General features: G+C 29.5%; 59 protein-coding genes, 1 pseudogene and 1 riboswitch (1 of these 61 running past the window's edge). Of the genes and pseudogenes, 46 read left to right on the top strand and 14 right to left on the bottom strand.

Features of this window, described 5'->3' with window-relative positions:
• Positions 1-1,381, top strand: partial view of a LamG-like jellyroll fold domain-containing protein gene (locus G594_RS19425; protein ID WP_051195860.1) — the 3' end only. The gene continues 2,285 nt to the left of window position 1, outside the view; only the last 1,381 of its 3,666 coding nucleotides appear in the window; its start codon lies beyond the left edge, outside the window; the stop codon is at positions 1,379-1,381.
• Between the two features lie 253 nt (positions 1,382-1,634).
• On the opposite strand, the gene G594_RS19420 is transcribed toward G594_RS19425, so the two are convergent.
• Entirely contained in the window at positions 1,635-2,045 is a 411-nt protein-coding gene (locus G594_RS19420) for a hypothetical protein (protein ID WP_051195859.1), read from the bottom strand.
• A gap of 352 nt (positions 2,046-2,397) precedes the next feature.
• Positions 2,398-2,886: a DUF4883 family protein gene (locus tag G594_RS0100300; RefSeq protein WP_027096719.1), complete on the bottom strand. Its 489-nt coding sequence runs from the start codon at positions 2,884-2,886 to the stop codon at positions 2,398-2,400.
• Positions 2,887-3,065: 179 nt separating this feature from the next.
• On the opposite strand from G594_RS0100300, the gene G594_RS0100295 reads away from it, so the two are divergent.
• A complete protein-coding gene (locus tag G594_RS0100295; protein WP_027096718.1) occupies positions 3,066-4,538 on the top strand; it encodes an IS1182 family transposase in 1,473 nt (490 codons plus the stop codon).
• 80 nt (positions 4,539-4,618) lie between these two features.
• Here the strand turns inward: G594_RS0100295 and G594_RS0100290 are convergent, their stop codons facing one another.
• Positions 4,619-5,020 (bottom strand): hypothetical protein, encoded by a 402-nt coding sequence (locus tag G594_RS0100290; RefSeq protein WP_027096717.1) that lies wholly within the window; start codon positions 5,018-5,020, stop codon positions 4,619-4,621.
• Between the two features lie 191 nt (positions 5,021-5,211).
• On the opposite strand from G594_RS0100290, the gene G594_RS0100285 reads away from it, so the two are divergent.
• The 9 genes from G594_RS0100285 to G594_RS0100240 all read left to right on the top strand — a co-directional run bounded on the left by G594_RS0100285 (position 5,212) and on the right by G594_RS0100240 (position 14,005).
• Positions 5,212-6,231 carry a pyruvate kinase gene (locus tag G594_RS0100285; protein WP_027096716.1) on the top strand — a complete coding sequence of 340 codons (1,020 nt, stop codon included), beginning with the start codon at positions 5,212-5,214 and terminating at the stop codon, positions 6,229-6,231.
• A 248-nt stretch (positions 6,232-6,479) separates the two neighbouring features.
• Positions 6,480-8,450, top strand: coding sequence for a methyl-accepting chemotaxis protein (locus G594_RS0100275; RefSeq protein ID WP_027096715.1), 1,971 nt, complete (start codon positions 6,480-6,482; stop codon positions 8,448-8,450).
• An 84-nt stretch (positions 8,451-8,534) separates the two neighbouring features.
• Positions 8,535-9,332 carry a nuclease-related domain-containing protein gene (locus G594_RS0100270; protein ID WP_027096714.1) on the top strand — a complete coding sequence of 266 codons (798 nt, stop codon included), beginning with the start codon at positions 8,535-8,537 and terminating at the stop codon, positions 9,330-9,332.
• Between the two features lie 154 nt (positions 9,333-9,486).
• Positions 9,487-10,833: a 6-phospho-beta-glucosidase gene (locus G594_RS0100265; protein ID WP_027096713.1), complete on the top strand. Its 1,347-nt coding sequence runs from the start codon at positions 9,487-9,489 to the stop codon at positions 10,831-10,833.
• Between the two features lie 109 nt (positions 10,834-10,942).
• The gene (locus tag G594_RS0100260) at positions 10,943-11,674 is read left to right on the top strand and encodes a MurR/RpiR family transcriptional regulator (protein WP_027096712.1); all 732 of its coding nucleotides are present in this window, start codon (positions 10,943-10,945) and stop codon (positions 11,672-11,674) included.
• Positions 11,675-11,822: 148 nt separating this feature from the next.
• The gene (locus G594_RS0100255) at positions 11,823-11,978 is read left to right on the top strand and encodes a zinc-ribbon domain-containing protein (RefSeq protein WP_027096711.1); all 156 of its coding nucleotides are present in this window, start codon (positions 11,823-11,825) and stop codon (positions 11,976-11,978) included.
• 161 nt (positions 11,979-12,139) lie between these two features.
• Positions 12,140-12,979, top strand: coding sequence for a DegV family protein (locus tag G594_RS0100250; RefSeq protein WP_027096710.1), 840 nt, complete (start codon positions 12,140-12,142; stop codon positions 12,977-12,979).
• A gap of 25 nt (positions 12,980-13,004) precedes the next feature.
• On the top strand, positions 13,005-13,544 hold the full coding sequence (locus tag G594_RS0100245) for a DUF1836 domain-containing protein (protein WP_027096709.1): 540 nt from the start codon (positions 13,005-13,007) through the stop codon (positions 13,542-13,544).
• 23 nt (positions 13,545-13,567) lie between these two features.
• Positions 13,568-14,005: a GNAT family N-acetyltransferase gene (locus G594_RS0100240; protein WP_027096708.1), complete on the top strand. Its 438-nt coding sequence runs from the start codon at positions 13,568-13,570 to the stop codon at positions 14,003-14,005.
• Between the two features lie 45 nt (positions 14,006-14,050).
• Here the strand turns inward: G594_RS0100240 and G594_RS18045 are convergent, their stop codons facing one another.
• Complete coding sequence (locus tag G594_RS18045) at positions 14,051-15,439, bottom strand: MATE family efflux transporter (protein WP_051195858.1); 1,389 nt, start codon at positions 15,437-15,439, stop codon at positions 14,051-14,053.
• Positions 15,440-15,667: 228 nt separating this feature from the next.
• A riboswitch (NiCo riboswitch) is annotated at positions 15,668-15,758 on the top strand.
• Between the two features lie 123 nt (positions 15,759-15,881).
• Between G594_RS18045 and G594_RS0100230 the strand changes: the two genes are divergently transcribed.
• The 13 genes and pseudogenes from G594_RS0100230 to G594_RS0100170 all read left to right on the top strand — a co-directional run bounded on the left by G594_RS0100230 (position 15,882) and on the right by G594_RS0100170 (position 31,548).
• A complete protein-coding gene (locus G594_RS0100230) occupies positions 15,882-18,377 on the top strand; it encodes a cation-translocating P-type ATPase (RefSeq protein WP_027096707.1) in 2,496 nt (831 codons plus the stop codon).
• A 279-nt stretch (positions 18,378-18,656) separates the two neighbouring features.
• Positions 18,657-19,547: an ABC transporter ATP-binding protein gene (locus G594_RS0100225; RefSeq protein ID WP_027096706.1), complete on the top strand. Its 891-nt coding sequence runs from the start codon at positions 18,657-18,659 to the stop codon at positions 19,545-19,547.
• Positions 19,537-20,337 carry an ABC transporter permease subunit gene (locus G594_RS0100220; protein ID WP_027096705.1) on the top strand — a complete coding sequence of 267 codons (801 nt, stop codon included), beginning with the start codon at positions 19,537-19,539 and terminating at the stop codon, positions 20,335-20,337. The genes G594_RS0100225 and G594_RS0100220 overlap by 11 nt, the downstream gene beginning before the upstream one ends.
• A gap of 116 nt (positions 20,338-20,453) precedes the next feature.
• Positions 20,454-20,579, top strand: a pseudogene (locus G594_RS0100215) (helix-turn-helix transcriptional regulator); the annotation flags it as partial.
• Between the two features lie 183 nt (positions 20,580-20,762).
• Positions 20,763-22,076, top strand: coding sequence for an ABC transporter permease (locus G594_RS0100210; protein WP_008790773.1), 1,314 nt, complete (start codon positions 20,763-20,765; stop codon positions 22,074-22,076).
• Between the two features lie 12 nt (positions 22,077-22,088).
• Positions 22,089-22,739, top strand: a complete 651-nt coding sequence (locus G594_RS0100205) for an ABC transporter ATP-binding protein (protein ID WP_008790772.1) — start codon at positions 22,089-22,091, stop codon at positions 22,737-22,739.
• A 23-nt stretch (positions 22,740-22,762) separates the two neighbouring features.
• Positions 22,763-24,139 (top strand): ABC transporter permease, encoded by a 1,377-nt coding sequence (locus G594_RS0100200; protein ID WP_008790771.1) that lies wholly within the window; start codon positions 22,763-22,765, stop codon positions 24,137-24,139.
• 46 nt (positions 24,140-24,185) lie between these two features.
• The gene (locus G594_RS0100195) at positions 24,186-24,842 is read left to right on the top strand and encodes a response regulator transcription factor (RefSeq protein ID WP_008790770.1); all 657 of its coding nucleotides are present in this window, start codon (positions 24,186-24,188) and stop codon (positions 24,840-24,842) included.
• Complete coding sequence (locus G594_RS0100190) at positions 24,839-26,167, top strand: HAMP domain-containing sensor histidine kinase (protein WP_008790769.1); 1,329 nt, start codon at positions 24,839-24,841, stop codon at positions 26,165-26,167. Before G594_RS0100195 ends, G594_RS0100190 begins: the two co-directional genes overlap by 4 nt.
• A gap of 614 nt (positions 26,168-26,781) precedes the next feature.
• Positions 26,782-27,948, top strand: a complete 1,167-nt coding sequence (locus tag G594_RS0100185) for an XRE family transcriptional regulator (RefSeq protein ID WP_008790768.1) — start codon at positions 26,782-26,784, stop codon at positions 27,946-27,948.
• Between the two features lie 653 nt (positions 27,949-28,601).
• On the top strand, positions 28,602-28,829 hold the full coding sequence (locus tag G594_RS0100180; protein WP_027096702.1) for a hypothetical protein: 228 nt from the start codon (positions 28,602-28,604) through the stop codon (positions 28,827-28,829).
• 111 nt (positions 28,830-28,940) lie between these two features.
• Positions 28,941-30,554 carry a recombinase family protein gene (locus G594_RS0100175; RefSeq protein WP_008790766.1) on the top strand — a complete coding sequence of 538 codons (1,614 nt, stop codon included), beginning with the start codon at positions 28,941-28,943 and terminating at the stop codon, positions 30,552-30,554.
• A gap of 58 nt (positions 30,555-30,612) precedes the next feature.
• Complete coding sequence (locus G594_RS0100170) at positions 30,613-31,548, top strand: tetratricopeptide repeat protein (RefSeq protein WP_027096701.1); 936 nt, start codon at positions 30,613-30,615, stop codon at positions 31,546-31,548.
• Between the two features lie 217 nt (positions 31,549-31,765).
• Here G594_RS0100170 and G594_RS20720 read toward each other — a convergent pair whose 3' ends face one another.
• The 3 genes from G594_RS20720 to G594_RS0100160 all read right to left on the bottom strand — a co-directional run bounded on the left by G594_RS20720 (position 31,766) and on the right by G594_RS0100160 (position 33,030).
• Positions 31,766-31,924, bottom strand: a complete 159-nt coding sequence (locus tag G594_RS20720) for a nucleoside/nucleotide kinase family protein (RefSeq protein WP_120362383.1) — start codon at positions 31,922-31,924, stop codon at positions 31,766-31,768.
• 50 nt (positions 31,925-31,974) lie between these two features.
• Positions 31,975-32,211, bottom strand: a complete 237-nt coding sequence (locus G594_RS20420) for an NB-ARC domain-containing protein (protein ID WP_027096700.1) — start codon at positions 32,209-32,211, stop codon at positions 31,975-31,977.
• Positions 32,212-32,286: 75 nt separating this feature from the next.
• Entirely contained in the window at positions 32,287-33,030 is a 744-nt protein-coding gene (locus G594_RS0100160) for a phosphatase (RefSeq protein WP_027096699.1), read from the bottom strand.
• 162 nt (positions 33,031-33,192) lie between these two features.
• Here G594_RS0100160 and G594_RS0100155 point away from each other — a divergent pair, with 162 nt between their 5' ends.
• The 12 genes from G594_RS0100155 (at position 33,193) to G594_RS0100100 (ending at position 44,902) form a co-directional block, all read left to right on the top strand.
• On the top strand, positions 33,193-35,760 hold the full coding sequence (locus G594_RS0100155; RefSeq protein WP_027096698.1) for a sigma-54-dependent transcriptional regulator: 2,568 nt from the start codon (positions 33,193-33,195) through the stop codon (positions 35,758-35,760).
• A 229-nt stretch (positions 35,761-35,989) separates the two neighbouring features.
• Complete coding sequence (locus G594_RS0100150) at positions 35,990-36,394, top strand: PTS sugar transporter subunit IIA (RefSeq protein WP_027096697.1); 405 nt, start codon at positions 35,990-35,992, stop codon at positions 36,392-36,394.
• Between the two features lie 23 nt (positions 36,395-36,417).
• On the top strand, positions 36,418-36,915 hold the full coding sequence (locus tag G594_RS0100145; protein WP_027096696.1) for a PTS sugar transporter subunit IIB: 498 nt from the start codon (positions 36,418-36,420) through the stop codon (positions 36,913-36,915).
• A 2-nt stretch (positions 36,916-36,917) separates the two neighbouring features.
• Positions 36,918-37,319, top strand: coding sequence for a PTS sugar transporter subunit IIA (locus tag G594_RS0100140; protein ID WP_027096695.1), 402 nt, complete (start codon positions 36,918-36,920; stop codon positions 37,317-37,319).
• Positions 37,320-37,336: 17 nt separating this feature from the next.
• Complete coding sequence (locus tag G594_RS0100135) at positions 37,337-37,825, top strand: PTS sugar transporter subunit IIB (protein WP_027096694.1); 489 nt, start codon at positions 37,337-37,339, stop codon at positions 37,823-37,825.
• Positions 37,826-37,851: 26 nt separating this feature from the next.
• On the top strand, positions 37,852-38,607 hold the full coding sequence (locus tag G594_RS0100130; RefSeq protein WP_027096693.1) for a PTS mannose/fructose/sorbose/N-acetylgalactosamine transporter subunit IIC: 756 nt from the start codon (positions 37,852-37,854) through the stop codon (positions 38,605-38,607).
• Positions 38,607-39,470: a PTS system mannose/fructose/sorbose family transporter subunit IID gene (locus G594_RS0100125; RefSeq protein WP_027096692.1), complete on the top strand. Its 864-nt coding sequence runs from the start codon at positions 38,607-38,609 to the stop codon at positions 39,468-39,470. Before G594_RS0100130 ends, G594_RS0100125 begins: the two co-directional genes overlap by 1 nt.
• Before the next feature lie 46 nt (positions 39,471-39,516).
• Positions 39,517-39,996 carry an L-2-amino-thiazoline-4-carboxylic acid hydrolase gene (locus G594_RS0100120; RefSeq protein ID WP_027096691.1) on the top strand — a complete coding sequence of 160 codons (480 nt, stop codon included), beginning with the start codon at positions 39,517-39,519 and terminating at the stop codon, positions 39,994-39,996.
• Between the two features lie 63 nt (positions 39,997-40,059).
• Positions 40,060-41,367: a Sapep family Mn(2+)-dependent dipeptidase gene (locus G594_RS0100115; RefSeq protein ID WP_027096690.1), complete on the top strand. Its 1,308-nt coding sequence runs from the start codon at positions 40,060-40,062 to the stop codon at positions 41,365-41,367.
• 16 nt (positions 41,368-41,383) lie between these two features.
• Positions 41,384-42,649 carry an L-cysteine desulfidase family protein gene (locus tag G594_RS0100110; protein WP_027096689.1) on the top strand — a complete coding sequence of 422 codons (1,266 nt, stop codon included), beginning with the start codon at positions 41,384-41,386 and terminating at the stop codon, positions 42,647-42,649.
• A 12-nt stretch (positions 42,650-42,661) separates the two neighbouring features.
• Complete coding sequence (locus G594_RS0100105; protein WP_027096688.1) at positions 42,662-43,042, top strand: RidA family protein; 381 nt, start codon at positions 42,662-42,664, stop codon at positions 43,040-43,042.
• 795 nt (positions 43,043-43,837) lie between these two features.
• Positions 43,838-44,902 (top strand): metallopeptidase TldD-related protein, encoded by a 1,065-nt coding sequence (locus G594_RS0100100; RefSeq protein ID WP_027096687.1) that lies wholly within the window; start codon positions 43,838-43,840, stop codon positions 44,900-44,902.
• Positions 44,903-44,938: 36 nt separating this feature from the next.
• On the opposite strand, the gene G594_RS0100095 is transcribed toward G594_RS0100100, so the two are convergent.
• From G594_RS0100095 to G594_RS19410, 7 genes are all read right to left on the bottom strand, one after another.
• On the bottom strand, positions 44,939-46,222 hold the full coding sequence (locus tag G594_RS0100095) for a helix-turn-helix transcriptional regulator (RefSeq protein ID WP_027096686.1): 1,284 nt from the start codon (positions 46,220-46,222) through the stop codon (positions 44,939-44,941).
• A gap of 426 nt (positions 46,223-46,648) precedes the next feature.
• Complete coding sequence (locus tag G594_RS0100085; protein WP_027096685.1) at positions 46,649-47,161, bottom strand: FUSC family protein; 513 nt, start codon at positions 47,159-47,161, stop codon at positions 46,649-46,651.
• An 83-nt stretch (positions 47,162-47,244) separates the two neighbouring features.
• Positions 47,245-47,658 carry a hypothetical protein gene (locus tag G594_RS0100080; protein WP_027096684.1) on the bottom strand — a complete coding sequence of 138 codons (414 nt, stop codon included), beginning with the start codon at positions 47,656-47,658 and terminating at the stop codon, positions 47,245-47,247.
• A 720-nt stretch (positions 47,659-48,378) separates the two neighbouring features.
• Positions 48,379-48,639 (bottom strand): FmdB family zinc ribbon protein, encoded by a 261-nt coding sequence (locus tag G594_RS0100075; protein ID WP_027096683.1) that lies wholly within the window; start codon positions 48,637-48,639, stop codon positions 48,379-48,381.
• A 517-nt stretch (positions 48,640-49,156) separates the two neighbouring features.
• Complete coding sequence (locus G594_RS0100070; protein WP_027096682.1) at positions 49,157-50,335, bottom strand: tyrosine-type recombinase/integrase; 1,179 nt, start codon at positions 50,333-50,335, stop codon at positions 49,157-49,159.
• A gap of 105 nt (positions 50,336-50,440) precedes the next feature.
• Positions 50,441-51,016: a Uma2 family endonuclease gene (locus G594_RS0100065; protein ID WP_027096681.1), complete on the bottom strand. Its 576-nt coding sequence runs from the start codon at positions 51,014-51,016 to the stop codon at positions 50,441-50,443.
• A gap of 773 nt (positions 51,017-51,789) precedes the next feature.
• Complete coding sequence (locus G594_RS19410; protein ID WP_051195857.1) at positions 51,790-52,263, bottom strand: helix-turn-helix domain-containing protein; 474 nt, start codon at positions 52,261-52,263, stop codon at positions 51,790-51,792.
• Positions 52,264-52,482: 219 nt separating this feature from the next.
• Between G594_RS19410 and G594_RS0100055 the strand changes: the two genes are divergently transcribed.
• The 10 genes from G594_RS0100055 to G594_RS20260 all read left to right on the top strand — a co-directional run bounded on the left by G594_RS0100055 (position 52,483) and on the right by G594_RS20260 (position 57,617).
• Positions 52,483-52,677 carry a helix-turn-helix transcriptional regulator gene (locus tag G594_RS0100055; RefSeq protein WP_027096680.1) on the top strand — a complete coding sequence of 65 codons (195 nt, stop codon included), beginning with the start codon at positions 52,483-52,485 and terminating at the stop codon, positions 52,675-52,677.
• A gap of 298 nt (positions 52,678-52,975) precedes the next feature.
• Positions 52,976-53,206 (top strand): helix-turn-helix domain-containing protein, encoded by a 231-nt coding sequence (locus G594_RS0100050; protein ID WP_027096679.1) that lies wholly within the window; start codon positions 52,976-52,978, stop codon positions 53,204-53,206.
• 172 nt (positions 53,207-53,378) lie between these two features.
• Positions 53,379-54,185 (top strand): hypothetical protein, encoded by an 807-nt coding sequence (locus tag G594_RS20465; protein WP_242829684.1) that lies wholly within the window; start codon positions 53,379-53,381, stop codon positions 54,183-54,185.
• A gap of 11 nt (positions 54,186-54,196) precedes the next feature.
• Complete coding sequence (locus tag G594_RS0100035) at positions 54,197-55,537, top strand: DnaB-like helicase C-terminal domain-containing protein (RefSeq protein ID WP_027096678.1); 1,341 nt, start codon at positions 54,197-54,199, stop codon at positions 55,535-55,537.
• A gap of 9 nt (positions 55,538-55,546) precedes the next feature.
• Entirely contained in the window at positions 55,547-55,735 is a 189-nt protein-coding gene (locus G594_RS0100030; RefSeq protein ID WP_027096677.1) for a hypothetical protein, read from the top strand.
• Complete coding sequence (locus G594_RS0100025) at positions 55,722-55,904, top strand: hypothetical protein (RefSeq protein ID WP_027096676.1); 183 nt, start codon at positions 55,722-55,724, stop codon at positions 55,902-55,904. The genes G594_RS0100030 and G594_RS0100025 overlap by 14 nt, the downstream gene beginning before the upstream one ends.
• A gap of 118 nt (positions 55,905-56,022) precedes the next feature.
• A complete protein-coding gene (locus G594_RS0100020) occupies positions 56,023-56,256 on the top strand; it encodes a hypothetical protein (protein WP_027096675.1) in 234 nt (77 codons plus the stop codon).
• Positions 56,257-56,259: 3 nt separating this feature from the next.
• Positions 56,260-56,403: a hypothetical protein gene (locus G594_RS20265; protein ID WP_167539542.1), complete on the top strand. Its 144-nt coding sequence runs from the start codon at positions 56,260-56,262 to the stop codon at positions 56,401-56,403.
• Between the two features lie 45 nt (positions 56,404-56,448).
• Positions 56,449-57,252: a hypothetical protein gene (locus tag G594_RS0100010; protein ID WP_027096674.1), complete on the top strand. Its 804-nt coding sequence runs from the start codon at positions 56,449-56,451 to the stop codon at positions 57,250-57,252.
• A 227-nt stretch (positions 57,253-57,479) separates the two neighbouring features.
• Positions 57,480-57,617: a hypothetical protein gene (locus tag G594_RS20260; protein ID WP_167539541.1), complete on the top strand. Its 138-nt coding sequence runs from the start codon at positions 57,480-57,482 to the stop codon at positions 57,615-57,617.
• Positions 57,618-57,671 lie beyond the last annotated feature (54 nt).

Genomic DNA, 57,671 nt, shown 5'->3' with positions numbered 1-57,671 from the left:
AAATGGAAACATACCTAAAGAAGGTGCTACTATAAAAGTATCATATACAGTTGAAAAAGATGGATTTATCCAAGTGTCACAAGCAATGAGAGATACAATTAAGCAAATAAATGAATTATCTGGAACTGATAAAGAAATTCAGGTATATTCAAGTTTTGAAACAGAAGGTTTTGTAAAAACTATGAATCAAAATAATTATAATGATTTATATGATGGTTTAACTATACATCCATACTCAGGTACTCCAACAGGTTCAGGAGAAGATTTCTATGACTCTGCAATGAAGCTAGCAGATAAAAATGGTATTGCTCATGTTCAGAAATACGTTGATTTAATGCCAGAAGGAAAGGTGCCTGTAATTTCTGAATTTGGTATATTTAGATCTACCAATCCACTATTAAGATCTCAGACACATGCTGTATATATAGCTAAATGTTTAATGGAATATGTGAGATTAGGTAGTCCATATATTCAAAAACATTGTTTAGTAGATTGGTACAGTGAAGGTGCAGATTCATTAGGACCAACACAACAAGCTGTAATACAAGCAGTACCTCAAGAGGGCGCTGATACATCAACAGGTGAAGGTAATTATAAGTTTTTCTCAACACCTTCTGCCCATGTATTTGAAATGTTAAATGGAATGTTTGGTAATGAGATTATAAGTAGTAACTTCAGTTATATGCCTAAGTTTGCTAGTACTGTTGATGTATTCAATGCATTAGCCAGTAAGGATGAAGAGGGTAATATTTATTTAGCTGTAGTTAATCTAGATAAGAATGAGAAAAGAAATATAGAAGTTCAAGTTGATGGTGTAGACTTAACTAATAAGGTGGTTGATGTGCAGAAGCTTGCTGGAGATTCGTTTAGTGAAGAAAATACTTTAGATAATCCTAATAATGTTGAGATAGAAAAATCCAAATTTGTAGTAGATAATGAAGGTATGAATTTAGAATTAGATCCTCACTCATTTACTATACTAAAAATAAATAACAAAGAAGAAGTGAAAGCAGTTGATAAATCTAAATTAGAAGAGTTAGTTAAAGCTAGTGAAGCTAAGAATGAAGGTGATTATACAGCAGAAACATGGGCAGTATTTAAAAATGTTTTAAGTGAAGCAAGGTTAGTTTTAAATAACTCAGATGCAACTCAAGAGGAAGTTGATAATATAGTTAATAGTTTAAAAAGTGCTTTATCTAATTTAAAAGAGATAGAGAAAGAAATACCAAAAGATGAAGATAATAATGGAGGTAAAGAAGAGAATGATAATGAAGGTAGTAATCCACCAAAAACTGGAGATGTATCTTCACCTATTATGGCCTTGGCTTCAATACTTACATTAAGTGGAGTATATTTATTTAGGAATAAAAAACATAAGTGATTATAGTAATACCTAAATAATTATATTAATAAATTTTAGCGATTCTAGGTATTTATTATTTAAGTATTCGCTTGGAATTGGGCTATTGGAGACTCTCCAGTAGCCTTTTTTAGTTACAATAAATATTAAAATAAGGATTGTTAACATTTTTTATATTGTAAAAAATTATTAATACTATTTTTATTGGATGTAATGGTAATATATATAAATTGTGCAATAGAAAAGTTGGTTTGAAAGAAAAAGTTGAGTGGAGTTACTCCCAACTTTTTTTCATTACATGATTATAGTAAAAGCAGATAGCACTATCAATAATTGTATTCATATAGATATTGTAGTCAGAACTAGTACCTTTAATTTGATTAAGCTTTATTAGTGTGGATTTTCTAAAAGAATAAGATCTGCGGACTTCAAAAAGTTTTCCATCAATAGAAGGGGGAATACCATTTGGTTGAGTTGTATGTCTATTATTTTCAATAGGTAGTGGAGTAAATTTTATTTTAGTGACAGGTTGAGTCTCCTCTTTTTTCTTTTCAAAAACTGTGTTCTCTTCTTTAGCTTCATCAGTAAAACAAAAATTAGAAACATTATCTTTACATGGTGGAACGTAATCTGTAAAACAGATTTCATCAATTGGTTCTTCGTAATATAAATCGTCTTTGGACATTACAAATTCTTTTTTTTTCTTGCCATTTCAAACCTCCAAATTTTTTTCTATAAATTTTATATGCAGAAAGATAAGTTGTTAAGTTTTTAACAACTTAACGAGAAAAGAAGAAAAGAACTTAAGAAGTTATAGTAAAAATGCGGATTTGAAGGTTTTTTTGTGAGATGAATTCTAAAAGTGCATATATTTTGTTTGAAAATAATTTTGTGAGGGATTTATTATGGAAGATAAAATTAAATTGAGAGTTGATAAGTATATCGAAGAAACAATAAAGGTTGTTGGAAATTTTAAATTTTAATTAGAAAAGACCTGGAGCAGTTCCAGGTCATAAATATTGCAAGTGATTTTTATTTTATTGATTATACTTCCATTCATGTTCAATATGTGAGCAAAAGTCAAATAAATTATATCTATTAGGAACATCTTCAATATTAATAATATCTTCAGGATATATTCCATCCCAAGGAGAAACGGTTACTATACTATTGCTATATATTTTTATTACATACTTTGAATCATCAAAGGTAATCTTTAATTGATATGGTTCTTTTTCTTCTGGAATAGTTCCATCAGTTTTATAGTTATCTTTAGATAGGGAACGAATAAAATTTTCTATAATATCGTTATCCTCTTCCTTATTAATAGGAACATTTTTATAGAAGTTAGTGTTGAATAATTCTATAGAATACTCTTCATCATTAAGAAGTTTTGAATAAATTTCTTTAGTGTAAAAATCAGGAGAGGATTTTTTACTAAAGTTTATGTATTTAGGATCATTAAAGGAACATCCTTGTAACAAAAGTGATAGTATAAGAAAAGTGTATATTGTAAATCTCTTCATAAGAAAACCTCCATAACATAAGTAGTTACTATATAAACTTATTCAGAATAATAGTTATTTAGAACAATACATTCATAATGAATTAATATTAGAAGAAACCCAAGGAAATCCTTGGGTCAGGGTGTCGACAAAATCGACACCCTTTCATTTTTTTGATAAAATATCACCGGTGATATTTTATGATGACAAGAAGAGATATAGATAACAGATTACAAATTGAATTTAATAGTGTAGATGCATTAGTTCCTGAAAATCATTTGATTAGGAAAATTGATGCAGCTTTAGACTTTAACTTTATATATGATGAAGTTGCAGAGTTATACTCTGCGTTCGGCGCGCCAAGCATAGATCCAGTAGTTTTAATAAAAATTGTTATGATTCAGTATTTGTTTGGAATACCTTCAATGAGACAAACTATAAGAGAAATTGAAGTAAATATAGCCTATAGGTGGTTTATTGGATATTCATTTACTGAGAAAATACCTCACTTTTCCACCTTTAATAAGAACTATGAAAGAAGATTTAAAAATACTGATTTATTTAACAATATATTCACTGAAATATTGGAACAGGCTAATAAGCATGGGTTCATTGATTTATCTGAGATATACATAGATTCAACGCATATAAAAGCAAGTGCAAATAAGAAGAAGTATACTAAGAAAGAAATTGATGTTGAGGCAAAGAGATACCAGGAAGAATTAGAAAAAGAAATAGATGAAGATAGAAAAAATCATGGTAAAAAACCTTTAAAGAAAGAAAATAAACCTACCGAAACGAAAGTTGTTACAGAAAGCAATACAGATCCAGATAGTGGTATGTTTTTTAAGAATGAAAAAGAGAAATGTTTTGCTTATTCTGCACATACAGCATGCGATAAAAATAATTACATATTAGAGTTTGATATTACTGCTGGAAATGTGCATGATAGTGTCGGCTTCATTGATTTATATAAAAAATTAAAAGATAGATTTTCTACTGATGAAATCATAGCTATAGCTATGGATGCGGGATATATTACACCATATATTTGCAAAGAATTACTTGAAGATAATATTTTACCATCACTTCCATATAAGCGTCCTATGACTAAAGATGGATTCTTTAAAAAGTATGAGTATGTTTATGATGAAGCTAATGATTGTTATATATGTCCAAATTTTAAAATATTGAAATATAGCACTACAAACCGAGATGGATACAGAGAATATAAATCAAATCCATGCGAATGTAGTAAATGTCCTTATTTAAATAAATGTACTAATAGTAAAAATAACCAAAAGGTCATTACTCATCATATTTGGCAGAAGTTTATTGATGAAGCAAATCATCTTAGACATGATAAATATGTAAAATCGGTATATAAAGCTCGTAAAGAAACAATAGAGAGAGTTTTTGCAGATGCTAAAGAAAAGCATGGTATGCGTTATACACATTTAAGAAGCTTGGCTAAAATTACTATGGAGGTCACGCTTATTTATGCATGCATGAATCTGAAGAAAATGGCAAACCGATTATGGAAAAGGCGTGATAGCTATCGCTCCGATAGCACATTTAGTAACTGTATTATAAAAATTTACTCTTTAATTTTAAATTTAATTACAAAAAGCATTTTCTCAAACTTGAGAAAATGCTTTTTGTCTACAATCTGACCCAAGGAAATCCTTGGGTTTAGTTTTTTTTAGGCATAGGAAAGTATAAAATCAAGCAAAATAAGTATCTATTCTACTTTTTATAAGCAAGATTTTCCTTCATTCTTTGCCTTTGAAATTAAGAAGCCTACAGCAAGTAACAATAAGTCTCTTATTTCGCTTAGACCAGATAAAGATGGATCAAGATGCATCCAATTTGTTATAAATAATGCAGCTAGACAAATGATTGCAACTAGGCCGCCAGTGATAGTTTGAATTTCTTCATGACCAAATTTACTAGGTATACAATGTTTTCCAAACACATATCCAAATATGGATGAAAGAATAGATTTTATAGCCATGTTATTTTCTGGAAAGTTAGTGCTTCCCAAAAGAGTTGAAATAACCATATTCATAAGACATGCAAATCCAATAAATAATATTATTTTTGTTGAAGAGCATTGTTTATTCCATAAGGCAATTAGTTTTTTTATATCCTTCATATAAAATCACCTCTATAACATAATATGTAGTTATGTAACATGTGCCACAAATTTATAGTATTTAGTGATATTTATTAATATTAGAGAGTAATATAAACTGAAGTCTTAGCTTCAGATAAGTTTCTATCTGGTGGAAGTGCTATAGTGGATGGCCATTAGATAAACTAGCATTAATATATAAGGAGGAGAAGATGTTAGTAATAGCTACAATAGGTCCTAGCACAAATGAAAAACTAATATTAAGAGATATTATTGATAGTGGAGCTAACATGATAAGATTAAATTTTTCTCATGGTAGATTAGAGGAGTTTGAGGAAAAAGTAAATATTGCAAGAAGTATAAAAAGTGATATCGAAATAATGCAAGATTTGTCAGGAAGTAAAATAAGAGTGTCTGATAAGTTGCCTTATATAATTAAGCTATATCATGGAGAAGAAGTATTTTTTTGTGGAGAGGATTCCTATAAAAAGAGAGGACATAATTTCGCCTTTGGTAGTAAAAAAGTAATTCCTTTAAATATTTCCAAGAATATATTAAACACCAATAAAATAAGAAGTTTGTCTATGAAAGATAATACAATGCTTTTTGAGGTGTTAAATAAAACAGAAGATTTGATTAAGGTTAAAGTTATAAAAGGAGGAGTAGTAAGGGCAGGGAAAGGATGCAATATAAAAGGTATAAATAGAAGTAAGATACCATTATCAGAAAAAGATAGAAGTGATATTTTATGGGGGATAAATCATAATGTGGACGTAGTATGTCAGTCTTTTGTTGAAAGTCCTAGTGATATTAAGAAGGTGAAAAGTTACATTAAAGAAGTAAATATGAATTTTAATCCTAAGATATGGGCTAAGGTTGAAACTCCTATAGGTGTAAAAAATATTGAATATATATTAAAAGAAGTAGATGGAGTTGTAATAGGAAGAGGTGATCTTATACCAGAAAGCAACATAGAAGATACACCAATATATGAAAGTAAAGTAATTGAATCATGTGTGAAAAATAATAAAGAGGTTATAGTGGCCACTCATTTATTAAATAGTATGAAAAATGGTAGAAAACCAGAATTGCCAGAAGTAGAAGGTATATATAATTTTGTTAATTCTGGGGTAAGTGGCTTTTTGTTAGCTGGTGAAACTTCAATTGGGAAGGTTCCTATAAAGACAGTGGATTTCTTAACTAAGATAATAAAAAAGTATTCAAAGGAGTAAGTATGAATAAAAAGAATGATAAAGCATATTTGATACCAGTATTATGGTTTTCTTTGGGGGGTATAATTTTTTATACTCTATATAGAGTTATAAAATTATTTGTTTAGTTTAACATTATATTCAAAATTATATGTGTTAAATATAGAAAATGGTATATATAGTGAGAAATTTAATACAGTTAATGAAATTTATGTAAAAATGGTGTAGAATTTATATATGGTATACAAAGGAAAGTGAGGACGATATGAATGAATATTGAGAATCTAAGAAAAACAAAGTCATTAAAAGCTAAGTTACTAAAGAGAATATTACCATTTGTTATAATTGGTAGTGTGGTTATTTCTTTACAAGGATTACTTATATCTAAAAAAAGTACAATTAATACAAATGCGAAATTAATTACTCAAATTTCTAATCTTGCAGGAGAGTCAGTAAAAAGTATTATAAAATCCAACCTAGAATCTATTGGAAGCATGGCTGGTAGCTCAGTGTTGGTAAATGAAGAAATACCTTTAATTGAAAAATCAAAGGTGTTAAAGCTTGATTCTGAAACTAAAGGTGATATTGAGATAGCATACATAGATTATAGTGGACAAGCAATTTTCTCTGATGGTACAAGAAGAGATATGAGAGATGAGTCGTTTTATCGTTTATGTATGACAGGAGAGAGATATTTTTCAGATATATATAGTGAAGAAGGACAAGATGTAATAGATTATGCAGTTCCAGTTAAGAATGAAAAAGGTGTTTCTATTGGAGTGCTTTATGTAAAAAGGAGTGCAAACGATATAAAGAAAAGTGTTGAATCTTTGCAGGTATTAGATTCTGGAAGAGTATATTTACTTAATTCAGATAAAGATATAATTGGTTATGGATCAATGCTTCAAAATGATAATGGAATGTTAGCTATAAAAGATAGATTAAAAAATGATGAAAGTGGAACAGAGCAAATAACTATTAATGGAGTAGAGAAATTTGTCACCTATGGAGCAATTTTAGGTACTAACCTATCTCTAATTATAAGTTTAGATAATAATGAAGTTATGTCTGCTAATATATTAGCAAGGAATACTAGTATTATAATATCCTTGATTGTACTTATTGTAATAACGTTAAGTATAGTGATTATTGCAAGACAAATTACAGGACAAATAGAGTCTGTGGAGTCTATATTAAATTCTTTATCTAAGGGAGATTTTACAGAGAATATTTCAGATGACCATTTAAGTGATAAGACAGAAATTGGATCAATGTATAGAGCTCTTTCTATCACACAAGAATCTATGGGGAATATGGTTAAAGACATTTCTAAAAGTACAAATAGAATAGATGATAATGCTTCAAGTTTAGCTGCTGTATCAGAAGAGCAAAACTCTATAACTGAAAGCATTGTTAATTCTATAGAGGATGTTGCATCTGGTGCAGCAAATCAAGCTTCTAATTTATCAGACATACTTAAAGAGTTAGAATCCTTTAGTATAAAAGTAAACTCTATGACTAATTCAGTAAATGAGATTAATAAATCAGCATCTTTAGTAGGTAATAAGGCTAGCGATAGTAATTTAGAACTTAGTAATTTAGTTTCAAATATAGACCAGTTCAATCAAACCTTTGAAGAATTTATATCATTAACTAAAAATATGACTGATGAAATTAGTAAAGTAAATGAGATGACAGGAATAATTAATAATATAGCAGAGCAAACAAATCTTCTAGCATTAAATGCAGCAATAGAAGCAGCTAGAGCAGGAGAAGCAGGAAAAGGGTTCGCAGTTGTTGCAGAAGAAGTTAGAAAGCTTGCAGAGGAAAGTCAAAATTCAGCAGGGGTTATAAATAGCATGGTAAAATCTATATTAATGAGTACAAAAGATATCGTTAATAATACAGATTTGATGAAGAAGGAATTAAATAATCAAGGAAATATAGTTAATGGAACAATTAAAGTGTTTGAAGAAATTAGTGAGGCAGTAGATGGAATTGTGCCTCAAATAGAGAATATGACAGATGAGTTTCATGAGATAACAAGAAGTAAAGAAGAGATAATAACAAGAGTAGAAAATATATCTTACGTATCAGAAGAAATGTCAGCTACAGCTGAAGAAGTAGCGGCATCTTCTGAAGAGCTTAATTCTGCTAGTAATGAAGTATCAGGTGCAGCTCAAAATCTTACTGAGCTTACTTCAACATTAAAGTTAGGAATATCAAAATATAAGTGTTAAAAACTGCCTTTTGGCAGTTTTTTTATGTAAATGAATAAATTATAAGTAGGTGGATAGACTTAAAAATAAAAACTTGGAGGGGACATGAAAGATAATATTAAAAGGATTTATATATGTTTTTTTTCTTTTTTTCTAATATATTTAGTTTATAAGATGAGTACTTTATTGTTAAAGATGGGATTAGATAGTGCAGCCACTGAAATATTTTACATAATAGTTTCTCTATATTTAGGATATAGCTTAATACGCTATATGCAGTATAAAAAGTCATATTCTTTTGATGAACTGGAACTTTATAATAGAGTTAATAAAATATTTAGCAAAATAGAAGGTAAGGTAACTCCGCTTCAAGGTATTACTTTAAAAAAGGATGAAGTAAAAGGAGAATTAGACAGTATAGTTGTAACCTCAAAAGGAGTATTTAATATTGTATCTTGCAGTTATATAGGAGATATAAAAATTAAAGAAGATGGTAACTGGTATAAAAGGGATAGAAGAGGAGATTACATGATTAGTTCGCCTATAAATAAAATAAAGAAGAATAGGGAAATTCTATCTAAGATATATAATGAAGAAGAAATAGTTGATGTAGTGTTACTTTTAAGTGATTATATTGAAATTGAGGGAGAAGAAAATTTCTCTGTAGCAATAGTTAAAAATGATGAATTAAACGATTATATAAATGATTATGAGATAGAAGATGAATATGATGAAAGTGGACTATATGATAAATTATATGTAACAATCGAAAGTGAAAAAGATTTAGATGGAATAAAGTCTAGTTATAAAAAATATATAGATGCAAAACTGCAATTTAGAAGTAGATTAGCAGCTGTATCTATATTTACAATTCTATATATACTAAATATTATATATAAGTAGTTAAGTGCGGAAAATTTATACTTAAAAAACATAATTACTGAAATCAGTTACAAATTGCAGTAACATGTCACAAAACCTTCAACAAATATATTATTTTCATTTAAATATGATATTCTAAGTGTAGAGAAAAAAATATGGTAGGAGGAATGGTTTTATGAAAAAAGATGGAATCAAAATTGTTACTATAGGTGGAGGATCAAGTTATACTCCAGAATTAGTTGAAGGGTTTATAAAAAGATATAATGAACTACCAGTAAGAGAATTATGGTTAGTAGATGTTGAAGCAGGAAAACATAAGTTAGAAATTGTTGGGGAACTTGCTAAGAGAATGGTTGAAAAAGCAGGTGTTCCAATGGAAATTCATCTAACTTTAGATAGAAGAGAAGCTCTTAAGGATGCAGATTTTGTTACTACTCAATTAAGAGTTGGATTATTAGATGCAAGAATTAAGGATGAAAGAATTCCATTAAGTCATGGACTTATAGGTCAAGAAACAAATGGTGCTGGGGGAATGTTTAAAGCACTTAGAACAATTCCAGTAATCTTAGATATAGATAAGGATATGGCTGAATTATGTCCAAATGCTTTCTTAATTAACTTTACAAATCCAGCTGGTATGGTTACAGAAGCTTTATTAAGATATGGTAAAAACAAAAGAGTTATAGGTCTTTGTAATGTTCCAATAAATATGGAAAAAGCAGCAGCTAATATGTTAGGTGTTGACCATAGCAGAATAAGAATGGACTTCGTAGGATTAAACCATATGGTTTATGGTAAAAAGATATTCTTAGATGGTTCAGATGTTACAAACCAAGTAGTAGACGCTATTGCAGATGGAAAAATGGGAGCAATAGTTAAAAATATTAAAGACTTTGAATGGGATGCAGATTTCATAAAATCATTAGGAATGATGCCATGTCCATATCATAAATATTATTATGAAACTCAAGAAATGCTTGAAAGTGAATTAAAGGAATTTGCTAAAGGCGAAACAAGGGCAGAAGTAGTCAAGAGATTAGAAGATGATTTATTTAAACTATATGATGATCCAAATCTAGACATTAAACCACCACAATTAGAAAAGAGAGGTGGAGCATTATATTCAGATGCTGCATGTAGATTAATAAATTCTATCTACAACGATAAGGGAGATATACAACCTGTAGATTGCAGAAATAATGGTGCAATTGAAGGTCTTGATGATGATTCAGCTGTAGAAGTTTCTTGTGTTATAACTAAGGAAGGACCAAGACCACTTGCAATGGGTAAATTACCTCTACAAGTTACAGGGTTAGTTCAAGAAATCAAGAACTTTGAAAAGTTAGTAATAGAAGCAGCTGTAACAGGAGATTATCATACTGCATTAATGGCAATGTCAATGAATCCACTAGTACCTTCAGATAAGATGGCTAAAATCTTATTAGATGAATTACTAGTAGCTCATAAGGATTATTTACCACAATTTAAGGATGAAATAGATAAGATTGAATCAGCAAAATAATAGATTTTTAAAAGAAGACTTGAAATTTAAGTCTTCTTTTTTGATTTACTAATCTACATAATACTTGTTATAATAATAGATAAGTATTTGAAGATGAGGTTTATTATATATGTTTAATTATGAGAATATTGAGAGTTTAAACGATTTAGAGTTATCGTTATATAATTACATAATTAAAATTAAAGACAGAGTAGTGGATATGACAATTAGAGAAGTAGCTAGTGAAGCTCATGTTTCAACTACAACTGTTTTAAGGTTATGTAAAAAGCTAGGATTTGATGGATTTTCAGAGTTTAAAATTAAACTTAAGCTTAACTTTGAGGAAGAAAGATTAAGTAAAGTTAGTGATGAAACTAGTGAGTTAATTAATTTTCTTCAATGTGTTGAAAATAGTAAATTAGATAAAAAAGTAGAAGAATTAAGTGAAATGATGAAAAAGGCTGAGAATATTATTTTTATTGGAAATGGTACATCAGGAGTGCTAAGCCAGTATGCTGCTAGATTTCTATCTTCTCTTGGCAAGTTTGCAGTTTATATGGATGATCCATATTTTCCAATGAATTCAAAGTATTATGAAAATAGTATGGTTATAGCTTTATCTGTATCAGGTGAAACTAGAATAATAATTGAGTTTATAAATAAACTTAGAAGTGAAGGATGTAAGATAGCTAGTATAACTAATACTGAGGATTGTACAATAGCTAAGATATCTGATATTAATTTAGCATATTATATTAAGGAGTCTAAGGTTGGGAATAATAATATAACTTCTCAATTGCCTGTAATATATATAGTTGAAAGATTAGGAAAAAAAGTTATGGATAAAAAAATAATATTATGATTGATTTTAATAAAGTCATATGCTATAATAATTTATGTTGAAAGAACTTAATATAAAGAATTTCATTATGATAAGTACAATTTCTCCTTTAGAAATTATATGAGTCAATATTGGATCTTTAAAAATTTTTAAAAGGAGGAATTTCAATATGCAAGATAAAGTAATCGTATGTAAAGATTGTGGTCAAGAATTCACTTTCACAGTAGGTGAACAAGAATTCTACAAAGAAAAGGGATTCGATAACGAACCAGTTAGATGCCCAGCTTGTAGAAGAGCTAGAAAGCAACAAAACAACAGAAGATAGTTTTGTTAAGTTAAGAGCTAATTTTATTAGCTCTTTTTTTGTTGTCTAAAATTAGTTGATAATGAATATAATTTGATTGACAAACTATTTTTGACGTGATAATCTAAAACAAATAGTATCTAAAACTACATGTTTTAGACTTGCAAAGACGGAGGGGAATTATGATTAGAATAGTTACAGATTCATCAACTTTATATTCAGTATCGCAAGGAAAAACAAAGGGAATTAATATAGCACCATTGTCGGTAACAATTGATAATAGAACATATAAAGAGTTTGAAGAAATACAATCAAAAGAATTTGTTGAAATAATAAAAGAAGGGCATTTACCAATGTCTTCACAGCCATCTATAGGAGATGTGTTAGAAATATACAACAGTTATCCAGATGATGAAATTATAAATATAACTATGGCAGATGGATTGTCTGGAACTTATAATTCTGCATGTATGGCTGCGCAAATGTTAGACAATCCTGAAAGAGTTTCAGTAATCAACTCAAAGACTCTATGTGGGCCACATAGATACATTATAGATATTGTGGTAAAATTAGTAGAGATGAATAAAACAAGATTAGAAATAGTGGACATAGTAAATGAGATGATAGAAAACTCAAAATCATTTTTAATGCCAAATGATTTTGATTACTTAGTAAGAGGAGGAAGACTTTCTCCTTTAGTTGGTAAGGTAGGAAAGGTAATGAAGTTAGTGCCTGTAATGACACTAACTGAAGACTGTAAAAAACTTACTAAATTTGCTACTAAGAGAACTTTTTCAAAGGGAATAGAAGCAATATGTAAATCATTTATAGAATCAGGTGTAGATGAGAGATATAAGATTTATATAACACACGGATGCGCTGAAGAGTTAGCAAATAATGCGAAAAAGATAATATTAGATAATATTCCTAATGCAGATGTGGAATTATTTGAATTATCCCCAGTGTTTATAACTCAAGGTGGGCCGGGATGTTTAGCAATTCAAATGATTAAAAAGTACTAAACTTAAATAAAGAAGGGATGGATTTATGAAAAGTGATAAGAAAAAAGAGATTGTGGAGGAACTTTTAGACTATCATTGTCCAAGATATTCTGAATTACCTAATATCCCTTTATATAAGGATCAAGTAATTGTATATATTGAGGAAGCATTATCTGCTTTAAATATTAACAAGGATGAAATGTTACTTACACCAACTATGCTAAATAATTATGTTAAGCATAAGGTGCTACAGCCTCCAGTAAATAAAAAATATGATAGAAATCATTTATCATATTTAATTGTTTTATGTGTATTTAAACAGGTTTTTAGTATTTCTGAAATATCAGAATTAATAAAAGTTCAAATAGGAACTTATGATGTTGAAGAAGCTTATGATTATTTTTGCATTGAACTAGAGAAGACTATTAAGTTTGTTTTTGCTTCAAATGGTGGTTCGGAGCAAAGTTCTGCTCAAAAGGTTACAAGAGAATCTGAACTTGTTAGGTCTGCAGTGTTATCTGTTGTTAACAAAATTTATATTCAATACTATTTAAAAGAAAGAACTCTTAAACAGGAATTATATTAATGAAGAAAACAGTAGGTGAATAAATGGAGTATAGAGAACTTAATGAAACTCATTTGAAAGATATGGCTACTCTTTTTGTAAAAGCCTTTAATACTTATCCTTGGAATGAAGAGTGGACAGAAGAAATTGCTTATAAGAGATTAGCACAGATGATAAATTGTGATGGATTTTATGGAATGGTTGCAGTAAAAGACTCACAAATAATTGGAATGATTTTTGGACGACAAGAACAATATTATAATGGCGCAATATTTGAAATAAAAGAATTTTGTGTTGATGTAACCTTAGGAATTAAAGGGCTTGGAACACAAGTATATAATGTTTTCGAGAATAAATTAAAAGAGATGAAAATAAAAGAAATAGTATTAAATACATGTAGGAGTGATAAGACTATAGGTTTTTATGAAAAGCAAGGATTTAAAGTTTCTGATAGTATAGTTGTTATGAATAAAAAAGTTTAAAATAAAGAAACTCTGTAAAAATGTTACAGAGTTTCTTTGCTTATATTAACAGCTTTCTTCAAGTGTTGTTTCGCCCTCTATTATTTTTTCATGAGGAAGCCAATTAGCCTTTTTATAATATATAAGCAAGATTGCAGCGCTTGCAAACCAAGTAATTGGATATCCAAAGAAAACTATTTTTATATCATTAAAAATTGGTGTGAATGTTAGAACCCAAGCCATTCTTAAAAAACACCAACATAGTACCATTATTATCATAGGAACAGTAGTTTTTCCTGCGCCCCTAAGTACACCTGAGAAAAGATGAGAAAGTCCTAAGAATATATATCCTGGAGCTAAACATTTCATCATTAATGTACCATAATAAATAACATCACTGTCGTTTGTAAAGATTTTTAAAATGTTTGGGGTAAATATCATTATAATAGTGGAAATAGTAACAACAGTGATTATACTAAAGATTGTCCCTATTTTAGCACCTTCTTTAACACGATTATATTTCTTGGCTCCTATATTTTGTCCAGTAAATGTAGTGGTAGCCATGGATATACTCATAACTGGAAGTATTGCAAATCCATCAATTTTAGCATAAGAACCACATCCTGCCATAGCAAGTGTACCAAAACTATTTATATTACCTTGAACAACAACATTAGATAAAGAAACTATAGTGTTTTGAATACCTGTTGGAAGCCCAATTCTAATAATCTTTATTATTTGAAGCTTATTAAACTTTATATCCCTTAATATTAATTTAAAGTTATATGGAGTTTTTATAAGTACAAATATTGTTAAACCAGCACTAACAAATTGTGCAATTAATGTGGCGAAAGCAACTCCAGAAACGCCCATATCAAATAATACTACAAAAAGTAGATCAAGTATAATATTAACTACTGAGGATACTATTAAAAAAATTAGTGGCTTTGTAGAATCTCCAACAGCACGTAATATACCACTACACATGTTATAAACAACAATTCCAAGGATTCCACCAAAATAAATTTGGAGATATATTGTGGACAATCCCATAACATCTTCTGGTGTCCCCATAAGTTTTAAAATAATAGGAGAGAGTACAATACCTACAAAAGTCATAAATATCCCAGAAGCAAGTGCAAGTGCTACTGTAGTGTGTACTGCATCATGTAATTTTTTGTCATTTTTTGCACCATAGTATTGAGAAATTACAACTCCAGCACCTACTGAAATTCCCATGAAAAAGCTAACTAATAAATTAACAAGTGGTGTGGAGGAGTTTACTGCAGCTAGTGCCTCGCTCCCGACGAATTTACCTACAATAACTGCATCTACAGTATTATAAAGTTGTTGGAATAAGTTTCCTAGAAGTAAAGGAAAAGCAAATCCTATAAGTTGTTTTCCGATTGAACCTTCAGTCATAAGACCATCATTTGATAATTTTATTTTTCGCATAACATAACCCCGATTGTGTCAATATTTCTTTAGATTTTTTATGAAATTTTTAAAAAATCTAAGATAGCCCTTTAAATATATTAGCACTAATGTAAAAATATTGCTATATAAACATTGGTATAAAATTGGGCTGTTTATAATAATAAGTAAAAAATGAAAATAATAGTATACATAAATATATAGTTTTAATATAATATATAGTAATCTCTTTGCACTGCATATAAATCTACAGTACAAACTGATCAGGCCGATGAATTTATTTAGTTTATGGAGCCGGGCCTTAGGGCAACAGGATTTTTAAAATACCTGTGGGACAGTATATTGTTCTACAGGTATTTTTTATTTACCTTTAGAGCAACAACTGGATAGAATCTTTAATGCAATGCCATAGAGCTATCAAACAAAATATCCCTAAACAATGGGAAAAATGGAGGTGAGTTTTATGACAGAACAGAAAAAGGTACAAACTATGAAAGGCTTAACAGATGAAGAAGTAAGAATGGCTCGGAATAAGTATGGTAAAAATGAACTTATTCCAACTAAAAAGGAAAGCCTATTCTTAAAAATTTTAGAGGTTTTAAAGGAACCAATGTTTTTATTACTATTAGTTGCAGCTGTTATATATTTCATACTTGGAGAACCTCAAGATGGTGTAGTAATGCTTGTATTTGTATTAGGAATAATAAGTATTGATATTATTCAAGAGTGGAAGACAGATAAAACTCTAAGTGCATTAAAAAATCTTTCAGCACCACATATAGCTGTTATTAGAAATGGTGTTGAAAAGAGTATTAACAGTGAGGAACTAGTACCAAATGATTTAATGATTATTACTGAGGGGGTAAAAATACCAGCCGATGGTAATGTGTTGGTAGCTAATGATCTCTGCGTAGATGAATCATCATTAACTGGAGAAGCAGAAGGTGTATGGAAGTGCATTGATGATAACAATAGTGATGATTATTGGAGAAGGGACTATTGCTATGCAGGAACTTTAGTAACTCAGGGGAGAGGGATAGTCAGGGTTGATAAAATAGGAAAAGATACGGAGTATGGAAAGATAGGTATTAATATTTCAGAAGCACCAGATACACCAACTCCACTTCAAAAGCAAACAGGTAAATTAGTTAAGATATGTGCAACTATAGCAGCAGTGCTGTTTGTGTTGGTTTGTATAATAACCTATTTTAATTTGCCAGACCATAGCTTAAAGGAAAGAGTAATTGAAAGTATTCTTTCAGGAATAACACTTGCAATGGCTATGATTCCTGAAGAATTTCCTGTTATTTTAACAGTATTTTTATCAATGGGAGCTTGGAGATTAGCAAAGAAAAACTCTCTTGTCCGTAGGCTTCCTTCAGTAGAAACATTAGGTGCAATATCTGTTTTATGTGTGGATAAGACAGGAACTATTACAATGAATAAAATGGTTTTAAAAGAAAGTTGGGCATTAAAGGATATAGATGAATTAGATGTTACAATGGGGATGGCTTGTGAAACAGATCCTTATGACCCTATGGAACAAGCTATGCTTAAGGATTGTGAAGATAAAGGAATATCAAAAGATCAGTTATTTAAAGGCAGATTAGTTACGGAATATTCTTTTACTAATGAAAAGAAGATGATGGGACACGTATGGGAAAATGATGGAGTAATAAGTGTTAGTGCTAAGGGTTCTCCAGAAAAGATTCTAGATATATGTTTATTATCAGAGGATGAAAAGAGAAAAGTAGAAGAGAAAATGTATGAAATGTCATCAAAAGGTCTAAGAGTTATAGGCGTAGGTAGTATGATTATAAATGATGGAGATATTCCAAAGAGTTTAGAGGAGTGTAAGTTAGAGTTTCTAGGACTTATAGGTCTTCAAGATCCACCTAGAGAAGGCATAAAAGATGATATAAAGATGTGTCTAGATGCTGGAATTAGGGTGGTTATGATAACTGGTGATAATGGAATTACTGCAAGCTCAATAGCTAAAGAGGTAGGAATTCCACATAGTGAAGGAATAATTACTGGTGAAGAATTAAATAAAATGGATGATGAAGAACTAAATAAAAGGATAAAAGATGTTAGTATATTTTCTAGAGTTGTACCAGAGCATAAAATGAGAATAGTAAAGGCATTTAAGGAAGTTGGTGAAGTGGTTGCTATGACTGGCGATGGAGTTAATGATGCCCCAGCCCTTAAGTATTCTGATATTGGAATAGCAATGGGTAAGAGAGGATCAGAGGTTTCAAGAGAAGCAGCAGATTTAATTCTTTTGGATGATAACTTTTCTACTATTGTAGATACAGTAAAGGATGGTAGAAGAATTTATGATAATATAAGGAAGGCAATAGGATATGTGTTTGTTATTCATATACCAATTGCATTTGCTTCATTATTAGCACCACTTTTAGGAATAAGTGCATCATCTTTATTGTTATTACCAGTTCATGTTGTGTTGTTGGAATTATTAATTGATCCAACTTGCTCAATTGTTTTAGAAAGGCAACCTGCTGAAAGTGATATAATGAATCGTAAGCCAAGAGACCCTAGGGAAGGAATATTAACTTCAAAAGTCCTTGTAAAAAGCATAATTCAAGGTGTAGTTTTATTTGCTGCTTCCTTTGGAACTTACTACTATTATTTAGAGTCAGGTATAGAGCTTGCACGATCTATGGGATTGGCTATAATAATGATTTCTAATTTGCTTCTTGTCCAAGTAAATAGTTCAAACAGTGAGTTAGCTTATAAATCTATAATTAAGCTTAGAAAAGATAAGGTTATGTGGTCAGTAGCAATAGGTACCATAGTAGGATTAGCTATAATACTATATACTCCGTTATCAGGATTTTTAGGGCTAGTACCTTTAGGAACAAGTGAAATATTAAAGGTATGTGGAATTTCTTTAGTATCAATTCTATGGTATGAAGTTGTAAAATTATTTAAGAAATAAAATATGAAGGAGCTGTACAAAAAAGTAATGCTACAGCTCCTTTTTTAAATTCGTTATAAGGTTGTAAAAAATAGTAAATTAAATATAATGTAATTAACCAAAAGAAAATTAACTTAGAATTATATCCAAGCAGATATCATAAATGTTACTTTGGATAACAGATGGATATCTTTATGAAAAAGAAAGGACTGAATAAAAAATATATATAGATAGTTTTATTTATGAATTTAATGATTGGGTAGAAATGCTTAAAAAACTCATATAAGGAGGAGTATTTAAATGAGCATAATTGAAGTGAGTAATATTACAAAGGAGTATGGCAATAAGAAAGGGGTATTTGATGTAACCTTCTCAGTAAACAAAGGTGAAATATTAGGATTTTTAGGACCTAATGGAGCAGGTAAAACAACAACAATACGTCAACTTATGGGATTTATTAGGCCGGATAAGGGAAATGTAAAAATTAATGGCTTAGATTGCTTTGATAAAGCAGAGGAAGTACAAAAGGTTCTTGGATATTTACCAGGAGAAATAGCATTTATGGATGATATGACAGGTATGGAATTCATAAAGTTTATAGGAAATATGAAAGGAATGAAAGATTTTTCTTCTGCAGAGGAATTAATGAAATTCTTTGAATTAGATCCAAGTGGAAAAATTAAAAAGATGTCTAAAGGGATGAAACAAAAGATAGGTATAGTATGTGCTTTTATGCAAGATCCAGATATATTAATATTGGACGAGCCTACTAGTGGATTGGATCCTTTAATGCAGAATAAGTTTGTGGAACTTATCTTAAAAGAGAGAGATAAAGGAAAAACAATACTTATGTCATCCCATATTTTTGAGGAGATAGAAAATACTTGTGATAGAGTTGCAATTATTAAAGAAGGCCATATTATTGCAATAGAGAATATGGAAAAGCTTAGAGAGAATAAGCGTAAGATATTCCAAGTAACATTTAATGATGAAAATGAAGCAATTAAATTTTCTGAAGCTACAAAGAAAAGTTCAAGAGATGGAAATATTGTTGATATAAAGGTTTCTAAAAATGTAGATGAATTTATTAAAACTTTAAGTAAATATGTAATAAAAGATATTAATATTAGGACTCAAACTTTAGAAGAGTTATTCTTACACTATTATGGAGGTGAAAAGAGTGATAAATAATACTTTATTTAAGAGAGAGATTAAATCAAATTACAAAATAATGCTTATTTTTATGGCATTAATTTCTATGTATTCATCTGTTATTGTATTAATGTTTGATCCAAAGTTAGGTGAAAGTCTAAGTATTATGGCAGAAAGTATGCCAGAAATATTTGCAGCCTTTGGTATGATGAATGCTGGAGCAACATTAATTGAGTTTGTTGCAAACTATTTATATGGATTTATACTTATAGTAGTGCCTACAATATGTATTATTATACTTGGAAATAAGCTGATTGCTAGATATGTTGATAAAGGTTCTATGGCATATCTTCTTGCAACTCCTAATAAACGTAAGAATATAGTTACTACACAGGCTATATTTATGGCATTTGCTATTCTAGTTTTAGTTGGGATAGCTGTGCTAATTAGTATAGGAGTTGGACAAATTGCATTTCCAGGAGATTTGGATATAAAGAAGTTCTTATTACTTAATGTTGGCTTATATGGATTACTATTTTTTATTGGAGGAATGTGTTTTCTATCCTCTTGTATATTTAATGACAGCAGATATTCTTATGGGGTAGGTGGAGGACTAGCAGTAGTTTTTATACTTATTCAAATGCTTTCTCAAGTTGGGGATAAACTTGAAAAGTTAAAGTACTTGACTCCTTTAACCTTATTTCAACCAGATAAGATTATTGCAGGGGATTCAAGTGCAATTGTATATTTTGCAGTTTTATATATAATAGGACTAATAATGTATCTAGTTGGTATTAGAATATTTATGAAAAAGGATTTTCCAGTTTAATGTAGGTTAACTATTTTGTAATATAAGTTGATTTTTACTCCATTGTTTAAGCTGAAAGGCTTTAATATACTTATATTAAGAAAGCTTTCCAATGTAAAGTATTAGGAGTGATAGTTATGGATCTACGAATAGGTAGTGTTATACAGAGGTTAAGAAAGTTAAAGGGGCTAACACAGGAACAATTAGCAGATAGTATTGGAGTTTCAAAGGCAGCAGTATCAAAGTGGGAAAGTGGAGTTTCCCAAACAAAAGGATATTAAGAAATAACCTGTGTTTTCCTGCTTGCAAATAGAAATACAGTAAAAAGATACTTCACATTAGAATAGAGGTATCTTTTTTTTGCTTTATAAAAAATAAAAAGAAATAAAAAATAAGATTTCATAAATATTTCATAAAAGCAATTTATACTATAGATGATAGGAGGTATGAAAAAGGATATGCTAAGAAATTCATTATTGTATATTAAAAGAAAGAAGAAAAAATCTATAATTGTATTATTTATACTAACAGCAATTTTAATAAGTCTTTATACATGTTTATCTATAAATAAGTTTAGTAATAATGTGGAGAGTATTATTTATAGAGCAGCCAATTCTTCATTTATTCTAAAGAGTAAAAACAGCCAAGAGTTGATTGATACAAAGGAAGTTGAAGGTATAAAGAACTTAGATAGAATTAATGAGTATAATCTTGAATATGAAACACTTGCACAATTAAAAGGTGATGATGTTTTTGGTGGCGAGCAAAAAGTTGAAATATCAAATTTAAATTCTGAATATGAAAATCTTTTAAAGATTTTTGGAGTAAGAGATTCTAGTTTAAGTAATGATTTTACAAGTGAAGTATTTAAAATAGTAGAAGGAAGACATATAGGAAAAGATGATAAAAATAAGATAATAGTTCATGAGGAGTTAGCTAAACAAAATCAATATGAATTAGGTGATAAAGTTTCAATAAAACAAATTAAACAATACGATCCTGATGATGAAGATATTAACTCTAATATTGGATTAGAAAATGAGTATGAAATAGTTGGTATTTTTTCTGGGAAGAAACAAGAAAGTTATACTGGATTTTCTTCCGATTACAGTGAAAATATGGCCTTTATTGACTATAGTTCAAGTCAAAAAATATCTGGTATAGATTCTAATTATGAAAAACTAAATCAAGCAACGTATTTTGTGAATAGTCCAGAAAATATGGGCAAGGTAATTTCGAGTATAAAAAATATGAATATTAATTGGTCCAATATTGATCTTGAAAAGAATACAAAGATCTTTGATGATATATCAACTACTGTAGGATCAATTAAAGGAATAATACAAATAATTACATATTCAATTATAGTAGGAGGTTGTATAGTGCTTTCTTTAATATTGATACTATGGCTAAGAGAGAGAATTTATGAAATAGGAATATTATTATCAATAGGAATAGGAAAGCGTGAAATTATAGGGCAATTTATATTGGAGTTAGTTTTTATATCTATCCCAAGTTTATTTATTTCAACTTTAATAGGAAATTTAGTAACAAGAAAAATATTAAGTGAAATTATATTAAAAGAAAAAATTATAAGTACTTTAAGTAATGCATCTAATAAGATATTTGGAAGTGAAAATATTTTTATTATTTGTCAAAGCTATGGGTTATTAATTTTAATAATATTATTATCAGTTTTAATCACTTCAGGAATAATATTGATGAAAAAGCCAAAAGAAATTTTATCAAAAATGAGTTAAGGAGTAAAAAAAATGAGTATATTAAATATGAAAAATGTTAGTTATAATTATAAAAATTCAAAAGAGAAAATCTTAAGAGATGTAAATGCAAATTTTGAATTAGGGAAATTTTATGCCATAGTAGGAAAATCTGGAGTAGGAAAATCCACTTTTTTATCACTATTAGCAGGGTTGGATGTTCCGGTAAAGGGGGAAATACAATTTGAAGGTGTCGATATATCTAAAAAGGGATATAGTCATCACAGAAGAAAACAGGTTTCTTTAGTATTTCAGAACTATAATTTAATTGACTATTTAACACCTATGGAAAATGTTAGGTTGGTAAATAAAAAAGCTAATAAAGAAATATTACTAGAATTAGGATTAGATGAAAGTCAAATTAATAGAAATGTAATGAAGTTGTCTGGAGGACAGCAACAAAGAGTTGCGATAGCAAGGGCGCTTGTATCTGAAGCACCTATAATTTTAGCAGATGAGCCAACAGGAAATCTTGATGAAAGTACAGCACTTGAAATAATTGAAATGCTTAATAAATTAGCAAAATCAAGAAATAAATGTGTAATAGTAGTAACTCATAGTAAAGAAGTAGCAAAGGCAGCAGATTATATTTTAGAAATAAAAAATAAAAATTTAAAAGAAGTTAATTTTAAGAAAAATAGTTAGTTTAATAAAGGAGATAATAATAAATGTTAAAAAATGCATTATCATATATAACAAGAAAAAAACTTAAGTCAATAATTATTTTTGCAATTATATTAATAATGGCAACACTTAGTTTAGTAAGTATATCTATAAAGAATGCAACTAATAACGCATCAAAAGAGACGTTTAAAAATATAACAAATAGTTTTTCAATGCAGATAAATAGAAGGGTTAACCCTGGAACAGCAAGAGGTGCAGGAAATGTAAAAGGGAAAGACATTAAAAAGATAGCTGATTCAAAAGAGATAGAAGGTTATATTAAAAGAATAAATGGTGTTGGAGATCTTGTAGATCATGATATAATTGAAACAGAAGAAACAAAGAGAAACCAAAGTGCTGAAAGAAAAAAAAGTTTTAAAAATGCAGTAATGGTTACAGGAGTTAATGATTCATCTAAAGAAGATAAATTTGTATCAGGTGCCTTTAAGCTTGTAGAAGGAAATCATTTAAAAACGGGTGATAAAGGAAAAATTTTAATACATAAAGATTTAGCTACGAAAAATAATCTAAAAGTTGGAGATAAGATGAAGATAAAATCAAATCTTTTTGACGCAGATAATGAAAAACAAGCTAATGAAACTATAGAAGTAGAAATAATTGGATTATTTGAAGGAAAGAATAAATCAGGTGTTTATTATTCACAAGAATTTTACGAAAATAATGTAGTTACAGATATTGATACTGCTGCTAGGTTATATGGGAATACTGAAGATACAGCTATTTATCAGGACGCAACTTTCTTTGTAAAAGGAGATATAGATCTAGATGCTGTAATAAAAAAGATGAAGAGTTTAGATATTGATTGGAAATCATACGATTTAATAAAGAGCTCAAGTAATTATCCAGCATTACAACAATCTATTTCTGGTATATATAAAGTAGCAGATAAATTATTTTTAGGTAGTTTAATTTTTGCAGGAGTAGTCTTAAGTTTACTATTATTATTGTGGATAAATGCAAGAAAAAAGGAAATAGGAATTATGTTAGCATTGGGAATAACAAAGGCTAAAATAATGGGACAATTCATTATGGAATTAATGATAATAGGATCCTTTGCATTTGCTGGATCATTCTTCTTGGCTAGCTATACAGGCAAAACAATTGCAAATAAAGTACTAAACAGTGTTACATCAGATATTGCAAAAAAAATGGCATCAGATGCATCTTCAGCAAATCTTGGAGCCGGAGTTGAAGTTGATGGATTTAATAAAACTCTAACAAGCCTTAATATAAATATAAATTCTTTAGATATGGTTTATGTAGTTATATTTGGTGTAGGAATAATGTTAATAGCACTTCTTATAGCATCTAATAAAATGCTAAGAAAACATCCAAAAGAATTATTAACAGATATTGAATAGAAATACAGATTTAGCTGTTTTATATTGTAGAAAGGAAAGTTAAAAGATGAATATACTAGTAGTAGAGGATGAGGATATGATTCTAGAAGGGATATGTGAATATTTAGGTGAACATGAATATTATTGTATTGCTGCATCAGATGGACAAGAAGCGATAGAAAAATTTAAAAACAATGAAATTCACTTGGTTTTATTAGATATTATGTTACCTAAATTAAATGGAATAGAAGTTTTACAATATATACGGAAAACTAGTAAAATTCCAGTTTTGATGTTAACAGCTTTTAATGATGATGATTATAAAATTAAAGCTTTTTCAGGACTTTGTGATGGATATATTGAAAAACCTTTTTCACTTTCTTTGCTTGAAACAAGAATTAATGCCTTGTTGAAAAGACATTATTCCAATTATTCAATTTTCAACTACAAAGATTGTCAAGTTAATTTTACAAGTTATAAGGCAACATATAAGGGAGAAGATGTATCTGTTAATGCAAAAGAACTTAAAATACTGGAGCTTCTTTTAAAGAATGAAAATATAGTGTTAACGAGAAATCAGATTATAGATGGCGTTTGGAAGGAAGATGAATCGATTCCATATGATAGAGTAGTAGATGTTTATATAAAAGAACTTAGAAAAAAATTAGGATTGGATTGTATAAAAACTATAAGAAATGTAGGGTATAAGATAACGATAAAATGAAAAAGATAAAATTATTTCCTAAGATATTTTTATATACATTTGCTATTATGTCATTTTTAATAATAATTAGTCACCTTCTAATTTATTTTATATTTCCAATTACATATTTGGAGAATAGAAAAGATAGTATAAAAAATACTGCAGATATTTTAGCGGAAAGTATAGATGGATTAGATAAGTCTTTTATTAATAAATATTTAGAACTGTTTTCTAAAAATAATGAAGTTAAAGTTTTTATTAAAAATGGAGCTATAGACAATGAAGTAAATTTAGAAAACAAAATAGATATAAATCTTGATAGTGAAAATAATTCAGTTATTATAGAAGAGAGAAGTGTAAAAACTAGAGAAGATGAAAATTTAGTTTTATATTTTGTATCTTCAAAGGATATGAAAAGGGAGGCTAAAAATATTAGCTTATCATTTTTACCATATACTTTAATTGTTAGTTTTATTTTTTCTATTGCTATTTCATATTTTTATACAAAAATAATAGTATCTCCAATAGTTGAAATAACAAAAGTAACAAATAATATGATGAAACTAGAAAAAGATGCATTACTAAAAGTAAAATCTTATGATGAAATAGGAAGTTTAAAAAATCAAATTAACACATTATATATTAGATTGCTAGGGGTTATAGATGATCTAGACAAAAAGAATAAAGAAATTATAGAACTTGAAAAAATGAAAGTTGAATTTCTAAGAAGTACATCACATGAACTTAAAACACCTCTTGCAAGTTTAAGAATTATTTTAGAGAATATGAAATATAATGTTGGTAAGTATAAAGATAGAGATAAATATCTTAGTGTATCTATTGAAACTATTGATAAATTGACAAAAATGACAGTTGAAATATTGAAAGTATCTTCTTTCCAAGAGTTAAAAGACGATAAAGAACTTTTAAATATCAATCAAGAGGTTAAAACTATTTTAGAAGATTATATGGTTTTATCAAACAATAAAAATATTGAAATAAATAACTTTTTAGATGAAGAAGAAATTTATATGTCTAAACTTGCACTAAGAAAGGTTTTAGCAAACTTAGTTAGTAATGCAGTAAAGTATTCGTATGCAAATGGTAAGATAAATATAGGAGTAAAAAATAATTATTTTTTTATAGAAAACTCATGTGAACCTTTAAATGAAAAACAGATAAAAGAATCATTTGATTTATTTTCTGGAGTTGAAGATAAGAGTAGTAATGGATTAGGCCTTTTTATTGTAAAAAATATATTACTTAACTATGGAATCAATTATAAATTCGAGAAAAGTGATATAGGCATGATTTTCTATTTTAAATTACCTAATATATATTCATAAAAATGAAATAGGCTTTTTAAAGATTTACTTAAAATTCAAAAAGTTGTATATATTTATTACTTTCGACTGGGATATAGAACTTCCAAATATATATTGAAAGGTATCAAGAAATCCGGAGTTTTGACGATAATGTATTGAATAACAATTACGATTCGTTTGCAGTAACAAAAGAAAGAAGTTGAAAATATGAAGACAGAATTTTTATCAAGCTATATTACATTATTCAGTAGTCTAAATTCCAGTTTATACGGAAGATAAACTTAAAATATCACAAATAGACGAAGTGATCCAGACACGGTGGCGGTCGAAGACATAGAGCCACGCCAGCTATGCTGGCGAGTGTATGGATTACTTCGGAGGTAGGCAAGCTTTAGCGAGCCGATATAAAAGCCCCCGTTATCTAACAGGGGGGTACTCTTACAAAAGACAAGAGCAAAAACAAATACAAAACTGCTGATATGCAACGATTTATAAGGTTATAAGAACTTATTTCACTTCACACCCTATTCTTTCTACCCGACAGGTCTAAAACAGCATATCAATAGCAAATAATTATAAGATACAAGGTGTATGCTCCTATGAGTATATGCCTTTTTTGATTGGAGGAATAAAGCATGAATGATATGAAATTTATTGAAACATTAAAGCAAAAGAGAAAAGCCTGTGATTATTCGCAATCACGACTGGCACAGGAACTACAAATCAGCAGGCAGAACTTAAATGAAATTGAAAACGGAAAAACAAAAGCCGGTAAAGAAATGAAGCATATACTTTTACATTATCTTGATTATTGTAATTGTACTCAGCCTTTCACTTTAACGATTGACTACCTGCGTGTTCGTTTTCCCACCACAGACGCATTGGAAATTATAAAAAATGTACTGGCAATGAAGAGCGAATATTTTATTCATGAAGATTACGGAATGTATGGCTATGAAGAACAGTATGTCTATGGGGATATTAGTGTAAATGTTTCTAAAGATAGTTCTATGGGTGTTTTATTGGAATTAAGAGGTATGGGGTGTCGGAACTTGGAATATGTTTTACAGGCAAGAGGGATAGACTGGTATTCCTTTTTAAGCTGTTGTATAGATTGTCAAGGTGTTTTTAAACGCATAGATTTAGCGGTCAATGATATGGGCGGATTGCTGGATATAGAAATTCTAAGGGAACGCTATTATGCCAACAAGGTATGGAAACGTTCAAGAACCCATGAAGCAGTAGACAGCGGGAAATTATCGGGTACACATGGAGATACTGCAAAAACTTTTTATATCGGTTCAAAGAATAGTTCTATTTACTTTTGCCTGTATGAAAAAGAAAAGGAACAAAAAAGCAAAGGCATAAAAACAGACATTAAGAACCGCTTTGAAATTCGGCTAAAAAATGAAAAAGCAGGACAAACGATAGAACAACTTGTTTTTTCAAGAAATCCCGAACAGACCATAGCAAGCCTTATCCTCACACAGATAGATTTTCCCGATTATATTTTATGGGATATATTTTTGGATAATGTAACTACCTCACTTCCTTTTATTATGACGCCTGTTGCTGTCAATATGGATAAAACAAAACGCTGGTTAGAAAGACAGGTCATGCCCTCTTTATTGATGATAAAAGAGATTGAAAAGAAAACAGGAGCAAATTATCTGGAAGAAATCGACAGACATACAAAACTAACAGAAAAGCAGGAATTAAAAATTAAACAAATGACAACAGACATAGCAAATATGATTGAGAAAGATACCACTGTTCCTCAAGGGAATGACGGTATTTTTTAATTTCTTTAAAAAATCTGCAACAAAACGGCTACTTGCGTACAGATATGGTGCGAGGAAAGGAAATCTGACTTTTTTTGAAAACAGGTCATCAAATCGGTGGTTGCTGTCCCTATATGATGTGAAAGAAGAAACGTTTTTCAATTTCAACTTAACAATCCGTAGTTGCCGTTCCCTATATGGAGCAAAGAAAATCTTTTATTCCACAGTTGGCAGTTACGGCGTTGCATGGGTAGTTAGGGGGGTGAAAAGAAAATCAGATTTTTTCATCATCAACTTAGCAGAATGACACTTTCTTTCCCTATATGGTACAGGAAAAGAAAAAAGTTTGGAAGATTGGTTACGCTTCTGTTCTTTTCCAACGCGGTATATAGGAAAGATGATTTTCTTCTTTCGTGTTCTTTGACAACTGAATAAAGCAGTTCAATACGTTTGACAGACAGCGAGCCGTTGAAACAGATACGCCATGACCTTTTCCCTGCTAAAGTGAGCGAACCTTATCTGTGTTCCTGTAAGAAACTTGTCCTTTCCTACCGCCATGACCTGTCCTGTCTGATAATGATACTCCCGTACAGCCACAGCTTGAGCGTTCAGAGCGTCGCACGCAATGGGTACGGCTACATAAGAACTATGCAGAGGTGGAACTCCTGTGGGCTATGACAAAAGCCGTTGAATTGCTTAGAAAAGATTTTTACAGAAAGGGGGTATGTGTTATTGCTGATATTGTAAAAACAAGGCAGGTAAAGACGAATAATAAGCGTGGCATTGGCAACAGAGGAAAAACAAAAATTGTTGTAAAAGAGCATTTTTCCGAAAAGGGAAAGACAATGGGAGAACTTCTGACAGATGTTATGCTGGAAAAAGCAAAGCAGACAATCGCATAAAATCGGTGCAGTTGTAAGAAATAGATTGAATGACAAAAAGTACCCGTGTTATACTTTACTTGCAAGCAGGTATTGTAAACACGGGTTAGTTATAAAGGAGGATAACTGACAATGAAACAACAGATTTACAATACTGCACTTTATCTTAGGTTAAGCCGAGATGATGAATTACAGGGCGAAAGTTCCAGCATTACCACACAAAGAAGTATGTTGCGTCTATATGCAAAAGAACATCATTTGAATGTGATTGATGAGTATATTGATGACGGCTGGTCGGGAACAAATTTTGAAAGACCGAGTTTCCAGAGAATGATTGAAGATATAGAGGCAGGAAAAATCAACTGTGTTGTAACGAAAGACCTTTCCCGACTTGGCAGAAATTATATTATGACAGGACAATATACAGAATTGTATTTTCCCAGCCATAATGTCCGTTACATAGCGATTGACGACGGTGTAGACAGCGAAAAAGGCGAAAGTGAGATTGCACCATTTAAGAATATCATCAATGAATGGGTGGCAAGAGATACAAGCCGTAAAGTGAAATCGGCATTTAAGACAAAATTTGCAGAGGGTGCGTATTATGGGGCTTATGCTCCGTTAGGATATAAAAAACACCCCGACATCAAAGGAAAACTGCTGGTTGATGAGGAAACAAAATGGATTGTTGAAAAAATCTTCTCCCTAGCCTATCAAGGTTACGGTAGTGCCAAAATCACAAAGGTACTGCGAGAAGAAAAAGTTCCGACAGCGTCTTGGCTGAATTTCACAAGGTACGGTACTTTTGCACACATCTTTGAGGGAAAGCCCGACAGCAAGCGTTATGAGTGGACGATTGCTCATGTTAAGGCAATTTTAAAAAGTGAAGTCTATATCGGAAACAGCGTTCATAATCGACAATCAACAGTTTCATTCAAGAGCAAGAAAAAAGTGCGTAAGCCCGAAAGTGAATGGTTTCGAGTAGAAAATACCCACGAACCGATTATTGACAAAGAAGTGTTCTATCGTGTGCAGGAACAGATAAAATCAAGGCGTAGACAGACAAAGGAAAAAGCAACGCCGATATTTGCAGGGCTTGTCAAGTGTGCGGATTGTGGCTGGTCTATGCGGTTTGCGACAAATAAGGCAAATAAAACGCCATACAGTTATTATGCTTGCAGTTACTACGGGCAGTTTGGCAAAGGTACTTGTTCTATGCACTATATCCGTTATGATGTGTTGTATCAAGCCGTATTGGAACGATTGCAGTATTGGGCTAAGGCAGTACAGCAGGACGAAGAAAAGGTGTTGAATAAGATACAAAAGGCTGGCAATGCAGAGCGAATACGGGAAAAGAAGAAAAAGGCAAGTGCTTTGAAGAAAGCCGAGAACCGTCAAAATGAAATTGACCGCTTGTTTGCGAAAATGTACGAAGATAGAGCCTGTGAGAAGATAACGGAACGAAACTTCATCATGCTGTCGGGAAAATATCAGAAAGAACAGATAGAACTGGAACAGCAGATAACCAACCTAAGAGAAGAATTAAGTAAAATGGAACAGGATATGATAGGTGCTGAAAAGTGGATTGAGTTAATCAAGGAGTATTCCGTACCAAAGGAACTGACAGCACCGTTATTAAATGCAATGATAGAAAAAATCCTTATTCATGAAGCAACAACGAATGAGGACAATGAAAGAATACAAGAAATAGAGATATACTACCGATTTATTGGAAAAGTAGACTGATAAAGAGGGTTCATATCTTTAACTAAGGGAAACTGGGAGTACTTATCCAGATATTACTTTGTTATCTCCTATTGCAAGATTATTAGGTACTACAGTAGATGGATTGTTAGAATTTGAAGAAAACTTAAGTAAAAATGAAATAGATGAAATATTAATGAAATGTTCAAATAAGTTTACTACTTCAGGTTATTTTCAGGCATATGAATATAGTGAAAAGTATCTAAAGAAATATCCTAATTGCTTGGAACTAAAATTACAGATGACAGGCTTGTATTTTATTTATATGTCCTCTCTAAATTCAGAATGTGATATGAATAGGTTTATGGATAGAATTATAGAAATGCTAAAAGAAGTTTCTAAGAGTGAAGATAATGTACTAAAAGATAATGCGTTAATATCTTTATCAAGTTATTATATCATGTTAGAGAAATATGATGAAGCTTTAGCTGTTGTAAATAAACTACCAGAATCATCAACTGATAGAAAGGTATTTACTGCTACTATATATTATTACAAGGGAGATATAGATGAAGCTAAAGGTATATATCAACAGCTTTTATTAGAAAGCATACAAAATTGTGGCATAAATTTACTGTCTTTAGCGAGAATAGCAGAGAAGGAAGGAAATCTTGATAAGGGAATAAAGATATTAGAAACTAATATGAACATTTCAAAGCTTTTTAATGTTTCTAATAATGGTGCGGGAACTTATATAGAAATAGCTGAAATGTATGCTAGAAATGGAATGGAAGAAAGCGCTATTGATGAGTTGGAAAAATATGAGCTTTTTGTAATAGATAGTTTAGGTGAAAATAAGGAGAATCTATCAGATAATATTTACTTTGATACAATTAAAGTAGAAAAAAAGCTAGTAACAAATGAGTATATGAAGGATAGTATTAATCTTTTATTTGAGGGAAATGAATCATTTGATGCTATAAAAGATAATATAAGATTTAAAGAACTTATAAAGAGAATAAAAGAATTAAATTAACTTACCTAATAAATATTCCTTTAAGGTACTATACTAGAACAATGATAGTATAGTACCTTTTTCATAAATATATAAAAAGTAGACAAGTACGTAAATTATGCTCTATTTGTAGTCAATATGAGATCAGCATTTTCAATAGGGGAATATTCCAAGATATATTTTTCTTCAGCTGGGAAGTATCTATTTTGATATTTACATTGTATATCTTCTATATTACCTATATATCATCCCTTACTAAAACTCTGCTTAATCTAATTTTTTTTGAAACATCAAGATAAATTGTGAAATCAAAATAGTTTTTCAGTTCCTTTCTTTGTAGAAATACTCCTTCTAGTATTAAAATAGAGCTATAAGGAATACGTATTCTTTGTAACATATATCTATCATTTTTTATAATATAATTCAATCAGCTTGTCTGTTTTATCTTCATTGGATATTGTAATAACAATCCCACTCTTTTTTAGAATTATCATACCTAATACATTTAGGATGTATAAAATCATCAATGTGTAAGATGTAAGAAGGGTAATTAAAATTTTGCAATTGTAATTTTAGTGAATTAGCAAGTGTACTTTTACCTGAACCGCCTAAACCGTCAATACCAATAATATATATTTTATTAGAACTATCATCATTTATTAGTTTGTTAAATAGCTTCTTCATTAGAATTTCCTCATTTCATATCATATAAATAGTATTAAGGTTTTTATAAGAGTTAAAGCAAGCACGTAGTATTACTCAAATATTTGTATAATCAACATCTAGTAATTTACCTTTTTGATGAAAATGATTAATAAGTTTTTCGGGATAATTCATTATTAATTCATCTGGAAAATTAATTTCTTTTAATATATTCTCAGAATACTCATAGTTACCTATATCAAAACAAATGTGAGCATCTGAAGTTAGTATAATTTTAGTACCATATTTTTGGCAAAGTGTAGCAATATACTTACAATTATCCGCGCTACCCTTTCTTGACACGCCTTTGATAGAACAATTATTTATTTCTATTAAGATATTCTTTTCCGTAGCTAATTTAATGATTAATTCATAGTCAATTGGGTAGTGTGGATTTCCAAGGTGGCCTAATATTTCAATATTATCATGCTTATTTATTGCGTTTATTAAGGCTTTAGTATTATTCTCTAATGTATTTGGTGAAAAAACGGCTTCGTGAAATGACAAGATAAGATAATCTAATCGAGGAATGATAAAGGGGTCTAGGTCTAAGTTTCCTTTAGTATCAAGTATATTTGCTTCACATCCTCTTAAGATTAGAATGTCATTTATGATTCTTGGGATATTTTGAATGTTGTGAAAGTACCATTCGTGGGGGGAACCAGGCATATTAGGACCATGTTCAGATGTACCTAGTATCTTAATTCCATTTTCTTTACAATAATTAATATTTTCTAACAAAGTGCTATAGCCATGACCACTGACTATAGAGTGGGTGTGTAAATCTGATAAATAATTCATATAAATTCCTCCTCTATAAAAGATGAGGGTGACGTAATTTATATTATAAAACGAACAGGATGCAAAAGCAATAGTTACACAATTAGACAAAAATATTAAAATATTGTAGAATTAAATTTAATAATATTTAACAGTATTACTGCTTATAGGGGAGGTTTGACTATGATACAAAAGAAGCTATCGAGGAAAGAAAAAGTTTTACTTTGCTTGAAAAGGTTAACAGAAGAACACTTGAGCCTTAATAATGGCATTAGATTTGGGTTTGATGCAGAATATATTGCTACTGAAGTAGGTATAAATAGAAGTAATGCTAGTAAGGAATTAAATCAATTAATAAAAGAAAATATTATTATAAAGATAAAGGGAAAACCTGTTCAGTACCTAGATAAAGCAAGTGTTGAAAGTATTTTAGGAAAGAAACTAAATAAGGGGATATTTGATAATATTAACTCTATAAACGAATATAGTGAAAAGGATTCTGTTAAAGATGAGTATATTGTGGAGGATATAAGAAAAGAGAACAATATTTTTAATTTAATAGGATGTGATGGAAGTTTAAAGTCACAGATAGAGCAAGCTAAAGCAGCAGTAATATATCCGCCTAAGGGGTTAAGTACATTAATAATAGGACCTACAGGAGTTGGTAAATCTATATTTGCAGAATATATGTACAAGTATAGTTTAACTATAAAAGAAGATAGTGATAATGCACCATTTATCATATTTAACTGTGCTGATTATTCTGATAATCAGCAATTATTATTAGCACAGCTTTTTGGATATGTAAAAGGGGCTTTTACTGGAGCGGATAAAGATAAGTATGGTCTTGTACACGAAGCTAATAATGGAATATTGTTTTTAGATGAAGTTCATAGGTTATCTGCAGAGGGACAAGAAATGTTATTCCTGCTTATGGATAAAGGTATATACAGAAGGTTAGGAGAGGTTAATAAGGTACATGAGTGTAGAGTTATGATAATTGCAGCTACTACAGAAGATCCAGAGACAGCAATGCTGGAAACGTTTTTAAGGAGAATACCTGTAACTATAAAGATCCCGTCTTTAGAGGAAAGAGGCTTTCAAGAGAGAATGAAGCTTATATGTTATTTTTTTAAAGAAGAAAGTATTAGGATTGGTGTTAAGTTAAAGGTTTCAAAAGAAGTTATTAAGGCATTTATTTTATATAAGTGTAAGGGAAATATAGGACAATTAAAAAGCGACATACAATTAATTTGTGCAAGAGCTTTTTTAGACTATATGACCTATAAAAGGGAATGTGTATATGTAAGACTCTCTCTTCTACCAAATAATATTAGAGAATCATTATATGGAAATAATAGAAAAGAGGAGTTTGTACAAAATTTCAGTTTTATTGGGAAAGATGATATTACTTTTTTACCAGAAGAAAAGGATTTTGAAAGTGAAAATTTATTAATAGAAAATAAAAAATATGATTTGGATTTCTATGGAATGATAAAAGAAACTTGGAACAAACTTCAACAAGAAGGTATTAAAGAGTCACAAATTAGAAGCGTTATAGATGAAGATATACAGAAATATTCCTATAATTTAATGAATACTTTTATATATAATAGTAGTAATCAAACAGCTTATAACAATATTGTTAATGATTCAATTGCAACCACTGTAAAATATATTTTACAAAAGCATGATAAATGGAGCGGAAGAGAAGGATTAGACAAATTAATAAAAGCTATATCCTTACATATTCAGAATTTAATTGAAAGAATAAAGATTGGGAACATAGTAAAGCATCCTAATAAAGATGAAATTATGAAGGAAAGAGCATATGAATATAACATAGCAAAAGAAATATTATCTAACGTGTCGTTAATGTATGGAGTTGAGTTCCCAGAAGATGAAGCAATTTTTTTAGCAACGTTTCTTTATTTATCTTATGTGGGATTAAATGAGGAGAGTATAGCAATATTAGTTATAATGCATGGTGAATCTACGGCATCTAGCATGGTAAATGTAGCTAATACTTTACTTGATTGTAATCATGCGGTAGCAATCAATATGGGATTAGAAGATAGAGTTCAGGATATTTTAGTACAAGCTGTAGAAATAGCGAATGAAATTGACAAGGGAAAGGGAATTTTAATTCTAACTGATATGGGGTCTATTTTAACATTTGCTAATGTGATTCATGATGCTACTGGGAAAGAAGTAAAAGCAATAGATATGGTAAGTACGCCTATTGTAATAGAAGCAACTAGAAAGGCTCTAACTCCGGAAATGACATTAGAAAAATTATATTTTAGTATTATAGAATCTATAAAGAAGCATTATGGAGATATGGAAATTACATATATTGAAAAAGATAATGGTGGTAGATATTTTGATAGATTACTAATTGATAATATTAGTAAAACTTTGACTTTCTTAAATGGGGAAAAGGCATATTTTATATTAAAAGAAGTAATTAATAGGATCAGCGAGCATTATTCATTAGTAATTCAAGATGAGCTTTTAGTAAAGTTTATATTCCATTGTTCATGCATGATTGAAAGGGTAATAATAAAAGAGTCTTTAGTTTATAAATCATATGAAGAAAGAATTAGTAGAAGTAAAGAATTATATTTAGTTATAAAAGAAAGCTTTAAGCTTGTAGAAGAGACATTCGATATAATTATTTCAGATATGGAATATGCAAATATATTAGATATATTTGAATCACAGTATGATACAGATAAATTCAAAAGTTGATACAAAATTTAAAGATAGCCAAAAGGCTATCTTTTTTTATTTCTTTTTGATACAGATTTGATACAGATTTAAAAAAGGATTTTGATATATATGGAAAGGATGAATTTTTTTATAAGTTAAAGAAAAATATTTGATCAAGTGCTCTAAAATAGCCATTTGTTATTGATACACATAAGTTGGCATGGCAATTGCTTATATAAAAAGTGACAAGAAAAGTGAGGTGAGATTGGTGATAGGGATAATAGTTATGACTCATGGTAATTTTAGTGAAGAAATTATAAAAAGCTGTGAACTTATTGCAGGACCAGCAGAAAGAACAGCAGCACTTAAACTAAATAGGAATGATAATATTGAAGACTTAAATAAAAAATTTGTAGAAAAGTTAAATGAATTAGATGAAGGTGACGGAGTTTTAGTATTAGCTGACCTATTAGGAGGTTCACCAAGTAATGTTGCAAGTTTAAACCTTAAAAAAGGTGGAAAGTTTCATGCACTTACTGGAGTAAATCTTCCAATGCTACTTGAAGCTTTAATTAATAGAGAGGGAAAAAGTTTAGAAGAGCTAGTAGAGGCATGTATTGAAGCGGGGAAAACTGGTATAAACCATATTAATAAAGTTCTTAGCTCAATGTAATAGAAAAAGGAGTTCGATTAAAAATGTCTTTAGTAAAGTATTGCAGATGTGATGATAGATTAATACATGGTCAAGTGATATATAAATGGGTTAAGTATCTAGATGTTAAAAAAATAGTGGTAGTAGATGATGAAACAACCAATGATGTTATTGCTAAAGGTTTGATAAAAATGGCAGCACCAAAGAATATTGATTTATCAATATTAACTGTAAGTGAAGCAAGGAGGTGTTTTTATAATAACCCCGCTGATGATAATGTTTTTGTATTAATTAAAAATTTAGATACTGCAAATAGAATGAGAGAAGAAGGAATTGATATTAAAAAACTTATTATTGGAAGAATACCTACAGGGATAGGAAAAAAGAAAATATCTAAAAATGTATACATTAATAAAAAAGAGTTTCTTTTAATAGATGAATTTATTAAAAAGAATATTAATGTATCAATCCAAATGGTACCTGATGAAGAAGAAATAGAATTAAATCACAGTATTAATCGCTATAAAGGAGATTTTGTTTAGTAATGAATAAATATAAAGCAATCATACTCTGCCATGGAACTTGGGGAAAGGTATTAGTAGAAGAAGCAAATAAAAATTTTGGGTTGGTAAATCAATACGAAGTTTTCTCACTAAGCCCTGAAAAAGATATTTCTGTATTCATGAAAGAGGTTGAGGAAGTAGTAGATAAAGAAGATGTGAAAATTATAATATCAGATTTGTATGGTGGATCTACATCCAGTGTTGCAATAACTGTTGCTATAAGAAGAGGTATAGATGTAATAAATGGGCTTAGCTTACAGACAATTTTAATCGTAGATGAAGAATTAAGCAAAGAAGATAAAGTACATACATTATCAGAAAGAATCGTGAAAAATAATAACAACCTTTGTGTGGATTTAATTAAAGAATTTAAAAAAGTATAAGTTATGAGGTGGATATAATGGCAAAAATAACATTAGTAAGAGTAGATCACAGATTAATTCATGGACAAGTTATAACAAAATGGGTGAAAATAGCTCAAGCTCAAAAAATAATAATAGTTGATGACTTCTTAGGTCAAGATGAATTTATGGCTGACATATACAGAATGGCAGCGCCATCAGGAGTAGAAGTAGCTATTTTAACAGCAGAAGATGCAGGACAAGCATTCCAAAATAATACTTTAGGAGATAAAAACATATTTATTCTATTTAAGAATGTGGATATGGCAAATAAGGCATATAAGGCTGGACTTAAGTATGAAAAGATTCAATTAGGAGGTATTCCAAATGAAGCAGGAAAGAAGATGGTATTTACAGCTGTTTCATTAGGAAACCAAGATGTAGAACAACTAAATGAACTTAATAAAGATGGTGTTGAAATAGTTCTACAAGTTATACCAGAGGAATCATCTATGACATATGAAAATGCGTTAAAAAAGTTTAAATAAAAATTATAAATTAGGAGGAATTATAAATGGAATCTGTTTTAATGTTGGCAATTGTAACAGGATTATGGTATTGGTTTGCAGCAGGTCTTGCAGGGTATACCCTTTTCTCAACACTAAAGTCCCCTTTATTTATAGGTTTTGGCCTTGGATTACTTTGGGGTGATGTAACAACTGGTATGATTGTTGGTGCAAGTATAGAAATGGTTTATCTAGGAATGGTAGCAGCAGGAGGAAATATTCCATCAGATAAATGTTTAGCTGCTCTTATTGCAATACCAGTAGCGCTTCAAACTGGTGTTAATGCAGAAGTTGCAGTATCTATTGCGGTGCCTTTAGGTGTAATAGGAGTATTAGTTAATAACTTAAGAAGAACTGGTAATGCTGTATTAGTTCATAAGGCAGATAAGTATGCCGAAGAAGGTAATACAAAAGGTATCTGGAGATGTGCAACACTTTACTCTTTAATATTTGGGTTTGTTTTAAGATTTCCAATAGTTTTTGTATGTAACCTTTTTGGAGCAGATTTAGTTCAATCATTATTAGATGTTATACCACAATGGTTGATGAATGGATTAACAGTAATGGGTGGTATATTACCTGCATTAGGTTTTGCAACAACAATATTTACTATAGGTAAAAATAAATTCTTACCAATGTTTATTATAGGATTTTTTATGGTTCAATATTTTGAAATATCAATTACTGCAGCTGCAATATTTGGTGTTTGTATAGCTCTTTTAGTTACATTTATGAAAGAAGATAAAAGGGTAGGTGAAGTATAATGCAAGAAATAAAAAATAAAGAAGTTAAAAATGAACAAGGTACAACTGAAGTTAATAAGACAAGAGTACTTACGAAGAAGGATGTAACAAAAACATATCTAAGATGGTGGTGGACAGCAGAATTATCTAATTCTTTTGAAAGAATGCAAGCATTAGCAGTTTGTGCAAGTTTTACTCCAGCTTTAGAAAAGTTATATAAGAAAAAAGAAGATTTAGTAGATGCGTTAAAGAGACACTTACAATTTTTTAATACTCAAGCTATATGGGGAGGGTTAATCCACGGTACAGTTTTAGCTATGGAAGAAGAGAAAGCTACTGAAGGAAAAATCCCAGGAGAAGTTATTTCGGGTGTTAAGAATGGGCTTATGGGACCTTTGGCTGGAATTGGAGATACTTTAGATTTTGGTACATTCCAAACAATATTCTTAGCTTTAGGTGCTTCATTTGGAGCAGAAGGAAGCGTTATAGGTGCATTTTTCCCAATAATGTTTAGTATATTACTATTTTGCGAAGGTTATTACTTATTCCATTTAGGATACTCTTTGGGGAGAGATTCAATTAAGAAAATTCTATCAGGTGGTATTGTCAATAAGATAATTGATGGTGCTTCAATTCTAGGGATGTTTATGATGGGAGCATTATCTGCAACTACAGTTAAGCTTTCAACTCCATTATCATTTGATATTGGTGGTAAAGCAATTGTTGTTCAAGATACATTAAACATGATTGCTCCAGGTTTATTACCACTTGGTGTTGTATTCTTCGTATATTGGGGAATGAAATATAAGAAGTGGACAATAACTAAGTTATTAGTAATTTTAGTTGTAGCAGCATTAGTAGGATCATTCATTGGAATATTCTAATTTACAATGATTAAAATATAGAATTTAATTTTAGGAGGAGAAAGAAATGTCAGAAAAGATGTATACAGAAAAGGAATATTTAGAAGGAATTAGAGGAGCAACAGGAGAAAGAGCAGTATGGTTTTATCTTCTTATGAAAGAAGCTGAAAAATTAGGAGTTAATCCAGATGATATATGTAAAGAAGCAATATATGGATTTGGTAAAATGAGAGGTCAAAAATATAGTGTAGCAGATACTCCAGGAAAAATGGCAGAAATGTTATATAACAGTAAGGGACAAAAAGTATTTGAAATGGAATTAGTAGAAAATACAGATGAAAATGGAGTTTTAAAATTCCACCACTGTCCATTAGATGCTGCTTGGAAAGAATATGGATTAACTAAGGAAGAAAGAAAAGAAATCTGTAGATTAGCTTGCTACGGTGATTATGGAAGAGTTGATTGTGCACAAGGTGTAAAATTAGAGTTTGCTCAAAAATGCGCTCATGATGATGAAGTTTGCGAATTAGTATTCACAAGAAAATAGTTTTTAATATTAAAAGCCTGTTCTTTAAGGACAGGATTTAAAAAACAGAAAGTAGGTTGATTTATGGATATAAGTAGAAGTGTAGATAATAGTTTAGATATAACAGTAGAATTTCTAAAAGAGTTAATAAAAATTGATACACAACAAGGTAAACCTATTTCACAATGTCCTTTTGGTGTAGGACCTAAAAAAGCTTTGGAGAAAACTTTAGACTACTGTGCTAGTTTAGGATTTAACGTTAAAAATATTGATAATTATATTGGATATGCAGAAATTGGAGAAGGAGAAAAACTAATAGGAATTCCAATGCATTTAGATATAGTTCCACCAGGAGATGGGTGGAGTGTAGAGCCATTTTCGGGAATAGTAATTGACAATATTATTTATGGAAGAGGCGCCATAGATAATAAGGGGGCTGTGTCCATGCTCATACATGTATTGAAAAACATAGAGGATACTTACCCTATAATTAATAAAAGAATAAGATTAATATTTGGTACAAATGAGGAAACAGGTATGGAGTGTATCAAATATTATTTAGATAAAGGTGAAGAAATTCCAAGTATGGGCTTTACTCCAGATGCTATTTATCCAGTGGTTAATGGAGAAAAAGGAAGGGTTCATATAAAGATAGAAAAAGACATTAAAATTGATAAAAGTAAACCTTACATAATAGCAAGGGGAGGAACTAAAGAAAATGTTGTTCCATCTAATTGCACTGCAAAAATTATTAATGGAATTATTTCAGAGTTTACTACTAAAGGAGTAGCTTCTCATGCAAGTAATCCAGAAAAGGGAGAAAATGCTATATCTAAAATGCTAATAAAAATAGTTGAAGATAATATAGATTTTCAATATAGAGACGATATAGAATTACTTTTAAAATATCTTTGTAGTGACTATTATGGAGATGCGTTGGGAATTAATCAATATGATGATGTATTCAAAAACACTACTTTAAATTTAGGAATACTAGAAGTGAATGAAGAAAAGATTATATGTGAGTTAGATATCAGGTATGGTAAAAATATTAATTTAAACAATATATTGGATAGGTTTAAGAAGGTTTTTTGTAATGATTGGAATATAAAAATTATTTCTCATAAAGACTTACATTATGTTGATGAGAGTAATTTAGTACTTAAAAAGTTATTAGAAGCCTATGAAGAAGTAACAGATGAAAAGGGATATACAATTGCTATGGGTGGTGGCACATATGCAAGTTGGTTTAAAGATATGGTGGCATTTGGTCCCAAATTCTTAACGTATAAAACTGGTGGGCATGGAGCAGATGAAAGAGTCCCAATAGAACATATACGAAAGAATATGGAGATATATACCTTAGCTTTAATAAAACTATTAGAATTGTAGAAGGAGAAGAAATCTTATGTGCAAATATATAGATATATTAAAAAGAGAGGTTGTTCCAGCAGAAGGGTGCACTGAGCCAATTGCTGTAGCTTATGCAGTTTCTCTTGCTTCAGAACAGATAAAGGGAGAGATAAAACAAATTCAACTATATTTAAGTGCAAACATAATTAAGAATGCATTAGGGGTAGGTATACCTGGAACCGGGAAAATAGGAATAGAAATAGCAGCTGCACTTGGTGGAATTATTAAAAAATCAGAAAAAAAGTTAGAGATATTATCTAATTTTACTAAGGATGAATTAGAAAAAGCTAATGAAATTGTTAATAATAAAGTTGTTAAAATTAGTCAAAAATATACAGAGGAAAAATTATATATAGAAGCAATCGTGAGAAGTGACAATGGGTATGCAAAAGTAGTTATTTCTAGAGAGCATACTAATATAATACTAATTGAAAAAAATGATAATGTATTATATAAGTCAAAAGTAGAAACAGAAGAAAATATTATAGAGGATTCAGATGAACTAAGTGTTGAAAAAATATATAAGTTTGCAACTACAGCTGATTTTAATGAAATAAAATTTATACTTAATGCTGTTCCTATGAATAAAAAAGTATCTAATGAAGGACTTAAGGGAGGGTACGGGTTACAAGTAGGAAATAAGATAAGCTCAACTTCAAAGTTTAATTTATTAACAAGTAATGCTGCAAATCAAATTATAGCAGCAACGGCAGCAGCTTCTGATGCAAGAATGGATGGGTGCACAATGCCAATAATGACAACAGGAGGCAGTGGAAATCAAGGTATAGCATGTACGATGCCAGTTATAGAACTTGGAAGTATATTAAAGAAGAGTGATGAAGATTTAGCTAGGGCGTTGATAATAAGTAATTTAATAACTATACATTTAAAAGAATATATGGGAAGATTATCACCACTTTGTGGAGCAGGTATTGCAGGGGCTACAGGAGCTTGTTGTGGAATGACATATCTACAAGGAGGCTCTTTAGAAAATATAAAGAGAGCAATTAATAATATGTTAGCTGATTTATCAGGATTAATTTGTGATGGAGCAAAAACAACCTGTGCATTAAAGATAGCTACTGCAACTAATGCAGCTATACAATGTTCAACATTAGCAATGAATAATATATCTCCATCATCTAAAGACGGAATAGTATTTGATGATGTTGAAGAGACAATAAAGAATATAGCAAAGTTAGTAAAAGAAGGGCTTGCAAATACTGATAATACAATATTAAGTATCATGTTAGCAAAATAGGAGGAAGTAAATATGAATATAAAAATAAACACAGAAAATGCACCAAAAGCAATAGGACCATACTCCCAAGGTATTAAGTGTGGAAATTTAATTTTTACATCAGGACAATTACCTATAGATACTAAAAGTGGAGAGCTAAAAACTGATGTAAAAGAAGCTACAAGGCAATCTATTGAAAACATTAAAGCAATATTAGAAGAAGGTGGTAGTTCATTAGATAATGTTGTAAAAGTAGTTATTTACTTAAAAGATTTAGGTGACTTTTTAATAGTTAATGAAGTATATAGTGAATATTTTAATGAGAACTTACCAGCTAGAAGTTGCTTTCAAGTTGCAAGACTTCCTATGGATTCTGTTATAGAAATCGAAGCGATTTCTTTTAAGCAGATATAAAAAAGTTGTCTATACAATTGATTTATTATGGTAAGTAATTACTTATAATATAAATAACCAAGTAAATAAAGTTTCCGCAATTTTAATTTACCCCATATACTCCCTAAGGTACTGTACTAGAACGTTGATAGTATAGTACCTTTTTTTGTTCTTTAGGAAATTATAGCTTCAATTAAATTGTGGATAACTTCAATATTTAGATGTTACTAAACCTTATTAGTTCCTAAGGGTTAAAAATAAAATATATGACCCTGCAAGATTTTCCTCAGGCAAGGTTCCGAAGCTCTAATGAGTAAGTTCTATTTACCAAATTTAAATTTGGTAAATAGAACTTATGCAGATGGGCGAAAAAATCGACGGCTCCACGGTGGCTTTAGCAATTTTTTTATAAATAAAAACAGACAAGTTATTTAGGGGAACCTGTCTGTGATGGATTTTGTACTTGAGTAGTACATATATTTAATTTGGCACAATATTATTATAAAATATATGGATTTAAAAGGATAGGGTTCATATTAAATAAAAATGGTGTCGAAATTTAATATTATTATTTAATTAGATTAATGGATTGAATAATATTATTAAAATGTGCATTATGTTCACATTTATAAAGATAAAAAAGCAATATTAAGAGATATTAAGAGATAGACTTGAAAAAGGGATACAAATATTTTCTTCTGGGGAAATTACAATATTCAATTACTTGATATGCTTTCTATAATAGTGAGTAAAATGTAAAATAAAGAAGAATAGAGATGAACGTATAATTTGTATATTTTATGGAGGGGAAAAGGAATGTTAGAATACATATATTACGAAAATTTTGTAAGTTATCTTAACGCTAATTCTGTTCTTAAGGTATACCAAAACTCTATAATAGATATAGCTACAAATGATATTACTGTAGATAGTGGATCCATATTAAGGAGAAGTCTAAATAATAAATGGATAGAAATAACCCAAAAGGATACCTCAGCAATGGGAATAGAGAAATGGTTAATGGAGCTTGGTTGTAAATATAATAATAAAAATAAAATAAGAAATAGATCTATATCAGATTTTTCTCAGGATGAAATTATGTATGATGAAATGTATGATTATGTTTGTAAAAAGTTTAGAAGTATATTGAAAGATTATGAAGGATTAAAAATAAAAGATTCTAAAGGGGAATATCAATGTTTTGAAGAGGCTATAATTAGTGGAAGTGGTGATTTGGAATATAAGTTAAATCGCTACCTTTCATGTACTTTCAATATAGTGAGTAGAATACATAACTATAAAAAAGTAATTAATATAAGTATTACAGATGATATGGAGGAAAAACAGTTAGAAGAAGAAATAGGAATAGCGTTAGGTGAGTTTGTATACAAAATGAAGTTGCCAAGATTAAATCTTAATAAGATATATGGTAATTTTGGAAGCGAGGTTGAGTGTCTTTTGTCCCCTTTCTTTGCTGGAAAATTAATTCATGAATCTACTGACTATTGTTCTAAAAATAGTTTTTTAGAGAGTAGCAATTATATAAAGGATATATTAAATCAAAAAGAGAGAAATAAAGATATTAATAATTCTATAACAGATGGATTGTATATAGATGATTGGGATTTTATAAATATAGATAAAGATGGCAGCTTTTATATAAAGGCAAAAGACGTATTGGTAATAAAGAATAAGGCAGTTATAGGTATAGTTGAGAATGTAGAATTTTTAGGATACAAATATAAGTTTTTATCATCAATATCTCAGGTTGGAACAGAGTTTAAGTCATATAAAGATGTGTGTAAAATAGAGAATAAAAAAATAGTTAAAGTTAATTATGAATCACCATCAGTATTATGTAAATTAGATATTCTTATATAAAATAAGGGCTATACATATTTGTAATAGCCCTTATTTTTATGGAATGACTATATTTTTTCTAGGATTGTCACAGCTATCTATTAACTTGTGTTGTAAATTACTATATTTTGAGTCAGAGGTTATTGCGTATAAATCATTATATAATAGACCTAAATCATATACATAATTAGAATTTACAAAAAACTTTTCACAATTTTTAAAGTAGTTTTTGGATGATTCTAATTCGTTATTGATAAAAGCAATATGACCTTTCATAAAATAATAGCAGTTTCTATTATATGAATCTAAGTTTTTTATATTTAACTTAGTAAGTTCTTCAAGTGAGGCATCAAAATTTCTTATATTAAATTCTAATATGGATTTTTGCATAATAAAAGAAATTCTTAAGCTGGAATCAAAGTTATCCTCATATTTGAGAACAATTTTATCTAAGAGTTTTATAGCTTCATCATATTTTTTTGAATATCTTAAAGCATTAATATAATTTAAGTAACATTCTATTGCATTTACCCTATCATTTGTATATAAGAAAAAGAAAATAGCTTTTTGTATATTTTCTATTGAATGGTCGTAATCTCCAATATTATAATAAGCAGAACTTAATGAAATATGTATCGATGCGAAAATTTGTAAGTATATTAATTCTTTATTATATGATAGAAACTCTTCTAATAGGCTTATACATTTTTCATAATCACTGATTCTATTGTAGAAACCACCTAAATTATTTATTACAACAAAGTATGTACGTGATTTTGTTAATCCCTTTTTCTGGAGAATATCCTTAGCTTTTAGAGCATACTGTATAGCCTTTGGATAGTCCTCTTCCTCCATAAAAATAATAGATAAGATATTTAAAGTGGTAGATACATTTTCAAGATGATGGGCTGAGTCATAATCTTGAAGAAGTTCTATATTTTTTAAATACATATTTAAAAGTTTAATACTTTCCTTAAAGTAGTGTATTTTATAATATGAGTAGCCTATATAGTAGGCATATTCAATATTAGAACTTATATTAATAATTTGTTTTTCGAATTTTAAAATTATAGATAAATAGTTTTCATTTTTAAATAGTTTATATATTGAGTCTTCATATTGAGTATTATTTGAATAAGATAAAGAATCCGTTTGTAGAAAATAATCAACCGAGTAACCTAACTTTTTTGAGATATGGTTTAGTTGATATATAGAAGGAGTAACCTTATCATTTTCAATTTTGCTTAACATAGTTCTACTTAAAATATCACAGGTAAGCTCTTCTTGTTTCAAACCGAGTTCTTTTCTTAACGATTTTATTTTTTTTCCTAATGAGTACACAAAAACCTCCTTTTTGTGAAAGATATTCACAATATATAAGAATAAAATAGAAATATGAGAAATTTTAAGATATACATAAAAAAAGCCCAATAATATAAAGGGGTCTATAATATATTTATTATACACTATATAGCAATAATTTACATAATTGGACTTTTGAAGTAATATTTAAATATAAATTGGTTTGGAGGTGTATTAATATGAGAAAAATGAAAAAGTTAACTGCTATTGCTTTAACAGTTCTTTGTTTAGGTGGAGTTTTAGGTTTTAATGTTGGAATTAGTCCATGCAATGAAAAGCAACCTATATTTTTTATCTAGTAAGAATACATAAATAAGGTCTGTAAAACACAATAACTATAAAAATAAATATAAATTTAATAGAAGATTCCCAGACAAAAAGAGCTACTAATAAAAGTAGCTCTTTTTATCTGGGAATTTGTTTCGATTTCGGTGGTTTTATAGTTTTATTTATTATTAAACTTATTATTATTCCACATAATGTTTCAAAAATCCTATTAAAAGCGTAATAATATGGGGTTCCAAATGCATGAGTTGTAGTTATTGCTAAAAAGGCAATGCAGGATACATTAATAGCTCCAGGCATTTTTAAGAATGTAATATTTGAATGAATTACAATTATTATACCTATTGCAATAGAGATATAAATAATTAATTTTCTTAAAAATATACTGTCTACATTTATTGTCATCCACTTGAATATAGTCATTATAATAAGTCCAATTATTGCGCCGTAGATAGTACCTATACATCTGTTTTTTGCCATGTTATAAGAATTTTCTAAAGTATCTTGAATACAGAAAAGACAAGTTAAACATGCAAAGAAAGGTTCGTTAGGTAATAAAACTAAGCATAAAAATACTGATAGAGATGTTTTTATGGTTCTTAAACCTATCTTTGGTACTTCTAAATTCTTCATTTGTTAATCACCTTTATATTATAAAAAAATTATTATTTAGCTAAGCAAGCTATATTAAGCGAACTTGATATAGCTTGCTTAGCTTATTTATGTAATCCAAGTGCTAATATTGATAAAGTAGACCAGTCTGTTTCAGGATTTTCTATCCATTCACATTCTATATCTAACTCTTTTAGCCATGCATTAAGACCGCTACTTTCCTTAGAAACATTAGGAAGGTTTCTTCCATAAATATTTTTTATTTCAGCAAGTAGATTCTTTTGATCGTTTTTATCTAATTTTCTTCCAATTAAATTAGAAATATATTCACGACATTCATCGTAGTATACTGCATCATGAGCATATAATTCATTTGCCAAGACTTGTCTTTCATTATTTAAATATTCTCTAATTTCTGCTATTTCATTCTTATTAGATAAATATTTTGCTGAGATTCTAAGAGCCTCCATTTCTTTATCTAATTTTTTAATTGATTTTTCAAGTTTTAAATTTCTCATGTTTTATCTCACTTTACTAACTTAGTTTATTTATCATAAAGATAACTAGAATATTATATCATTAATTATTAATCAATAAAGAGAAATTATAGATGGAAAAATATAATTTCTCTTTATTCATAAGGGGGAGGGGGAATAAGAGTATATTTTGAAGATATGATTAATATCTTATAGATATTTTTACTGCGCATATAGATGATGGCTTTGGAAATGTAGAAGAGATAGAGTTTATAAGGAAGTTAAGAATCCAATTAGAAGAAGCTATGAAACAAGCTAATACATTAAGAGAACGAGGGATGGTTGGTATACTTCTATATTAAATTTAAGAGAGATAGGAGATATATTCAATATAACTACATAAAGAGCTAGACAAACAGAGGTAATGGCACTTAGAAATAGTAGGTGGACTAGAGCCAATTAAGTATAAAAGAATTATACACCAGTATGAAATTAATTTAATATATGTGGAATCAAGATGGTATCATATTGTCCTTAACGGCAGAGAGTTATTTAAGGAGAAGTATATAGAAGGTTTTACCTTAGAGAAGATAGTGGAGAAACATAATATATCAACTTCAACTGTAGGGTGAGTGTTAAAACATGCTAGAAGCATATATAGGTAAATATTAAATTAGTAAGGAAAATGAATATAGAATTGTATTTTTAGTTTCTGATGATGTAGGTATAAAATAATTTGTAATTATTTAAAATGATGTACTATTACTGTAGTTTTTTACTGCATTTAGGACAATGTATTAATTCATTAGATTTTAGCTTTGGGTCAAAAACATATCCACAATATGAGCATTTGTATTGACGTTCTAAATAAAATCCGATGGATAAAATAATAGTCGCTAAGATATATTTAACTAAACCTTCTAATAATGCCATTGGTACAATAGCAAGGAGAATAATAAAAAATCCTATCCTGTTATACTTAATACCTCTTTTAAACTGTTCCTGAGCTTTTTTATCATCCATTATTTTCACCCCAATCATTGTAATGAAGCATACAATTCTTCGTCTTTTATTTACTATTATATCAACATAATTCGTAAAAATATTCCATAAACCCTTTTTTATTAAAGATGTTGTTTGTAAAATAACATATCAATTCACATATGTATTAACAAAGATATGAATCATAGTGTTATTTCTCTTGAGATTTTGACACTTTTAGTAACTTTTGCACCTATAAACGGAACCCGTTAGTATAAAAGTACTCTTTTTTATTTGTTTAATTATGACAAAAAGTGTGACAAATAAAGAAAAATGACCTTATCAAATAGCTTTCAAACTAAGTGATAAAGTCATTCTTGTTAATTATTGGTGCCGCCAGTGGGAATCAAAAAATAGTATTTTTAGTAATATTCATTAATGTTTGTATACAATGTAATTACTACATTTGTTAAAGATTTGTATAAAAGAATTTTTTACTGTTTCCCACTTTCGTAGTGGGAAAAATAGTGGTAAAAAAATAGGCTGTAATAAATTCAGCCTATTTGAACATATCATTGATTTTATCATATTCTTTCATGTTCTTTTCTTTGTTTATTTCTGCATATATCATCATAGTTGTTTTAGGTTCTGTATGACCAACCCAATCCATTACAGTTTTGATATTAATATCTTTACTTATACAATTAGTTATAAAGATATGCCTTAAACTATGATAATGTATATCTGCATCTATTTTAGCTTTCTTAAGAGCTGATTTTAAATGCCTATTAGGTTTCTTATCATCAATGTAATAGCCATTATCCCTACAGAAGATAAGCTTATTATCAAAGTATAATTCACCATGCTTAAGCTTATTCTCTTTATTACCCTTTATGATACGCTTAAGTATAGGTATAAGTAATGCTGGAAGTGGAATCTCTCTAACACTTTTCTTTGTCTTAGGAATGGTAACTCTATATTCATAGATCTTTTTATTATCTTTAGTACGTTCTCCAGTCCATACATACTTAACTGATTTATTAATTTTGATTATATTATTCTTAAAGTCTATATCGCTTTCCTGTAATGCCATAGCCTCGCCTAGACGAGTTCCACATAATAAGCCTAGTAATATTATTCCTTCTAGTTCATCACCCTGTAAAGCTTCAATAAGAGCCTTCTGATTATCTTCGGAAATATAATGTACTTTTTCTTCTACAACATCATGATTCTTTGGATATACTATACCTTCTACTGGATTATGCTTAATCTTATTTATTGTTATTGCATATTTAAAGCAATTACTTAGACATCTATTCATAGTTTGGATTTGTGATACTGTATGCTTCTCTAAAAGCTTATTACATATCTTTTGTAGGTATAGAGTATCTATATCAACTATTTTTTTATCATTTAATCCACTATATTTCTTAATATAATTTCTGTAGATTCCTTCCCACTTTTCAAAAGTAGAAGCCTTTAGCTCTTGCCTTTTAATATTCCATAACCAATCATGAAAGAAATTACCAAGAGTGGAGTTATCACTATTTATTGTGTGAGACTCCTGGTATTCTTTTAATTTTGCTTTAGCCTCTTTTTGAGTTTTGCCATATATATCCTTTCTTAGCTGCTTACCTGTTAATGGATCATATCCAGTTGTAATGGTAATACGCCAGTATTTATTACCATTCTTAGTAATCCAACCTGCAGAACCTTCTCCATTTGACCTTTTCGCCATGTATAAATCTCCTTTCTTTAGTAAAAGTAAAGTGTAGTTATCATATAATCATATATAGTAACCACACTTTAATAGTTTAAGGGGGTTCCTTTTGGAAACTCCTTATTAAGTTAAGTCTAAAGCTGAAAAATCAATATTAAGCTCCTTAAATATAGATACTGGCACTACATCATTGAATGAGTACATATTGGGAGTGTCATACCCTGTATCAGTTAGGTTATAAACTAATATATTCTTTTTCATAGGGTTAATTATCCAGTATTCTTGTACTTTATAATCTTGATATAGGTTTAATTTCTTCACAAAGTCATTACTAGGGTTATAAGGTGATACAACCTCAATAATCATGTTTGGTGAGCCTGTGCAACCTTTATCGGTTAATTTAGACTTATCACATATTACTGATATATCTGGTTGAACTACATTCTTACTATTTCCAACCTCTTCATCATCATTCTTTAGAATTACATCAAATGGAGCTGGATAGACCTCACAAGAGCCATTGTTGGATTTAATATAATTTTCTAGTTGATTAGATATTTTCATAATAATTTTTTGATGTATTCTTGAAGGAGCTGGACTCATAGCGTATATATTTCCCTCTATAATTTCTATTCTCTCTCCTTCATCATAAGTAAGGTAATCATTATAAGTGTAAGTTTTAGTTTCCTTTGCTAACATAATAAATCTCCTTTCTTATATTGTTTTACTGTAGTGATAATACCACTACAAAGCTATAGAAAAATACATAATATTATCTTCGTCCTAATAACGGATAAAATATTTTGCTCGTTATTTGTAGGTGGGTGGTGATTTAGGGTACACCTTAAGTCGGATTGAACGACTTCCGAATTTCGGAAACTCTATTTCCGAAAACTTTCCCAACAAGTTGAGAAAACTCAATTTTGAATTTTCTAATAGATATATAAATTATAATAAAATTGGATACCGCCAAATTTACGGTTTCCTAATAAGAGTGGGAAGAAGATAATGTACATCTAAAGTATGAATTTCGTACTTTAGAATATCTTAATCCACGAATTTCATAGTTTAGGTGTTGGCTTAATCGACACCTAGATGTAGGTATCATAAAAATAAACATAGTAACTATATTCGATATCGTTCAAAATGATATCGAAAGTTTAGTACGGATTTCGTACCCAATGTGAATGTGGTTACTGTTAAACTTTACAGAGTACCTACATAGCAACTTAGATAATATCTATGTTGCGTTTATGGTAGATGTCTTTTAATTGGATATCTAAAACGGTCAATTCAAACTACCGTTTTAGATGGATAAATTTAATGTAGTTATCCTTGAATTTTACAGAGTACCTACACAACTAGGTCAATTTTATTGACTTAGTTATTAAATTTGGGAAGCTTTAAAAGCTTAAGAATTATTTTTTTGTACTAATCGAATATAAATTTTAGATGGTGTTTTGTTAATATAGTTATATATTATCGTTGTTGTCTATATAGTTTTTTAATTTAAAACATGAATACTGAATTGAACTATACAATTCTTTTTTTAAAAAAATTTTTTCGTCTAGAGATAATTTTTTATAATCAATATTAAATTCATTTTTAAATGAATCCATTTGAATAAAAAAATGTATCAATTCTTTAAAATTAGAACAATTAATGTTAAATTCAATTGCTGAATCTATTAACATTGATTTGTGTCCATCTTCATTCATTTCCTCTTCAGATGAGTAGTGTTTATTTGTTAGTTCAATTAAATCTACATTTAATTTGTCTGCAATTTCTCCCAATGTATTAAAGGAAGGTTCAACGCTACCAGCCTCATATTTTCTTATTGAACTTTCACTTTTTCCTATTAATTTAGCTAATTCTATTTGTGTGAGTTTTTTTTCTTTTCGTAGTCTCTTGATGTTATCACCTATTATATTTGGGGATTTTTTCATATATATCACCTCAATATTAAAATACCAAAGCGGTAAAAAAAATGCAAGTTTTAAATCGATGAATGTTTAAACAGGTAATAAAAGTGTAAAAAAGTCACATAAATATGTTGACATCGGTAAAAATATTGTTTATTATTTTGTTGAGCGGTAACAATATTGACTGAAAGTAAAAAGGATGGTCAACTATATTGACTTTTAAAAGATGATTAGGAGGTTTTTATGAAAGTAAAATTAGCAAGAATAAAAAAAGGACTTACTCAAGCAGAGTTATGTAAGATAGTAAAAACAAGTCCTAAAAAATTAGTTGAGATTGAGAGAGGAAATTATGACAATGTTACAAAGTCATTAATGGAACGCATAGCAGCTGCTCTTGACACAACAGTACAAGAATTATTCTTTAGTGAAGAGGAATAACGACCTGAAAATTAAGGTGGTTGAACTCAACGCAAAATTGCTGTGAGTAACATATCTAAAATCGGTATTGACGATTTTAAAAATTCAGATAGGTATTATCTGTCATATCTAAAATAACAAGTAAAAAAATTACTGGTTTATCTAAATGACACTACAGAGTAAGACAAAAGTAAAGCGAAATGCTTTATGTATTATTTCTGCTTATCAGATAAGTCATAGGACAGGCTTTATATAATAAGAGGATAAATTATACTACTAAAATATAAAAAGGCTCTAATGAGCTGATAGGAGGCTTAAAATGAATGAGGTAGAAAAACAACCAATAACTATACAAGAGTATAGGGAAAAAATTAAGAAGAAAACTTGTAATATAAAGGAGTTATCAGAAATTTTAGGAGTATCAGAAGCTAAAGCAAGAAGAATAGCTCGTATAGAAGGATTTCCCAAATTAAAGATAGGTAGGGATATAAGAGTTATATTAAGTAAATTAGATGATTTCTTGGAAGAGCACATCGGAGAATGTTTATAGGAGGTAGAATATGAATATTAAGTTATTAGACAAATATATTGAGCTTTGTAATCTATGGGATAAACCGGTTACTTGGGAAGGGTTAAATAGCTTTAAAAATGCGTTTAAGTAGGTGAGAGTATTGCCAATATACAGAGCAGAACATAATTAAGAAGATACAGGAGATGAGTAAATGGCACGAAGAAGAATGTTCAGTCTTAAAATAGTTGATTCTGCTAGATTTTTAAAAATGCCTACATCATCACAACTATTATATTTTCATTTAGGAATGAGAGCTGATGATGATGGAGTTGTTGAGGGATTTAATGTTTTAAGAATGACTGGGTTAAATGAAGATGATTTAAAAATACTTGTGGCTAAAGGATATGTACAGATATTAAATGAGGACTTAGTATCATTTATTACAGATTGGAGGGAACATAATTTAATAAGGGCTGATAGGAAGGTTGATTCAATATATAAGGATTTATTATTAAAGGTGTTACCACAAGTCGAAGTTATAGAACCTAGAGAAAGAGCTGATTTAAAGAAAGAAGGAGATAATGGACGTCCAAAGGACAACCAAGCGACAGACAATGGTCAGCATAGGTTAGGTAAGGATAGGTTAGGTAAGGTTAATAATACTATATCTAAAGATATAGTTTGTAGCACTAAGGTGCAACCAATAATAGAAAAGTGGAATAGCTTAAAACTTCAAAGGTTAGTAAGTATAAATCAAGGTACTAATAGATACAAGCTATTAAATGCAAGAATTAAGGAATATGGAGTAGAGGGCATACTAAAGGCTATTGATAATATAAATAATAGTTCATTTCTTAAGGGACAAAATAAGAATAACTGGACCATTACATTTGATTGGTTAATAAAACCTAATAACTTTATCAAAGTTTTAGAGGACAATTATTCAGATAGAAAAAACAATCCATCAGAGCCATTAGATGAAGAGAGTTGTCAAAAAATAGCATTAAAAATGTTTTAGGTGGTGAGAGCATGGATAAATTTAATTTGCAAATAGAAAAAGTATTACTTGGTAGTTCTATGAGGTCAAAGCATATACTTGTAAAGTTGTTAGATAAGGGAGTTGTTGAAGAAGATTTTTATAGTTCAAAGCATAAAATCTTATTTAATTCCTTAGTTAAGTGTTATGCTGCTAAAAATAGCACAGACATACTGATTGTAAGTAAGGAATGTGCTGAAAATGGAGTGTTGGCAAGTGAGGTGACTGATATATACCAAAGTGGCAATGAGGGATATGACATAAACGCCTTAATAAATGAGTTACTTGACTTAAGGATTGTTAGGGAAAGGATAAGACTTGCTGATGATATAAGGAGTGGAGTTTTATCAACAGATGAAGATATAAAGAAAAGGTTTGATTCTATTGAATTTATAAAATCAAAGATAGGTAATGATAATACAATAACAACATTAGATAAGGTTTCTATTGTTGATGTCTACAAGATTGATAAAATCCCTACAGGGTTTAGAGAGATTGATTGTAAGTTATTAGGATTTGCTATGGGTAGTTTAAATATAATTACTGGATATAACGGTAATGGTAAAAGTACATTGATAAACCAAATGTGTATAGCAGAAAGCCTAGCAAGGGGATACAAGGTATTTGCATACAGTCCAGAATTAACAAACTCTAATTTCAAGAGTTGGCTATATCCAACAATAGCTGATAAAGATCACTTCATAGAGAAAGAGTATAGGGCAGTTAAATACAAATATGTGGGGGATATAGGTATAAAATATATTGATTCATGGATAAAGGACAAGCTATTCCTATATACAGATGACAGTATAACTCATGATGAAAAGCAATTATTAACTGATATGAAGCAGTTGGCAGAAAATAAAGGGGTTAAGGTATTTATTATTGATAATCTCATGAAAATAGAGCTAGAGGGAAGTTATAAGAATGAACTAATATCTCAAAGAAGGTTTGTTAATAGGTTAAAGGAATTTGCTAGAAGATACGGAGCAGTAGTCCACTTGGTAGCACACCCTAAAAAGCCTAATGAAAACAATAAAAAGATAGGAAAATTTGATATAGCTGGAAGTGGAGATATAACTAACTTAGCTGATTACGTTATGTCAATTTCAAGAGTTAGCGAAGAAGATAGAGAGGAAATTCCAATATTAAAAGACAGCGTAATAAAGGTTATGAAGGACAGAATAAAGGGAAATAGTGAATTTGCTATTAATTTAGAGTTTGATAGGGTAAGAAAAAGATTCTATTCAAGTCAGTTTGAGCTAAATAAAGATTATGGTTATACAAAGGGAATGGACTTGATTCAAGTTGAGATGGAACATATTAATAATTAGGAGGTAGCAATGAATAAAGAAAGTTTAAGAAAAGTTACGTATTTAGATGAATATGGAGAACAATATGAAGGTTTATTTCATAAATGGATTTTACATGATGGGGTTCAAGCAATAGTTGAAGATATATATGGAAGAATAGAACTAGTAGATTATAAAGATATACAGTTTCAACTTGAAACTATTGATGAAATGTTTTGATATTGAGGTGGTAGAAATAGATAAAGAAAGCAAATTGATAGATAAGGCTTTAGAGCTAGGTGTTAAATACGGACAAGCTGACAAACCTACAAAGATAGAAGTAGGAAAGCTTATGACTGGTAATAGAAGAATTAAGAGAAATAGAGGTAAAAAGAAAAAATGCTTATAGATACTACCAATACCTATAAGCAAGGAGCTATCCGTAGGATAACACATAAGTCTAAGCAACTTAAGTGTATCCTATAAGCTCCAAGAAATCAAATGTAAATTAGAGGAGAATGTAAGATATGATAAAGCTATCAGAAGAAGGAAAGAAGAAATTAACTAATATAAGAGTGTTTAAGTATAGAGGTAAAGCTTACACAGTAGGAGAGTTAAAAGGATGTGTTAATGGGTTTACTGGGTGTTATAAAAAAATGTATGGGGTTAAGTGTTGTCTTATAAATGCTAATTTAAGTCCTATGGAAAAGCAAAGAGCATTGCATAGATTAATTAAGGAAAAGTATTTAACTAGGGGGTAGCTTATGGTTAAGATACAAATTAGTTATGAGAATGAAATAGAAAAGCTTAAGATATTAGAGGTTTTATCTAAAGGGATTAAGATAAATAAGGTAAGTAAGCCTTGTAAGACAGGTAGATATTATAGGATTTATGTAGATATAGAGTAGTTATCTTGTTAAATATTAGAGTAACTACAAAGAAGGTGATATAAGATGTATTGTGTAATACAAGAAGTAGAGCTCAAGAAAGAAAATACTTATGGTAAGTATAAAGAATTAGAGGCATATTATACTTCATGGGTAATAGATGGCGTTGAAACTGGCACATATGGATATAGATATGCTGGAGATAGGTTTAAAAGACCTATAAAGAAGGCTTATAAGATAAGTATTCATAAGAGTTATAGAGAAGATGGCAAGGTTAAAAAGAAACAATGGGTTATATGTACAATGGGATATTACGATATTACTGGCATTAGTTCATGGATAGGCGATTATTGTAATTTAAATGCAAAGTGTGAAGCTATAGGAATAGCAGAAGATGAACTTTGTAAGCTTGTATATGAAAAGCTAGATCCATTAGTAGAGAAGATAGAAAAAGAGTACCAGCAAACAGAAGAATATAAAACTCATGAGAAACATAGAAAGATAATAGATAAGTATTTAGAGGATAAGTCAAAGTTTGAGGAGATATATGGCAGTAATTCATATGATAAGTGCTATGATGTTTTTGGAATACTTAGAAATAGTGAATTGTTAGAGAGTATAAAAAGACAATATGAATCAGCAAAAGAATATCAGCGTAGTTATTATGAAAACTTTAATAGTAACTACAATAGTTATAATTCATATGGTGGTTACTCCAATAATAAACAAAGTAACTATAACGAAGAAGATAAAGACAAGTACAAGAAAATATATAAAACCTTAGCAAAAGCATATCACCCAGATATAGCTAAAGATGATGGGGAAATGATGAAAATAGTTAATCAATTAAAAGAAGAGTGGGGCATATAGTAGGTACTGAATAAAGTTATATAGTAACTATGTTCAAAGCTTGATATAACTAGCTTTTAAAGGTAATTTGTGATATAATAAAAACAAAGATAAATATAAAATCAAATAGCGCTAGTACCCCGCTTTAGGCGGAAGGTTTTATATAAATGACCACGGGAAATATATCAGTTTTAGGCTGAATATTATCCTGTGGTCTTTTTATTTTGCTGAGAGGGAGGTAATAAGTTATGGAGCAACAGGCAAGAGCAGCTCAAAGGGAATACATGAAGAAATGGAGGGATAAGAATAAGGATAAAGTTAAAGCAGCTCAAAAAAGATATTGGGAAAAGAAAGCAAAGAAAATGAATTGTGAAGGAGAGAATTAGTAATGAATATTTTTGAAAATTTTATTGAACCAACAGGAGCTAAAAAGCCACAAT

Source organism: Clostridium paraputrificum AGR2156, from assembly GCF_000424025.1.
GTDB classification, from domain to species: Bacteria; Bacillota; Clostridia; order Clostridiales; family Clostridiaceae; genus Clostridium; species Clostridium paraputrificum.
Note: the sequence above shows the minus strand (reverse complement) of the source record. Positions and strands in the feature narration are given on the sequence as shown.

What these genes read in the sequence shown, in the direction of transcription:
- G594_RS0100140 (WP_027096695.1), top strand. Translation starts at nt 36,918, where the DNA reads ATGAATAAATATAAAGCAATCATACTCTGCCATGGAACTTGGGGAAAG.
- G594_RS0100155 (WP_027096698.1), top strand. Translation starts at nt 33,193, where the DNA reads ATGATACAAAAGAAGCTATCGAGGAAAGAAAAAGTTTTACTTTGCTTG.
- G594_RS0100255 (WP_027096711.1), top strand. Translation starts at nt 11,823, where the DNA reads ATGCAAGATAAAGTAATCGTATGTAAAGATTGTGGTCAAGAATTCACT.
- G594_RS20265 (WP_167539542.1), top strand. Translation starts at nt 56,260, where the DNA reads ATGGTTAAGATACAAATTAGTTATGAGAATGAAATAGAAAAGCTTAAG.
- G594_RS19410 (WP_051195857.1), bottom strand. Translation starts at nt 52,263, where the DNA reads ATGAAAAAATCCCCAAATATAATAGGTGATAACATCAAGAGACTACGA.
- G594_RS0100230 (WP_027096707.1), top strand. Translation starts at nt 15,882, where the DNA reads ATGACAGAACAGAAAAAGGTACAAACTATGAAAGGCTTAACAGATGAA.
- G594_RS0100055 (WP_027096680.1), top strand. Translation starts at nt 52,483, where the DNA reads ATGAAAGTAAAATTAGCAAGAATAAAAAAAGGACTTACTCAAGCAGAG.
- G594_RS20720 (WP_120362383.1), bottom strand. Translation starts at nt 31,924, where the DNA reads ATGTTACAAAGAATACGTATTCCTTATAGCTCTATTTTAATACTAGAA.
- G594_RS18045 (WP_051195858.1), bottom strand. Translation starts at nt 15,439, where the DNA reads ATGCGAAAAATAAAATTATCAAATGATGGTCTTATGACTGAAGGTTCA.
- G594_RS0100240 (WP_027096708.1), top strand. Translation starts at nt 13,568, where the DNA reads ATGGAGTATAGAGAACTTAATGAAACTCATTTGAAAGATATGGCTACT.
- G594_RS0100245 (WP_027096709.1), top strand. Translation starts at nt 13,005, where the DNA reads ATGAAAAGTGATAAGAAAAAAGAGATTGTGGAGGAACTTTTAGACTAT.
- G594_RS0100205 (WP_008790772.1), top strand. Translation starts at nt 22,089, where the DNA reads ATGAGTATATTAAATATGAAAAATGTTAGTTATAATTATAAAAATTCA.
- G594_RS0100180 (WP_027096702.1), top strand. Translation starts at nt 28,602, where the DNA reads ATGACAAAAGCCGTTGAATTGCTTAGAAAAGATTTTTACAGAAAGGGG.
- G594_RS0100160 (WP_027096699.1), bottom strand. Translation starts at nt 33,030, where the DNA reads ATGAATTATTTATCAGATTTACACACCCACTCTATAGTCAGTGGTCAT.
- G594_RS0100290 (WP_027096717.1), bottom strand. Translation starts at nt 5,020, where the DNA reads ATGAAGGATATAAAAAAACTAATTGCCTTATGGAATAAACAATGCTCT.
- G594_RS0100085 (WP_027096685.1), bottom strand. Translation starts at nt 47,161, where the DNA reads ATGAAGAATTTAGAAGTACCAAAGATAGGTTTAAGAACCATAAAAACA.
- G594_RS0100270 (WP_027096714.1), top strand. Translation starts at nt 8,535, where the DNA reads ATGAAAGATAATATTAAAAGGATTTATATATGTTTTTTTTCTTTTTTT.
- G594_RS0100145 (WP_027096696.1), top strand. Translation starts at nt 36,418, where the DNA reads ATGTCTTTAGTAAAGTATTGCAGATGTGATGATAGATTAATACATGGT.
- G594_RS0100110 (WP_027096689.1), top strand. Translation starts at nt 41,384, where the DNA reads ATGTGCAAATATATAGATATATTAAAAAGAGAGGTTGTTCCAGCAGAA.
- G594_RS0100115 (WP_027096690.1), top strand. Translation starts at nt 40,060, where the DNA reads ATGGATATAAGTAGAAGTGTAGATAATAGTTTAGATATAACAGTAGAA.
- G594_RS0100125 (WP_027096692.1), top strand. Translation starts at nt 38,607, where the DNA reads ATGCAAGAAATAAAAAATAAAGAAGTTAAAAATGAACAAGGTACAACT.
- G594_RS0100100 (WP_027096687.1), top strand. Translation starts at nt 43,838, where the DNA reads ATGTTAGAATACATATATTACGAAAATTTTGTAAGTTATCTTAACGCT.
- G594_RS0100025 (WP_027096676.1), top strand. Translation starts at nt 55,722, where the DNA reads ATGAAATGTTTTGATATTGAGGTGGTAGAAATAGATAAAGAAAGCAAA.
- G594_RS0100135 (WP_027096694.1), top strand. Translation starts at nt 37,337, where the DNA reads ATGGCAAAAATAACATTAGTAAGAGTAGATCACAGATTAATTCATGGA.
- G594_RS0100030 (WP_027096677.1), top strand. Translation starts at nt 55,547, where the DNA reads ATGAATAAAGAAAGTTTAAGAAAAGTTACGTATTTAGATGAATATGGA.
- G594_RS0100295 (WP_027096718.1), top strand. Translation starts at nt 3,066, where the DNA reads ATGATGACAAGAAGAGATATAGATAACAGATTACAAATTGAATTTAAT.
- G594_RS0100265 (WP_027096713.1), top strand. Translation starts at nt 9,487, where the DNA reads ATGAAAAAAGATGGAATCAAAATTGTTACTATAGGTGGAGGATCAAGT.
- G594_RS0100285 (WP_027096716.1), top strand. Translation starts at nt 5,212, where the DNA reads ATGTTAGTAATAGCTACAATAGGTCCTAGCACAAATGAAAAACTAATA.
- G594_RS0100200 (WP_008790771.1), top strand. Translation starts at nt 22,763, where the DNA reads ATGTTAAAAAATGCATTATCATATATAACAAGAAAAAAACTTAAGTCA.
- G594_RS0100080 (WP_027096684.1), bottom strand. Translation starts at nt 47,658, where the DNA reads ATGAGAAATTTAAAACTTGAAAAATCAATTAAAAAATTAGATAAAGAA.
- G594_RS0100120 (WP_027096691.1), top strand. Translation starts at nt 39,517, where the DNA reads ATGTCAGAAAAGATGTATACAGAAAAGGAATATTTAGAAGGAATTAGA.
- G594_RS0100250 (WP_027096710.1), top strand. Translation starts at nt 12,140, where the DNA reads ATGATTAGAATAGTTACAGATTCATCAACTTTATATTCAGTATCGCAA.
- G594_RS0100035 (WP_027096678.1), top strand. Translation starts at nt 54,197, where the DNA reads ATGGATAAATTTAATTTGCAAATAGAAAAAGTATTACTTGGTAGTTCT.
- G594_RS0100210 (WP_008790773.1), top strand. Translation starts at nt 20,763, where the DNA reads ATGAAAAAGGATATGCTAAGAAATTCATTATTGTATATTAAAAGAAAG.
- G594_RS0100300 (WP_027096719.1), bottom strand. Translation starts at nt 2,886, where the DNA reads ATGAAGAGATTTACAATATACACTTTTCTTATACTATCACTTTTGTTA.
- G594_RS20465 (WP_242829684.1), top strand. Translation starts at nt 53,379, where the DNA reads ATGGCACGAAGAAGAATGTTCAGTCTTAAAATAGTTGATTCTGCTAGA.
- G594_RS0100105 (WP_027096688.1), top strand. Translation starts at nt 42,662, where the DNA reads ATGAATATAAAAATAAACACAGAAAATGCACCAAAAGCAATAGGACCA.
- G594_RS20260 (WP_167539541.1), top strand. Translation starts at nt 57,480, where the DNA reads ATGGAGCAACAGGCAAGAGCAGCTCAAAGGGAATACATGAAGAAATGG.
- G594_RS0100050 (WP_027096679.1), top strand. Translation starts at nt 52,976, where the DNA reads ATGAATGAGGTAGAAAAACAACCAATAACTATACAAGAGTATAGGGAA.
- G594_RS0100130 (WP_027096693.1), top strand. Translation starts at nt 37,852, where the DNA reads ATGGAATCTGTTTTAATGTTGGCAATTGTAACAGGATTATGGTATTGG.
- G594_RS0100260 (WP_027096712.1), top strand. Translation starts at nt 10,943, where the DNA reads ATGTTTAATTATGAGAATATTGAGAGTTTAAACGATTTAGAGTTATCG.
- G594_RS0100075 (WP_027096683.1), bottom strand. Translation starts at nt 48,639, where the DNA reads ATGGATGATAAAAAAGCTCAGGAACAGTTTAAAAGAGGTATTAAGTAT.
- G594_RS0100225 (WP_027096706.1), top strand. Translation starts at nt 18,657, where the DNA reads ATGAGCATAATTGAAGTGAGTAATATTACAAAGGAGTATGGCAATAAG.
- G594_RS0100195 (WP_008790770.1), top strand. Translation starts at nt 24,186, where the DNA reads ATGAATATACTAGTAGTAGAGGATGAGGATATGATTCTAGAAGGGATA.
- G594_RS0100070 (WP_027096682.1), bottom strand. Translation starts at nt 50,335, where the DNA reads ATGGCGAAAAGGTCAAATGGAGAAGGTTCTGCAGGTTGGATTACTAAG.
- G594_RS0100020 (WP_027096675.1), top strand. Translation starts at nt 56,023, where the DNA reads ATGATAAAGCTATCAGAAGAAGGAAAGAAGAAATTAACTAATATAAGA.
- G594_RS20420 (WP_027096700.1), bottom strand. Translation starts at nt 32,211, where the DNA reads ATGAAGAAGCTATTTAACAAACTAATAAATGATGATAGTTCTAATAAA.
- G594_RS19420 (WP_051195859.1), bottom strand. Translation starts at nt 2,045, where the DNA reads ATGTCCAAAGACGATTTATATTACGAAGAACCAATTGATGAAATCTGT.
- G594_RS0100065 (WP_027096681.1), bottom strand. Translation starts at nt 51,016, where the DNA reads ATGTTAGCAAAGGAAACTAAAACTTACACTTATAATGATTACCTTACT.
- G594_RS0100185 (WP_008790768.1), top strand. Translation starts at nt 26,782, where the DNA reads ATGAATGATATGAAATTTATTGAAACATTAAAGCAAAAGAGAAAAGCC.
- G594_RS0100010 (WP_027096674.1), top strand. Translation starts at nt 56,449, where the DNA reads ATGTATTGTGTAATACAAGAAGTAGAGCTCAAGAAAGAAAATACTTAT.
- G594_RS0100175 (WP_008790766.1), top strand. Translation starts at nt 28,941, where the DNA reads ATGAAACAACAGATTTACAATACTGCACTTTATCTTAGGTTAAGCCGA.
- G594_RS0100190 (WP_008790769.1), top strand. Translation starts at nt 24,839, where the DNA reads ATGAAAAAGATAAAATTATTTCCTAAGATATTTTTATATACATTTGCT.
- G594_RS0100275 (WP_027096715.1), top strand. Translation starts at nt 6,480, where the DNA reads ATGAATATTGAGAATCTAAGAAAAACAAAGTCATTAAAAGCTAAGTTA.